This is a genomic window from Streptomyces sp. NPDC048197, assembly GCF_043202395.1.
GTDB classification, from domain to species: Bacteria; Actinomycetota; Actinomycetes; order Streptomycetales; family Streptomycetaceae; genus Streptomyces; species Streptomyces siderophoricus.
The window spans coordinates 1-56,351 of record NZ_JBIDAJ010000036.1 but is presented as its reverse complement, the minus strand read 5'-3'; the positions used below and the strand labels follow the sequence as shown (position 1 = coordinate 56,351).

Genomic DNA, 56,351 nt, shown 5'->3' with positions numbered 1-56,351 from the left:
CCAGGTCGAGCAGCGCCTGCCGGCGGGCCGCGGCACCCATGGAACCGGTCAACAGCACCACCTTAATGCCGTGTTCGGCACCGCCCAGCATCCCTCCCTCGGCCAACTCCCCCATCATGTCCGTGATCGAGCGGTGGTGCTGCTGGGCGAGCACCTCGGTGGGCGCCAGCATCGCGGCCTGGCCACCACTGTCGACGACCCCGAGCATGGCGCGCAGCGCGACCATGGTGTTGTGCGTGACGGTGAAGTGGTCGGTCACATAGGCGTGCGAGGGGTGCGCGACGCTGATGCACTGGACGGGCTTGCGGCCCACGTGCTCGATGGCGCGGACGGCGCGCCGCAGGCCCGGAGCGTCACCGGCTCCCTCCTCGGGCAGCGTGACGTGGACGTCGTACGTGCCCGCCCCGGTGTCGTGCAGTCGGGCCGCGCCGCCCAGGGAGCGCACCAGCCAGGCGAGGTCGTCGGCGAGCGGGCCGGGCGCGGCGCGGAACGTGTCCCCGCTGCCGGAAGCCTCTCCCCCGGCCTCCAGCAGGCCCCGCAGTACGGCCTGCCGGTCCTTGACGGGGGCGTTGCGGTAGGCGGCCGGCAGGCCCTCCTCGGGGAGGGAACGGCCCAGGCGGTACGGGTCGAGCGGGCGCTCCCCGCCGTCGTCGAGGTCGACGGGGGTGGCGGGGGCGATGGACCACCGGGGGCGGCCTTCGGCGTCCAGCAGGCCGGCCCGTAGCTCGCGGGTCGTCAGCACCCGCTCGCCCGGGTCGCGGGATCCGACGATCCACAGGTGCTCGTCGTCGCACTCGACGGTGGAGCCGTCCGACAGGACCAGTCGCCACACCTCGCGCTCCCCCTGCGGGAAGACGCCGTCCACCACGGCGCGCTCGCCGCTGGGCACCACCACTTCGGTGCCGACGGTCATCTCCCCCATGGGCCGGAAGCCGCCCGGGGTGAGCACCAGGGCGTCCAGCGGCTGGGCCTTGCCGGAGCCGACCTCGCCCTGGAGGAGGCGGTGCATGGGGTGTTCGGTCGCCAGGTCGTCGAAGATCTCCCGGCTGACCTTCTGCTGGCCTTCGGTGAGCGTGAACGGGAGCTCGGCGTCGAACGCGTCGAGGATGCCGTCCTTGACCAACTGGCGTGCCACGGCCGGGAGTTGGGTGTCGGCCAGGCGTCTGCGGGCCAGCGCGACCTGCATCACGAACGCCTCGTCCCACTTCAGCCGGTCCCGCGCGTCGGCGATGTCGGCCTTGCTGCCCGGCCGGTGGATCTTCAGCAGCGCCTCGGTGAGCGGTACCAGCGACCGGCCCTCGCGCAGCGCCTCGGGCAGCGGGTCGACGGCGTCCCGGGCGCTGGGCAGCACCGCGTCGACCGCCTTGGTGATCTTCCAGGAGGCCATCTGCTGGCAGGCCGGGTAGATCGGGATGAGCTGATTGGCGAACGCGTCCACGGCGTCGCCTTCGGTGTCGCCGTCCAGGAGCGCGTATTCGGGGTGGGCGAGCTGGAGTTTGCGGTTGAAGACGGAGACCTTGCCGGCGAACATCGCGCGGCGTCCGGGCAGCAGTTCCTTGTGCGGCTTGTGGATGCCCTTGCCGAAGAAGACCAGCTGGAGCCGGCCGCTGCCGTCCGTGAGCGTCACTTCGAGGCGCTGTCCGCGGCCGGCGTTGAACTTGTGCACCCGGGCGTCGGCGACCCTGGCGACGACCGTGACGTGTTCGTCCAGCGGGAGGTCGGAGAGGCGGGTCAGCTCGCCGCGCTCGGCGTAGCGGCGGGGGTAGTGGTGCAGCAGGTCCCCGACCGTATGCAGGTCGAGATGCTCGGCCAGCACCTTTGCGGTGGTGCCGCCGAGGATTTTCTTCAGGGGTTCGTCGAGCGCAGCCACGGGTCTATTGCACACCACGCCTCTGACAATTGCGCCGGTCCCGGCCGTCGGGGCGCCGTCACTCCACGCCGATGAGCAGCGGGGCGGTGCGCTGGCCGCCGTCGTAGACGACCGTGTCGACGGCGAGGTGGCGCTCGCGGACGTGCCGTTCCAGCCGCTCGGCGAGGGCGGCGGGCGCCCCGGCGCCGAGGACCAGGGTCACCATTTCGCCGCCCGCGGACAGCATCCGGTCCAGCACCGTCATGGCGGTGAGGGTGAGGTCCGAGCCGATCACCGCGACGTCGCCGTCGATCAGGCCGAGGACGTCGCCGGCCTGGCAGACGCCCGCCATGGTCCACGACTGCCGTTCGGCGAGGGCGAGCTCGGCGTAGCGGGTGGCGCCGGCGGCGGAGGTCATGGCGACCGCGTCCTCGTCGAAGCTGCGGTCCGGCTCGTGCACGGCCAGCGCGGCGATGCCCTGGACGGCGGCGCGGGTGGGGATCACCGCGACCCGGACGCCTTCGGTGCGGGCCTGTTCGGCGGCGGCCGCGGCGGTGTGCCGGAGTTCGGGGTCGTTGGGCAGCAGCATGACCTCGCGGGCGTGGGCCTGCCGGATCGCCTGCACCAGTTCGCCGCTGGCGGGGGGCTCCCCGGGGCGTACGGTGACCGCGGTCGCGCCGGCGTCGGCGCACAGGCCGGCGAGCCCGGCGCCCGGCACCACCGCGACCACGGCCCGCGGTGCCAGCGCCGGCTCCTTGGTGCGGCCGCCGCCGAAGTGCGTGATGCGGATCCGGTACGGGCGGCCGGCCTCGATGCCGGCCTCCACGGCGGCGCCCGCGTCGTCGACGTGGACGTGGACGTGCCACAGCCCGTCCCCGCCGACCACCACCAGGGAGTCGCCGAGGCCGTCGAGCCGGGTGCGCAGCCGCGACACGGCCTCGTCCGCCGCCTCCAGCAGGTAGATCACCTCGAAGGCGGGCCCGCCGGGTTCCGCGCAGCCGTCGGCCGCCGTGTGTGCCGCGACGTCGCAGCCGGCGGCCTCGGGGAGCGGGGCGTCGGCCCGTACGGCGACGGGGGTGGCGGTGACCTCTCCGGAGAGCGCGTCGGCGAGCGCGCCCAGCAGGGCCACGAGCCCGCAACCGCCGGCGTCCACGACGCCCGCCCGGCCGAGGACCGCCAGCTGCCCGGGGGTCGCCTGCAGGGCCGTACGGGCCCCTTCGTGGGCGGCGCGGGCGACCGCGGCGGCGTCCCCGGCCTCGCCGGCCGCGCGTTCGGCGGCGTCGGCGGCGGCGGTCGCCACCGTCAGGACGGTGCCCTCCACGGGGTGGGCGACGGCCTCGTACGTGGAGGCGGCGGCCCTGCGCAGGGCCCGGCGCAGGGCCTCGGCCGCCCCGTCACCGGTCGCGGTGTCCGTGCCTTCCGTGCCTTCCGTGCCGGCGTCGGCCGCCAGGACGTCGGTCATGCCGCGCAGCAGCTGCGCCAGGATGGTGCCGGAGTTCCCCCGCGCTCCTATCAGGGCGCCGTGTGCCATCGCGCCGATCGCGTCGGCGAGGCCGGGGGCGGTGCCCGCCGAGGCGTGGCCGTCGAAGGCGGCCTCGACGGCCCGGGCCGCGGATTCCAGCGTCAGATAGAGGTTGGTGCCGGTGTCGCCGTCGGCCACCGGGTAGACGTTGATCGCGTCGATCCGCTCGCGTTCCCGGCCGAGCGCCTCCAGCGCCAGTCCGCACCAGGAGCGGACCGCGGCGGCGTCGAGCGGGTACGGCACATCGTCCTCCTGGGTCACGGGCTGCACCGCACAGTAGCCGCGCACCGGTGGGGAGGCCGGGGCGGGGGCCGGGGGGTGCGTGATAGTTTCGTTCTACGGGAGCGGTCGTTGTATGCTGCTCCGGTTGCCCGATGAGAATCGGGCCATTTCCTCTCCTGACGGTCGCCGGTCGGGCAATGCACTCGGCCCGTCGGGATTTCACCGTAAGTGCATCTGAAGTCTTTGGAGTGACCCGTGGCTGCCAACTGCGACGTCTGCGGCAAGGGGCCGGGCTTCGGCAAGAGTGTCTCGCACTCGCATCGCCGTACCAACCGTCGTTGGAACCCCAACATCCAGACGGTGCGTGCAGTGATCGGGCGCACGCCGAAGAAGCTGAACGCCTGCACCTCGTGCATCAAGGCCGGCAAGGTCTCGCGCTGACGCCTTAGTCGTAGCGCAGCCGGCCGGTTGCCTGGGAAGCCGGTCCACCCTCGGGTGGGCCGGCTTTTGCCATTCCGGTGCCGCCGCGGGCGGGCTTCAGCGCCCGTCGCCGAGCCGCCAGCCGTGGTCGACCGGCCCGATGCCGCCACCGAGCCGGAAGCCGGCCGCGATCGCGCCGGTGACGTAGTCCTTCGCCGCCGCGGCGGCCTGGGGGACGGAGTCGCCCTTGGCCAGCTGAGCGGCGAGCGCGCTGGCGAGGGTGCAGCCGGTGCCGTGGGTGTGCCGGTTGTCGTGGCGCGGGGCGCGCAGCCAGTGCTCCTCGGTGCCGTCGGTGAGCAGGTCGACGGCACTGCCGCCGCCTCCGTCCGCCGCCGTGAGGTGGCCGCCCTTGATGAGCGCCCAGCGCGGTCCGAAGTCCAGGACGGCGGCGGCGGCCCGGCGCATGTCGGCCTCCTCCCGGACGTGCACACCGGTGAGCTGGGCCACCTCGTCGAGGTTGGGGGTGGCGACGGTGGCCGTCGGCAGCAGCTTGGTGCGCACCGCGTCCAGGGCGCTCGCGGCGAGCAGTGCGTCCCCGTGTTTGGAGACGCCCACGGGGTCGACGACGACCGGGGCGTCCAGCCCGGCGAGCAGTTCGGCGACGGTCTCGACGAGTTCCGCCGAGGAGAGCATGCCGGTCTTGACCGCCTGGACACCGATGTCGTCGACGACGCTGCGGAACTGGGCGCGGACGGCCTCGGCGGGCAGGTCCCACGCGCCCTGCACGCCCAGGGAGTTCTGTGCGGTGACGGCGGTGAGCACGCTCATGCCGTGGGTGCCGAGCGCCAGCATCGTCTTCAGGTCGGCCTGGATGCCCGCGCCGCCGCCGGAGTCGGACCCGGCGACGGTCAGGACGCGTGGAGGTATGTGCATGCCGGCGAATCTACCCGCCCGCCGCCGGTGGCCTACTCGGCGTCGGCGTTGTCCCCGAAGTGGTCCCAGCCGGCCTTCAGCCAGGGCGCGCCGTCCACGGTGACCTGCGGCAGCGCGGAGGGGTGGAGGACCTCGCCGATGACCTTCCACCGGGCGGGCAGCTTCACGTCCGGCGGGAACGTGGCCACGATCGCGTGGTCCTCGCCGCCGTTGAGCACCCACTGCATCGGGTCCACGCCGACCGCGGTGCCGATGTCGGACATCTGCGTGGGGATGTCGATCGCGGCGGACCGCAGGTCGATCCGGACCTTGCTGGCCTCGGCGATGTGCCCGAGGTCGGCGACCAGCCCGTCGCTGACGTCGGTCATGGCGGTGGCGCCGAGCCCGGCGGCCGCGGGGCCGGCGTGGTACGGCGGTTCGGGGCGGCGGTGCGCCTCCACGAAGGCGCGCGGCGAGCGGAAGCCGCGGGAGAGGACCGCGTGCCCGGCGGCGGACCAGCCGAGCCAGCCGGTCACCGCGACCACGTCGCCGGGCTGGGCGCCGGCCCGGGTGACCGGTTCCTGGTTGCGCAGGTCGCCGAGGGCGGTGATGGCGACGGTGATGGTGTCGCCGCGGACGACGTCACCGCCGACGACCGCGGCGCCGGCCACCTGGCACTCGTCGCGCAGCCCGTCCATCAGCTCGGTCGGCCAGGTCGCGGGGAGTTCCGCGGGCACGACCAGGCCCAGCAGGATCGCGGTGGGCACCGCGCCCATCGCCGCGATGTCGGCGAGGTTCTGCGCGGCGGCCTTGCGGCCGACGTCGTAGGCGGTGGACCAGTCGCGGCGGAAGTGCCGGCCCTCCAGGAGGACGTCGGTGCTGGCGACCACCCTCCGGTCCGGCGCGGTGACCACCGCGGCGTCGTCCCCCGGCCCGATCCGTACCGCCGGAGTGGACGTGAGCCGGGAGGTGAGCTCCCTGATCAGACCGAACTCCCCCAGCTCGCCCACGGTGCCCTTCATGCTGTTGCCCTTCTCATGTGTACGGGCCGTTGTACGGACGGTCCGTACGTGGCTGACGGTTGCGCCGCACCTGCCGTGTTCACCGCGCGGGTCTCCCCGCTCCGCACGGTGACGCGGTACCGTGGCGTCCCTTCTTCCCCCATGATCCTCGTAGCCGCCCTGGAGGTTCCGTGGTACAGGCCTACATCCTGATCCAGACCGAGGTCGGCAAGGCCTCGGCCGTCGCGGAGGTGATCTCGAAGATCCCCGGTGTGCTGCAGGCCGAGGACGTCACCGGTCCGTACGACGTGATCGTGCGCGCACAGGCCGACACCGTCGATGAGCTGGGCCGCATGGTGGTGGCGAAAGTCCAGCAAGTGGAGGGCATCACGCGCACCCTGACCTGCCCGGTCGTTCATCTCTAGCTCCCCCGTATGCTCGGCCGGGTGATCTCTTCGCGTCGGCGGTGCCGCCCGTTCCTGGCCGTTGCCCTGCTCACCGTGGCGTTCGCCGCGGTGAGCTGTTCGTCTTCCGAGGACGTGGCCGTCCCGTCCCCCCGGGGCGAGGCGGCGCGGCACTGCCGGGCACTCCATGAGGAACTCCCGCGGACCGTCGACGGACTGAAGCGGCATTCCGCCGAGCCCGTCTCCGACTTCACCGCCGTCTGGGGCGACCCCGCCGTGCAACTGCGCTGCGGGGTGCCGAAGCCGGACGTCCTGAGACACGGGAGTGAACATTACAACCCCAACCCGGAGGCGGCGGAAGTCAACGGCGTCCGGTGGCTCTTCGAGAAGCAGGACGACGGCTACCGCTTCACGACCGTGCTGCGCAAGGTGTACGTCGAGGTGACCGTGCCCGGGAAGTACGCCCCCGAGGTCGATGTACTCCCCGACCTCGCGGGCGCGGTGAAGAAGACCATCCCCGCGGGCGTCTAGCCCTCCCGGCGCCGGCCGGCCGCGGTCCTAGCGCAGGCCGGTCGAGCGCTGCAGCGCCGCCTGCAGGAGGCGGTCGATCAGCTCCGGGTAGCTCACTCCGCTCTCCTGCCACATCCGCGGGTACATCGAGATGGGCGTGAAGCCGGGGAGCGTGTTGATCTCGTTGATCACGAACTCGCCGTTGTCCTGCAGGAAGAAGTCCGCACGGACCAGGCCCTCGCAGGACGCCGCCTCGAAGGCCGCGACGGCCAGTTCCCGGACCTTCGCGGTCTGCTCGGCGGTCAGCGGGGCCGGCACGATGCCGGCGGCCGAGTCGATGTACTTGGCCTCGAAGTCGTAGAAGTCGTGCGCGGTGACCGGCGGGATCTCGGCCGGCACGCTGGCCCGCGGCCCGTCCTCGAACTCCAGCACCCCGCACTCGATCTCGCGGCCGCTGAGCAGCGATTCCACCAGGATCTTGGGATCGTGCCGGCGGGCCTCCTCGATGGCCTCGTCCAGGCCCTCCAGGCCGTCGACCTTGCTGATGCCCATGGACGAGCCGGCCCGGGCGGGCTTCACGAAGAGCGGCCAGCCGTGTTCGGCGGCGAAGTCCACGATCTTCTTGCGGGCCGCCGAGGGGTCCTTCTCCCACTCCCGGGGGCGGATGACCTCGTAGGGGCCGACCGGCAGCCCGAAGGAGGTGAACACCCGCTTCATGTAGTCCTTGTCCTGGCCGACCGCGGAGGCCAGGACGCCCGAGCCGACGTAGGGCACGCCGGAGAGCTCCAGGAGGCCCTGCAGGGTGCCGTCCTCGCCGTACGGGCCGTGCAGGACGGGGAAGACCACGTCGACCTCGCCGAGCGCCTTGGGCACCGCGCCCGGCTCCGTGTAGACCACCTCGCGGTTGGACGGGTCGACGGGGAGCACCACTCCGCCCTCGGTGGACTCGGCGAGCTCGGCCACGCTGGGCAGCCGCCGGTCCGTGATGGCCATCCGCTCGGGGTCGTCGGCGGTGAGCGCCCAGCGGCCGTCGGTGGTGATGCCGATGGGCAGCACGTCGTACTTGTCGCGGTCGATGGCGCGCAGTACGGCTCCGGCGGTGACCACGGAGATGGCGTGCTCGGAGCTGCGCCCGCCGAACACGACGGCGACGCGGGGCTTGTGGGAGGAGGTCTGGCTGCTCATATCGCGTTGAGGGTACCTGCTGACCGGCGCGGCGTCAGTGCGGCGGCCGCCGTTGGTGGCGTGGCGGCGGCGCCCGCCGCGGGCGGCGGGGTTTTCGTGCCGGTTCGGTGCTGCTTCGGTGCCGTTCTGGTGCCGTTTCGGTGCGGCTTTTCAGTGCCGCTCGGACTTGGCGCTGCGCGCCATCAGCTCCTTGAGGGCCACCAGCGGCGGCTTGCCGTCGTGGACGATGGACACCACCGTCTCGGTGAGCGGCATGTCGACGCCGTGCCTGCGGGCCAGATCCAGTACGGATTCGCAGGACTTGACGCCCTCGGCGGTCTGCTTGGTGACCGCGATGGTCTCCTCCAGCGTCATGCCGCGGCCGAGGTTGGTGCCGAAGGTGTTGTTGCGGGACAACGGCGAGGAGCAGGTGGCGACGAGGTCTCCCATGCCGGCCAGCCCGGCGAAGGTGTGCGCGTCGGCGCCCATGGCGAGGCCGAGCCGGGTGGTCTCGGCGAGTCCGCGGGTGATCAGCGACGCCTTGGCGTTGTCGCCCAGGCCCATGCCGGTGGCGATGCCGACGGCGAGCGCGATGACGTTCTTGACGGCGCCGCCCAGTTCGCAGCCCACCACGTCGGTGTTGGTGTACGGGCGGAAGTATGAGGTGTGGCAGGCGGTCTGCACCCGGCGGGCGACCGCCTCGTCGGCGCAGGCGACGACCGCGGCGGCGGGCTGCCGGGCCGCGACCTCCTTGGCGAGGTTGGGGCCGGTGACCACCGCGACCCTTTCGGCGGGGGCCTTGGCGACCTCCTCGACGACCTCGCTCATGCGCTTGGCCGTGCCCAGTTCGACGCCCTTCATCAGGGAGACCAGGATCGTGTCGGCGGGCAGCAGGGGCGCCCATTCGGCGAGGTTTCCGCGCAGCGTCTGGGACGGCACGGCCAGGACGGTGAACTCCGCGTCCCGGGCCGCCCGTGCCGGGTCCGTGGTGGCCCGTACGGCCTCGGGGAGCTCGACGCCGGGCAGGTAGTCGGGGTTGGTACGGCCGTTGTTGATGGCGTCGACCAGGGCCGCGCGGCGCCCCCACAGGGTCACCTCGCATCCCGCGTCGGCGAGCACCATCGCGAATGCGGTGCCCCAGGACCCCGTGCCGTAGACGGCGCAGCGCGTCACTTGCCTTCATCCTCCTGTGCCTGCTGGGTGCTTCGGGCCTGCTGGGGGGCGCCGGCGCCTTCGGTGGCGGCGGCCGGCCCGGCGGCGGCCTTGGCGGCCTCGCGGGCGGCCCGGCGTTCCTGGGCGATGGCCTTGCGCCAGTCGTACGGTGCGGCCGGTGCGCTCTCGCCGCGCAGCTGGGCCAGCTGCTCGGTGATCGCACTCATGATGAGGTCGGTGACGGCGCGCAGCACCTCAGCGGTCGGTTCCTGGTCGTAGTAGGCGCTCAGGTCGACCGGCGGCCCCGCTTTGACCCGCAGCGTCTTGCGCGGGAGCAGCTGGAGCTTCTTCTCCTTGGCGTACGGCGGCATCGCGTCGTTGGCGCCCCACTGGGCGACCGGGATGACCGGGGCCTTGGTCAGCAGCGCGACCCGCGCGGCACCGGTCTTGCCCTGCATCGGCCACAGCTCGGGGTCCCGGGTGAGGGTGCCCTCGGGGTAGAAGGCGACGCATTCGCCCTTGTGGATGGCGGTGACGGCGGCACGGAACGCGTTGGCGGCGTCGGTGGTTTCCCGGTAGACCGGGATCTGTCCGGTGCCGCGCATCATCAGGCCGACAAAGCCGCTCTTGAAGAGTCCGGCCTTGGCCAGGAATCGGGGGACCCGCCCGGTGTTGTACTGATAGTGCGCATAGGAGAGCGGGTCGAGATAGGAGTTGTGGTTGACCGCGGTGATAAATCCGCCGTCGGCCGGAATGTGCTCCATTCCCTGCCAGTCCCGCTTGAACAGAACCAAGAGCGGCGGTTTGCAGATGACCGCGGCCAAGCGGTACCAGAAGCCGATTCTGCGGCGGGACACTGGGACACCCTCCTTGTGGGGACCTGCGTAGCTGCTACGGGCCGGCAGCCGCACAAGTGTCGCCCCAGGTACCCGCTATGTCGAGGACACCGTAACCCCGGCGCTCCCCCGGGTCGTCGGCGGCGGGTGAGAATGGCGCGGATGCGAAGAGACGGAGCGGATGGCGAGACGGCGGCGGCCTGGAGCCTGGTGGTGCCGCTGAAACCGCTGGTGCGGGCCAAGAGCAGGCTCGCCGGGGCCGCCGGGGAGGACTTCAGGCCGCGGCTGGCCCTGGCCTTCGCCCTGGACACCGTGGCAGCCGCGCTGGCCTGCGCCGATGTGCGCGATGTGGTGGTTGTCACGGACGACCGGCTGGCCGCCGAGCGGCTCGCGGCGCTGGGGGCGCGGATCGTGCCCGACACTCCGGCGGGCGGACTGAACGCGGCGCTGGCGCACGGTGCACAGGCGGTGCGGGCGGGTCGTCCGGGCGCGCCGGTGGCCGCGCTGAACGCGGATCTTCCCGCGCTGCGCCCGGCCGAGCTGGCCCGGGTGCTCCATTCCGCCGCGCTATTTCCCCGTGCATTTCTCGCGGATGCGGCGTATTTCGGGACAACACTTCTGACCGCGAGTTCCGGGGTGGAATTGGCACCGGCATTCGGTGGTGCCTCGCGGGCCCGTCATCTGGCGTCGGGGGCGCAGGAGATCACCGCGCCGGACGTGCCGTCGGTGCGCCGGGACGTGGACACCGGCGAGGATCTGCTGGCCGCGCTGGCGCTGGGCGTGGGCCCGCACACGGCGCGGCAGGCGCCGCCGGTGACGTGGACGGCTGCGGGGGCGGGCGGCGCCGGGGCCGGCGCGCAGCCGTCCGGGCCGGTGCCGCCGCAGGTCAGAGCGTCTGGAGGGTGACCAGGTCGATGTGCCGGGCGTCGCCTTCCCCGGTGACCTCGATCCGGACCCGCTGACCGGGCCGGAGCAGCAGCAGCCCGCCGGCGTCGAAGGCGGCCGCGTCGAAGGGCAGCGGGGTGCCGTCGTCGAGCAGCACGCTGCCGGAGCGGGTCTGGGGGTCGTACGTGTACGCGGTGGCCTGCATGGGAGAGAGCCTAGACGGCGGCCGGGGCCGGAAAGCACCGCGGGCCGGGCTCCCCGGAGGGAGACCGGCCCGACGCATGGCGTCGCCGCTGCTGTGGGTCACCGCTTGCGGGCGGTGGTCTTCTTCGCGGTGGTCTTGCGCGCGGTGGCCTTCTTGGCGGGAGCCTTCTTCGCCGTGGCCTTCTTCGCGGGCGCGGTCTTCTTGGCCGTCGCCTTCTTCGCGGTGGTCTTCTTGGCCGGGGTCGCCTTCTTGGCTGCGGCCTTGGCGGGGGCCTTCTTCGCCGTCGTCTTCTTGGCGGTGACCTTCTTCGCGGGGGTGGTCTTCTTCGCGGCGGCCTTCTTCGCCGGCGCCGCCTTCTTGGCGGTGGCCTTCTTGGCGGTGGCCTTCTTCGCCGCGGCCTTCTTGATCGCGGTGCCGCCGGTGAGGCTGCCCTTGGGGGCCTTCTTGACGGAGACCTCGCCGCCCTTGGGGAGCTTCTTCGAGCCGCTCACCAGGTCCTTGAAGCCCTGACCGGCGCGGAAGCGCGGCACCGAGGTCTTCTTGACCCGCACCCGCTCACCCGTCTGCGGGTTGCGGGCGTAACGGGCCGGGCGGTCGACCTTCTCGAACGAGCCGAATCCGGTGACCGAAACGCGGTCGCCGGAGACCACTGCACGGACGATCGCGTCGAGTACGGCATCGACCGCGTCCGCGGCGTTCTGGCGGCCGCCGAGCTTGTCGGCAATGGCTTCTACGAGCTGCGCCTTGTTCACGTCTTCCCCTTCGGAGACATTGCTGGAAGGAAAGTTTCCAAGCTTTTTCGCACGTTAGGCAGATATATACCGCAAATCAAACACGAAACGGGCTAATCACCCTTGTGCCGCAACGAACTCGACCTTCACGGACTTCCGTCGGCGTGCACATCTTCGGGATAACGACCTTCGTCGAGGTCTTCCATGAACCACTCCAGACGCCGTGCCGCGTCCGCAAGATCGTGTTTAGCCGCGGCCGTGATGACGAGCAGCTTCCGGGTCAGCGCCATCCGTACGCCCTCCGGGACTTGCAGTGTCCGCACTCTTGCGTGTGCGTCCTTGAGTCGGTCGGCGACGACGCCGTAGAGCTGGAGTTGGTCGTCGCGTTCCATGCGCTAATTGTGCCATCTGCGGCGAGTTGTCGCTTCACGGGGCCTCAACAGCCGTCTCGACAAGCCGATGCGCCCCCTGCCAACTGCACAGGGGGCGCATCGTACGCAATAACGCTTTGAGCCAAAAACCCGAGGTCAGACCTCGATGGTACGCGGCTTGAACGACGGGCGATTCGCCTCGTACGCCACGATTGACGGCTCCTCCCGAAGGGTGAGGCTGATGTCGTCCAGCCCCTCCAGCAGACGCCAACGGGCGTTCTCGTCCAGCTCGAAGTCCGCGCTGATGCCCTCCGCCCGGACCTGCCGGTCCACGAGGTCGACGGTCACCTCGGCGGCCGGGTCGGCCTCCACCAGCTTCTGCAGCCGGTCCACCGTCTCCTGCGGCAGGACCACCGTCAGCAGGCCGTTCTTGAGGGAGTTGCCGCGGAAGATGTCCGCGAACCGCGAGGAGATGACGGCCTTGAAGCCGTAGTTCTGCAGCGCCCAGACGGCGTGCTCACGCGAGGATCCGGTGCCGAAGTCGGGGCCGGCGACGAGCACCGTGGCGCCTTTGTACTGCGGCTTGTTGAGGACGAACTCGGAGTCCTTGCGCCAGGCCTCGAACAGGCCGTCCTCGAAGCCGTCGCGGGTGACCTTCTTCAGCCAGTGGGCCGGGATGATCTGGTCGGTGTCCACGTTGCTGCGGCGCAGCGGGACGGCCCGGCCGGTGTGGGTGGTGAAAGCTTCCATGGTTCAGACTCCCGCGGGCGTGGCGACGTCGGACAGGTCGGCCGGTGAGGCCAGATGGCCGAGAACCGCCGTTGCGGCGGCCACCTGCGGCGAGACCAGGTGCGTACGACCGCCCTTGCCCTGGCGGCCCTCGAAGTTGCGGTTGGAGGTGGACGCGGAGCGCTCACCGGGCGCCAGCTGGTCGGGGTTCATGCCCAGGCACATCGAGCAGCCCGCGTGCCGCCATTCGGCGCCCGCCTCGGTGAAGACCTTGTCCAGGCCCTCGGCGACGGCCTCCAGGGAGACCCGGACCGAGCCGGGGACGATCAGCATCCGCACGCCGTCGGCGACCTTGCGGCCCTGCAGGATCGCGGCCGCGGAGCGCAGGTCCTCGATGCGGCCGTTGGTGCACGAACCTACGAAGACGGTGTCCACGGTGATCTCGCGCAGCGGCTGACCCGCCGTCAACCCCATGTATTCCAGGGCCTTTTCGGCGGCGTGGCGCTCCGAGGCGTCCTCGTACGAAGCCGGGTCGGGGACGCTCGCCGAAAGCGGGGCGCCCTGGCCCGGGTTGGTGCCCCAGGTGACGAACGGCGCCAGCGAGGCGGCGTCGATGTGCACCTCGGCGTCGAAGACCGCGTCGTCGTCGGTGCGCAGCGTCTTCCAGTACTCGACCGCGGCGTCCCAGTCCGCACCCTTGGGGGCGTGGTCGCGGCCCTGGAGGTAGTCGAAGGTGGTCCGGTCCGGGGCGATCATGCCGGCCCGGGCGCCCGCCTCGATCGACATGTTGCAGATGGTCATCCGGGCCTCCATCGAGAGCTTCTCGATGGCCGGGCCGCGGTATTCGATGACGTATCCCTGGCCGCCGCCGGTGCCGATCTTGGCGATGATCGCCAGGATCAGGTCCTTGGCGGTCACGCCCTCCGGCAGCTCGCCGTCGACGGTGATCGCCATCGTCTTGAACGGGGCCAGCGGCAGCGTCTGGGTGGCCAGTACGTGCTCGACCTGGCTGGTGCCGATGCCGAACGCCAGCGCGCCGAAGGCGCCGTGGGTGGAGGTGTGGCTGTCACCGCAGACCACGGTGGTGCCGGGCTGGGTCAGTCCCAGCTGGGGGCCCACGACGTGGACGACGCCCTGCTCGACGTCGCCGAGCGGGTGCAGCCGGACGCCGAACTCGGCGCAGTTCTTGCGCAGCGTCTCCAGCTGGGTGCGCGAGACCGGGTCGGCGATCGGCTTGTCGATGTCGAGGGTCGGGGTGTTGTGATCCTCGGTGGCGATGGTCAGGTCCGTCCGGCGCACCTGGCGGCCGGCCTTGCGGAGGCCGTCGAACGCCTGCGGGCTGGTGACCTCGTGCAGCAGGTGCAGATCAATGAAGAGGAGGTCGGGCTCGCCTTCCGCGCGCCGGACGACATGGTCGTCCCAGACCTTCTCCGCGAGTGTCCGTCCCATCGCTTTCCCTCCGGCCGGCCGCAGTGCCGGCCTTGCTCGTCCATGCGCGATCGCCCGCAGAACTCCCCCTGCCGGGCCTTACGCCGGGCCCTGGTCGAGGGCCACATCTACAGACTGACGACTTCCCTGGAAAATTGAACTTGCGTTTCACAGTGTGAGACGCGAGTATCGTTGCATGGACAACTCTAGCGGCGTCGGCGTTCTCGACAAGGCAGCTCTGGTTTTGAGCGCCCTGGAGTCCGGTCCGGCCACCCTCGCCGGGCTGGTCGCGGCGACAGGGCTTGCACGACCCACGGCCCACCGGCTGGCCGTGGCTCTGGAACACCACCGGATGGTGGCGAGGGACATGCAGGGCCGGTTCATCCTGGGCCCACGGCTCTCCGAGCTGGCCGCGGCGGCCGGCGAGGACCGCCTGCTGGCCACGGCCGGGCCGGTACTGACCCACCTGCGCGATGTGACGGGCGAGAGCGCCCAGCTCTATCGCCGGCAGGGCGACATGCGGATCTGCGTGGCGGCGGCCGAGCGGCTGTCCGGACTGCGGGACACCGTCCCGGTCGGCTCCACGCTCCCGATGAAGGCCGGCTCCGCCGCGCAGATCCTGATGGCCTGGGAGGAGCCCGAGCGGCTGCACCGCGGCCTCCAGGGCGCCCGCTTCACGGCAACCGCCCTGTCCGGCGTACGGCGCCGCGGCTGGGCCCAGTCGATCGGTGAGCGGGAGCCCGGCGTGGCCTCGGTCTCCGCGCCCGTACGCGGCCCCTCGAACCGCGTGGTGGCCGCCGTCTCGGTCTCCGGACCGATCGAGCGGCTGACCCGCCACCCGGGCCGGATGCACGCCCAGGCGGTCATCGACGCGGCCGCCCGGCTCTCCGAGGGCCTGCGCCGCAACGGCTGAACGACGCGGCACGCCCCCGGTCCCGCACGGCGGGACGCGCCCGGGACCGGGGCCGGGCGGCCGCGCCCCGGCTCAGGCCGCCAGCCGCTCGGCCGCCCGCTCCCCGCGACGGGCGACCGGCACGACCCCGCGGGCCGCGCCCAGTCCGCGCGGCGGCATGTTCGCGTAGATGGTCTCGTACGAGCCCGCCGGGACGACATAGGTCTCGTGCCAGATGCCGACGTGGCCCCACCCCTCCCGTGCCCGCCGGTTGAAGGCGGCCCAGGCCGGCCGGTGCGCACCATTCTGGTCGCTCGCGTAGGCCAGCAGCTTCTCCTTGGACTCCCAGTACTGCACGACCCCGAATTCCCGCAGCCCGGGCAGCGGGCGGTAGCCGAGCAGGCCCCGCTCCGGGTCCTGTGCCAGCTCCTTCATCATCGGTGGCATCGCCCGGAGCACCGGCAGCCAACTGCGCACCGCCCGCCAGTTGTTGATCCGCATGCCGATGAGGAAGACCACCACCTCCCCGGTCCCGTCCGCCGTCATCCGTCCCTGCACCGGCTTGCCGCTCATCACAGCCCCCTTGGTCACGCCGAACGATGTTGGATAGCGACACTATCCATGCTTGGATAGTGTCACTCTCCAAGAAGGGATGCAAGAGGTATGCGACTGGCGGAGCTCAGCGAGCGCAGCGGGGTGTCCACCGCGACGATCAAGTACTACCTTCGCGAGCGGCTGCTGCCGCCCGGCCGCCCGGTCACCGCCACCCAGTCCGAGTACGACGAGGACCACCTGCGCCGGCTGCGGCTGATCCGGGCGCTGATCCAGGTCGGCCGGGTCCCGGTGAGCACCGCCCGGGACGTCCTGGCCGCCGTCGACGACGACTCCCGCGACCAGCACTCCCGCCTCGGCGCGGCCGTCGAGGCCCTCCCGCACGGCCCGCGGCCCGACGAGGCCGACCCGGCGACCGACGCGGCCCGGCACATCGCCACCGACCTGCTGCGCCGCGTCGGCTGGCACTTCAACCTGGGGATCGCCGAGCACTCCGGCGCCTTCCGCATGCTCGTCGCCGCGGTCGCCGCACTGCACCGCCTGGGCTACCCCTGCGACACCGCCCACCTGCTGCCCTACGCCCGCCAGGCGGCCGAGCTCGCCGTCGTCGACCTGGACCTGGTCGAGGAGTACGAGACCCCCGCGGAGCAGATGGAGGCGGCGGTGGCCCTGACGGTGCTCTACGAGCCGGTGCTGCTCGGCCTGCGCCGGCTGGCCGAGGCCGAGGAGTCCAACCGGCGCTTCAGGGCGGGCCGTTGAACCCCCGGGAACAGCGGAAAGGCCCCCCGCGCGACGCGGAGGGCCTTCCCTTGTGCGTACCCCCGACCGGATTCGAACCGGCGCTACCGCCTTGAGAGGGCGGCGTGCTAGGCCGCTACACAACGGGGGCAAGATTTCCTGCAGTTGAGCCTGTCACGAGGACATGCTGCGCTGGGCTACCAGGACTCGAACCTAGACTAAATGAACCAGAATCACTCGTGCTGCCAATTACACCATAGCCCATGGTGGTTTAGACCAGTACCCCCGACCGGATTCGAACCGGCGCTACCGCCTTGAGAGGGCGGCGTGCTAGGCCGCTACACAACGGGGGCCCTAGCGATCCCATCCGGCCGGAGCCGGATGTTGTCACCGCAATATCACCGGGAGCGACCCTGGTGATCAACGGGATGGATCCGTACCCCCGACCGGATTCGAACCGGCGCTACTGCCTTGAGAGGGCAGCGTGCTAGGCCGCTACACAACGGGGGCTTTGCAGATGAGCTCTGCGAGCTGGCCTACCAGGACTCGAACCTAGACTAACTGAACCAGAATCAGTCGTGCTGCCAATTACACCATAGGCCATCAAAGCGCAACCCCCTGCGGGGGTGGTATTTGACTTACGCTTCCCGGCCGGGCCTCTCGGCCCTCTCGGGCGGCGCAGGAAGAACATTACCTGATCGTGGACGGGGCTCCAAAACCGATAACCCCGTGCAGCAGCTCGGGCAGCTCAGCCAGGCTCGCGATCCGCCGCACCCCGGCCGGCAGCTCTCCGCCGGCGCCCGTACGGTCCAGCCAGACGGCGCCCAGCCCGGCGTCCCGGGCGCCGAGCGCGTCGATGTCGAGCCGGTCGCCGACGTAGACCACCTCTTGGGGCCCGAGGCCCAGCGCGGCACAGGCACCGTGGAAGGCCTCCGCCGCGGGCTTGGCGTGCCCCAGCTCGTCCGCGCACAGCACCGCCTCGAAGTGGGTGCGGATGCCCAGCCTGGTCAGCTTGCGCTCCTGGTTGGCGACGGAGGAATTGGACAGCACGGCCTGCCGCACCAGGGGCGCCAGCGCCGTCAGCGCGGGCGCGGAGTCCGGGAAGAGCGCCCAGGAGGCTTCGTAGTGCGCGATGTACTTCGCGAACCAGGCGTCCGCCTCCGCGTCGCTGAGCGCGACGCCGAGGAACGTCCGGGCCCGTTCCCTGCGGTGGTCGAGGAAACCCAGCTCACCGGCGAGGAAGCGGGCGAACTCGGTCTCCATGGCCGCGCGCCACCGTGTCAGCGCCGCCTCCTCGCCCCCATAGGCGGCCAGCAGTCCTTCGGCGCGCAGGTGCCGCAGCGCACCGGCGCGGTCCGACCCGCTGTAGTCGAAGAGGGTGTCGTCGATGTCCCACAGGACGGCACGGAGGGGCATGACGGCAATCTAACGCGCCGGGGCCGTGCCGGGAGGAAATATGCCGAGGGCCCGGAAGCCGGGACGGCTTCCGGGCCCTCGGGCGCCCGTAGGGGGTCAGCCGGCCAGCTTGGCCAGCGCGGCGTCGATGCGGGCGATGGTGCGCTCCTTGCCGAGGACTTCGAGGGACTCGAAGAGCGGCAGGCCGACCGTGCGGCCGGTGACGGCCACCCGGACCGGGGCCTGGGCCTTGCCGAGCTTGAGGCCGTGCTCCTCACCGGCGGCCAGGACGGCCTCCTTGAGGGGCTCGGGGCCGGCGTTCCAGTCGGCCGCGGCGAGCTTGGCCCGGGCGGTGGTGAGCAGGGCCACCGGGTCACCCTTCATGGCCTTGGTCCAGGACGCCTCGTCCTCCACCGGCTCCGTGCGGAACAGGAAGTCGACGTTGGCGGTGATGTCGGACAGGACCGTGAGGCGGGTCTGGGCGTGCGGGGCGATCGCGCGCCAGGCGGCCTCGTCGAAGTCCGCCGGCTCCCAGTTGGCGAACGGGGCCTTCAGCCAGGGCTCGCACCGCTTGATGAAGTCCTCGACGTCCAGCTGCCGGATGTGGTCGGCGTTGATCGCCTCGGCCTTCTTCAGGTCGAAGCGGGCCGGGTTGGCGTTGACGTCCGCGATGTCGAACTTCTCGATCAGCTCGGACACCGAGAAGATGTCCTGGTCGGCGGAGAACGACCAGCCGAGCAGCGCGAGGTAGTTGAGCAGGCCCTCGGGCAGGAAGCCGCGCTCGCGGTAGAGGTTGAGCGAGGCCTGCGGGTCGCGCTTGGAGAGCTTCTTGTTGCCCTCGCCCATGACGTACGGCAGGTGGCCGAACTCGGGGATCGACGAGGCGACGCCCAGCTCGATCAGCGCCTTGTACAGGGCGATCTGGCGGGGGGTCGAGGAGAGCAGGTCCTCGCCGCGCAGGACGTGGGTGATGCCCATCAGGGCGTCGTCGACCGGGTTGACCAGGGTGTAGAGGGGCGCTCCGTTGGCCCGGACGATGCCGTAGTCCGGGACGTTGTCCGGCGTGAAGGTCAGCTCGCCGCGGACCAGGTCGGTGAAGGTGATCGGCTCGTCGGGCATCCGGAAGCGGATGATCGAGCTGCGGCCCTCGGCCTCGTACGCGGCCTTCTGCCCGTCGGTCAGCTCGCGGCAGGTGCCGTCGTAGCCGGAGGGCCGGCCGGCCTTGCGGGCGGCCTCGCGGCGCTCGTCGAGCTCCTCGGTGGTGCAGTAGCAGGGGTACGCGTGACCGGCGGCGAGCAGCTTCTCGGCGATGTCCTTGTAGCGGTCCATCCGCTGGGACTGGCGGTACGGCGCGTGCGGGCCGCCGACCTCGGGGCCTTCGTCCCAGTCGAAGCCGAGCCAGTGGAAGGAGTCCAGCAGCTGGTTGTAGGACTCCTCGGAGTCGCGGGCCGCGTCGGTGTCCTCGATCCGGAAGACCAGGGTGCCCTTGTGGTGCCGCGCGTAGGCCCAGTTGAACAGGGCGGTGCGGATCAGGCCCACATGGGGGTTACCGGTCGGGGAGGGACAGAAACGTACGCGGACGGGGGTGCCGGGGGTCGCGTTAGCCACGCTTGATCACCTTGTTGGTGAGAGTGCCGATGCCTTCGATGGTGACGGCGACCTCGTCGCCGACGTTGAGGGGGCCGACCCCGGCCGGGGTGCCCGTGAGGATGACGTCGCCGGGGAGCAGGGTCATCGCCTCGGTGATGTGGACGATCAGGTCCTCGATCGGGCGGACCATGTCGCTGGTGCGGCCGAGCTGGCGCTGTTCGCCGTTGACCGTGCACTGGATCGCCAGGCCGGCGGCGACGTCGGCGGGGTCCAGCCCGGTCTCGACCCAGGGGCCGAGGGGGCAGGAGCTGTCGAAGCCCTTGGCCCGGGCCCACTGCTTCTCGCGCTGCTGGACGTCGCGCGCGGTGACGTCGTTGGCGCAGGTGTAGCCGAGGATGACGTCCTTGGCGCGGTCCCGGGGCACCTCGCGGCACATCCGCCCGATGACGACGGCGAGCTCCGCCTCGTGGTGCACCTCCTGGGAGAAGGAGGGGTAGGCGATGGGGTCGCCGGGGCCGATCACCGAGGTGGACGGCTTGAAGAAGGTGACCGGTACGTCCGGGACGGCGTTGCCCAGCTCGGCGGCGTGTTCGGCGTAGTTGCGGCCCACGCAGACGACCTTGTTGGGCAGCACGGGGGGCAGCAGCCGGACCTTGTCGAGGGGAACCTTCTGGCCCGAGCGCTCGAATTCCGCGAAGGGATGACCCTTGATGACGTCGAGTTCGTCGCCTTCGAGGACGCCGAAGCCGACGTTGCCGTCGATGGAGAATCTGGCGATGCGCACGGGTGCCGCTGCCCCTCAGTGATCATTGACCGGAGTTGACACTCCAGGCTATCGCCCCTGTTCGGGCGCGCGCTCACCTATGGGTGCCGGGGCGGTACGCGGCCGCTGCCCTTCCGCCCGCGCGACTAGGCGATGACGGCCTGCTCGGGGACGTCCATCAGGACGGTGCGCCGGGGGTTGGCGGTCTGCGTGGGGAGATCGACGGTGTGCTCCGGGGCCTCGAGGAGGGTGGCGCCGAGCTCCTCGGCGTCCTTGAGATGGGCCAGAGTGGTGCGCCGCGGGTTGGCTATGTTGCGGAACATCATCGTCGTCTTCACTTCGGTATGCCTCGTGTGGTCGGAAGCTGGGGATCGGCCGGTGAAAAAGCCGTTGCGGAAACCTGTCTTGTCAGTTTCGGCAACTGTGTAAAGCGTCAGGCTATGCGCGCTATTCCCTCCGAAGTGCTGGGGAACTCAACGATCTTCCTGTGAGTTTGCTCACGAGCCGTGCGACAAAAGCCGCATTTTCCTTGATCAACATCCTTGGGCGAATCGGACAATGGCGGATTGAAGCGCACGTTCCGCTCCCGATCACCGCACCTGGGACAGCCGCCGGAGGCGTGCGACTCGCGGGCATACGTCCGATATCTCCAGCGGCTTCTTCTACAACTCGTGACGCGTCCCGTACATTGCGTCATCCATGTCACAGCCACCCGCTCCGGTCTTGTTGGAGATCCGGCACTGTGCTGGAATTCCACGGACCGCCGCACGTTTCAGCCGGCGCGCAGGGCGCAAGGTGGCGCCGCGCGGTGGTGCCGCTCTCTCGGCCAGAGGGGGCAGCCCGCCGGTCATTTCACGGCCGCCATGGGGGATTCACGGCCCCCAATACGACTCGACACCGTCCCGCCGAGGTGGGACGCCTGGTCCAGAGGTTGCGACGCTAGTGCAGGGACGTTTCAAGAGGGATGGCAGCGCTGCGGCGGAACCGGAGCTGCGCGGCGGAACCGACCGCGCCTCCTCGCCCCAGCGCGACCGCAACAACCCGGCGGGCGGCCTCACGTCGTCCGACCACGGCGGCCAGGCGCCGGGCGGTGATGCCGCGGACACCGGTGCGCCCAAGGCCGCGACCGGCCCCGGTTCGCGAATAGCGCTGCGCAACTGGCGCATCAGCACCCGACTGGTCTCCCTGCTCGCGCTGCCCGTGGTCGCCGCCACCACGCTCGGCGGCATGCGCATCGCCACGCAGCTGGACAACATCGACCAGCTCGACAAGATGCAGATGCTCACCGAGATGACCCGGCAGGCCACCGAGCTCGCCGACGCGCTGCAGATCGAGCGGGACAAGTCGGCCGGTCCGCTGGCCGGCAGCGGCAACGCCAAGGACGACGCGAACGTCGTCGCCCCCCGTGAGGCGACCGACCGCGCCAAGCTGTCCTTCAACCAGGCCACCGGCGACATCCAGGGCCAGGACGCCACGATGGCCGGTGTCCGGGCGACCATCCTGGAGATCGGCCGCCAGCTCAACACCCTCAACGAGATCCGCGCCAGCGCCTACAAGGACGACGGCAACACCGCGCGGACCGTCACCAGCTACAACCAGCTGATCAACTCGCTGCTGTCGCTCTCCCAGGACATGGCGCAGGCGACCAGCAACCCGGAGATGATCCGCAGTACCCGCGCGCTGGCGGCGTTCTCGTCGGCCAAGGAGTACGCGTCGATCCAGCGCGCCCTGATCAGTGCCGGCCTCGCCCACAAGGGCGGCCCGGAGCTGTCCGCCAACGACCGGCAGGCCGGCCACAACGCCGAGATCAGCGAGAAGGCGGCCCGGGACCGGTTCTCACTGATCTACGCCAACAACGCCGGCGCGCTCACCCGCGGCCTGGACGGCAACAACGACGAGATCAAGGCGGCGTCCGCCTTCTCGCACCGCGCCTTCGCCAGCGCCTCCGGCATCCGCAGCCAGGACTACCGCTACCTCGACTGGTACGACTCCGACACCGTCAAGATCGACGAGATGTCGCGGATCGAGACCACGCTGCTGTCGGAGATGGAGCAGAAGTCCCGCGAGGCCCGCAACGAGGCCACCCAGGACGCCCTCATCAACGGTGCGGTGATCCTCCTCGTCCTCGGCGTCTCGCTGGTCGGCGCGTTCGTCGTGGCCCGCTCCATGGTCCGCTCGCTGCGCCGGCTGCAGGACACCGCGCAGAAGGTCGCCCAGGACCGGCTGCCCGAGCTGGTCAAGCAGCTGTCCGAGTCCGACCCGCAGGACGTGGACACCTCCGTCGAGTCGGTCGGTGTGCACAGCCGGGACGAGATCGGCCGGGTGGCCGCGGCCTTCGACGACGTGCACCGCGAGGCGGTCCGCCTCGCCTCCGAGCAGGCGCTGCTGCGGGGCAACGTCAACGCGATGTTCACCAACCTCTCGCGCCGCTCCCAGGGCCTGATCCAGCGTCAGCTCTCGCTGATCTCCGAACTGGAGTCCCGCGAGGCCGACCCGGACCAGCTCTCCTCGCTCTTCAAGCTCGACCACCTCGCGACCCGTATGCGCCGTAACGGCGAGAACCTCCTGGTCCTCGCGGGTGAGGAGCCGGGCCGCCGGTGGACCCGCCCGGTGCCGCTGGTCGACGTGCTCCGTGCCGCCGCCTCCGAGGTGGAGCAGTACGAGCGCATCGAGCTCAACGCCGTCCCGCAGACCGAGGTCGCCGGCCGGGTCGTCAACGACCTCGTGCACCTGCTCGCCGAGCTGCTGGAGAACGCCACCTCGTTCTCCTCCCCGCAGACCAAGGTCAAGGTCACCGGCCACGCGCTGCCCGACGGCCGGGTCCTGGTCGAGATCCACGACACCGGTATCGGCCTGTCCCCCGAGGACCTCTCGGCGATCAACGAGCGGCTGGCCAGCCCGCCGACCGTGGACGTCTCGGTCTCCCGCCGGATGGGTCTGTTCGTGGTCGGCCGGCTGTCCCTGCGGCACGGCATCCGCATCCAGCTCCGGCCGTCCGACTCCGGCGGCACCACCGCACTGGTCATGCTGCCGGTCGACGTCGCCCAGGGCGGCAAGAAGCCGGCACCGAGCACCGCCAAGGGCGCGCCCGGTGACGTCGGCGGTGCGCCGTCCAGCCGGCTCGCCGGGCTCCAGCCGCGCGGCCAGGTCGGTTCCGGCCCGGGCGCCGGCGGCCGTCCCGCGCTGCCCGGCCGCGGCGGCCCCGGTGGTGCCCCGAACGCCTTCGGCGCCCCGTCCGGGCGTCCCGCGCCGGCCGGCCCCGCACCCGGTGCCCCGGCCGCGGGCGGCGACACCCGTCCGCCCGCCCCGCGCTCCGGCGGTGCGCGTCCCGCGCTGCCGACCCGCGGTGCGGACAACGGCCCCGCAGGTGGCCCCACGCCGACGGTCGCCCCGCCCACCGGTGCGCCCCGCCGCGAGGAGCGGCCGGAGCTGCCGGCCCGCGGTCCGGCGGCCGAACTCCCGGGCGGTGCGCCGGCCGGCGGCCGCGGTGGCCAGGACGGCCGCGGGAACCAGGACGTCTTCGGCGGTCAGCAGCAGGGCGGTACGAGCTGGGGCGCCCGCCGCGAGCGCGGCGGTGACGACGACTGGCCGCTGACGCCCCGCGAGGCGCAGGACCGGCCGCGCGGCCACGAGGAGCCGGACACCGGCAGCTTCGAGCGGCCCGCCCCGGCCGGCGGTCCCGGTGACACCACCGCGTTCGCCCGTCCCGACTTCAACGCCCCGCCGCCCGCGGCCCAGGCGCCGGAGCGCGAGCCGGACCGCTACGACACCGGCCAGTACCCGGCGGACCGCTACGACACCGGCGAGTACCCGGCGGACCGTTACGACACCGGCGAGTACCCCGCGGAGCGCTTCGCGCGGCCCGCCACCGAGGCCGATCCGTACGAGACCGGTCAGCTCGACGCCCGTCAGCTGCAGCAGGCGGAGGCGGACCGGGTCGGTTACGCCGCCGACCCGCAGGGCACCGGCCAGTTCCCGGTGGCCCGGCCGCAGGACGGCCGCGCGCCGGAGCCGGACGTGCTCGGCAGCGCGGACGCCGGTCCCGGTGACGGCCGTACGCCGATCTTCGACACGATCGAGTCCAACTGGTTCAGCCACCCGGCGTCCGCCGCCGCCGGTGTGCCGCCGCAGGGCACCGAGGAGCCGGAGGCGCAGCGGCTGCCGCGCCGCGGTTCCGCGGCGGCCCCGGGTGCGCCCGCCGAGCCGCAGGGCAACGGCGCACGCAACCCGGAGCGGGCCGACGCCACGGCGCAGTGGCGCAGTTCGCCGAACGACGAGACCTGGCGGCAGGCGGAGCAGATCCGCCAGCCGGCCTCGGGCGGTGTCACCACCTCCGGGCTGCCCCGCCGGGTCCCGCGCGCCAACCTCGTCGCGGGCACCGCGCAACAGCAGCAGCCCGCCCAGAGCGGTCCGCAGGTCTCCCGCGCGCCGGGCGATGTGCGCGGCCGGCTGACCAATCTCCGTCGCGGTATCCAGCAGGGCCGGCAGGCCGGGACGTCGTCCACCGGCAACCACGGCATTGTCGATCCCACTCACCAGCAGGAGCGTTAGTTGAGTCCGATGAGCCAGGCGGCGCAGAATCTGAACTGGTTGATCACCAACTTCGTGGACAACACCCCCGGGGTGTCCCACACGGTGGTGGTCTCCGCGGACGGGCTGCTCCTCGCGATGTCCGAGGGCTTCCCCCGTGACCGCGCCGACCAGTTGGCGGCGGTGGCCTCCGGGCTGACCTCGCTGACCTCCGGCGCGTCCCGCATCTTCGAGGGCGGGAGCGTCAACCAGACCGTGGTGGAGATGGAGCGTGGCTTCCTCTTCATCATGTCCGTCTCCGACGGATCGTCGCTGGCCGTGCTCGCGCACCCCGAGTGCGACATCGGTCTGGTCGGCTACGAGATGGCCCTGCTGGTCGACCGCGCGGGGACGGTGCTGACGCCCGACCTGCGCGCCGAACTCCAGGGCAGTCTGCTGAACTGACGGCGTCCGCAGCGCCGTTCGTCCAGCACCCACCACCCATTCGTGCCGCACCCCCCACCGGCCCAACCCGACGACAGCGCGCGCTGTCCCGTCCGGAGGACCCCATGACCCCGCCACCTGCCACTTCCGGCCCGTACGGCGCCTACAGCCAAGCGCCGTACGGGAGCGAAGGTGACCAGCCGCTGGTGCGCCCGTACGCCATGACCGGAGGCCGGACCCGGCCGCGCTACCAGCTCGCCATCGAGGCGCTGGTCAGCACGACCGCCGACCCCGCCCAGCTGCCCGGGCTGCTGCCCGAGCACCAGCGGATCTGCCACCTGTGCCGTGAGGTGAAGTCGGTCGCCGAGGTCTCCGCGCTCCTGCACATCCCGCTGGGTGTGGCGCGCATCCTCGTCGCGGACCTGGCAGAGGCCGGGATGGTGGCGATCCACCAGCCCGGTGGCAGCGGCGAGGCCGGCGGTACGCCGGACGTGACCTTGCTGGAGAGGGTGCTCAGTGGACTTCGCAAGCTCTGACGGCGGCTTCGCCGCGAGCCCGGCCCGCGCCACCACGTCCGCGAAGATCGTGGTGGCGGGCGGCTTCGGCGTGGGCAAGACCACGTTCGTCGGCGCGGTCTCGGAGATCAACCCGCTGCGTACGGAGGCCGTGATGACCTCCGCGTCGGCGGGGATCGACGACCTCAGCCACGTGCAGGACAAGACCACGACGACCGTGGCGATGGACTTCGGCCGGATCACGCTGGACCAGGACCTGATCCTGTACCTCTTCGGTACGCCGGGCCAGGACCGCTTCTGGTTCATGTGGGACGACCTGGTCCGCGGTGCCATCGGCGCGGTCGTGCTGGTGGACACCCGGCGCCTGGCCGACTGCTTCCCGGCCGTCGACTACTTCGAGAACAGCGGTCTGCCGTTCGTCGTCGCCCTCAACGGCTTCGAGGGGCACCAGCCCTACACGCCCGACGAGGTGCGTGAGGCGCTGCAGATCGGTCCCAACACCCCGATCATCACGACCGACGCCCGGCACCGCAGCGAGGCCAAGAGCGCGCTCATCACGCTCGTCGAGCACGCTCTGATGGCCCGGCTCCAGTAGGAACCGGCCACCGCTCCGGTTCGTCATCTGTAGTGGGTGATCCGGCAGTTGACTCTTATGGGGGGCGCCGCCCTGCCCAGGGCTGCGCCCCGCCATCCGCGAAGGGATCTGTGTCCTTCGACACGCCCACAAATTCGCTTCATAACGTTTCGACAGTGAATCCCTGAGGTTTCGACACACCACGCGCATGCCCGGCTTCGCTGCGCTCACGGATCGCCTGTCTTTTGCTGCGTCTCGCCCTTAACGCCCCTTTTATCTGAGGGCCTTCCGGGCCCGCTCAGGCTTTGCTCAGTGTTTGGAACGCACCGCCCTGACGTGCTGAAATTCGCTGAACTCCGGAGTAGGAAAGCCCAGAAGAAACGGCACAGCAGGTAGTGCCGGCCGCCGAGAGGTTGTTGGTCGAGTGAGGCGAAGCACGTCTAGCCCCGAGCCGCAGGAACCGCGGCGGGGCAACTTCACGCCGCCACCGAGAGGTGGCGTACCGGCTTCCGACGCGCCCGAGGACACGGTCGCGAAGCCTCCGGTCAGCGGTAGCAAGTACTCCCCGCGCAACTGGCGGGTGGCCACCCGGCTGAACGCCATCCTGCTGATCCCCGTGCTGCTCGCCCTGGTCTTCGGCGGCCTGCGGGTGAACACCTCGTTCGCCACCTGGCAGGAGGCGCAGGACGCGGAGAACACCGCGAAGCTCGTGCGCGCCGCGCTGTCCTACAGCACCGCCCTGATCGACGAGCGGGACCGCACCGCGGCGCCGCTGCTGGAGGGCAAGAAGGACGACCCGGTCGTCCAGGAGGCCCGGGACACCACCGACGCCGCCGCCGACGCGTTCCACAAGGCCGCCAAGGCCATGCCGGACAAGCCGGGCCTCAAGCGCCGGCTCGCCGCGTTCGAGAAGGTCGAGCCGAAGCTCCAGGTGCTGCGCCAGGCCGCGTACACCGCCAAGCTGCACGGCGTGCAGACCGAAGAGGGCTACGTCGAGGTCCAGCACCCGCTGATGGAGTTCGCCAACGAACTCGGCCTGGGCACCGGCAACATCACCTCCTACGGCCGCACCGTCTACGCCGTCGCGCTGGCCAAGGCCGCCGAGTCGCTGGAGCGCTCGATCGGCACCCACCTGCTGGTCGACCCGGCGACCCCGCAGGGCGGCAAGGAGCACAAGCTCCAGCTGACCGCCTTCGCGTCGTACCGCTACCTGGAGGGCATCGCCATCGGCGAGTACACCTCCGGCGGCACGCCCCAGGACGTCGAGCGGCTGAAGAAGGACGCCGCCGCACTCAAGCAGGCCGCACAGCAGAAGATCGCACAGGCGAAGCAGCAGGCGCAGGCCGCGAACCGGCCGTTCCGCACCCCGCCGTCCATCGACCAGATGTCCACCTGGATCGGGACCGGCGCGGCGCCGGAGACGCTGAGCCTGAAGGGCGTCACCTCCGACAGCTACTTCGCGGCCGCAACCGGCAAGTTCAACATGTACCGGTCCATCGAGAAGGACCTGGCCGACAAGGCCGTGAACGAGGCCGCGCAGATCTCCGCGGACGCCAAGCAGTCCACCTTCGTCGACTCCGCAATCGCGGTCGCCGCGCTGATCATCGCGTTCGTCGTGGCCGGTCTGATGGCCCGCCGGATGAGCCGCAACATGCGCCAGCTGCGCAACGCCGCCTTCGGCATCGCCGAGCAGCGGCTGCCGATGCTGGTCGACCAGCTCTCCCGGACCGCACCCGGCCGGGTCGACACCCGCGTCACCCCGATCCCGATCTCCACCACCGACGAGATCGGCGAGGTCGCCCGGGCCTTCGACCAGGTGCACCGCGAGGCCGTCCGGCTGGCCGCCGAGCAGGCGCTGCTGCGGGGCAACGTCAACGCGATCTTCACCAACCTCTCCAGCCGCAACCAGGGCCTGATCGAGCGTCAGCTGGAGCTGATCACCGACCTGGAGAACAACGAGGCGGACCCGGACCAGCTGGAGAGCCTCTTCCGGCTCGACCACCTGGCCACCCGTATGCGCCGCAACGGCGAGAACCTCCTCATCCTCGCCGGCGAGGAGCCGGGCCGCCGCTGGAACCAGCCGGTGCCGCTGGTCGACGTCCTGCGGGCGGCGATCAGTGAGGTCGAGTCGTACGAGCGAATAGACCTCACCGGCGTGCCGGAGAGCGAGATCCACGGCACCGCCGTGACCGACCTCGTGCACCTGCTGTCCGAGCTGCTGGAGAACGCCACGACGTTCTCCTCGCCGCAGACCAAGGTGCGGGTGACCGCGACCCGGCTGCCCGACGGCCGGGTGATGATCGAGATCCACGACAAGGGCATCGGGCTGACCCCCGAGGACTTCGCGGACATCAACCACAAGCTGGCGAACCCGCCGAGCGTGGATGCCGCGATCTCCCAGCGCATGGGCCTGTTCGTGGTCGGCCGGCTGGCCGACCGGCACGGGATCCGGGTGCAGCTGCGCCCCTCCGGCGAGCAGGCGGGGACCACGTCCCTGGTCATGCTGCCCGAGGCGATCACCCACGGTGGTGGCGGCGACGAGCAGTACGAGGACGACTTCACGGTCTCCCGGATCGTTCCCGAGCACCAGCAGGCCACCTACGAGGGCCACCAGCGCACCGCCGCCGAGCTGGGCTTCGACGACAGCCGCTACGCCCGCACGGACGCCGCCGATCTGGACATGGTCGGCCGCTCGCTGCTCCGCGAGGAGCGCCGGGCCGCGCTGGAGGCGCAGGCCACCGGCGTCGAGCGCCCGGCCGAGGGGCCGGACGCCGGCAATCCGCTCTTCCGCGACCCGGCGACGTCCGCCACCGGTTACCAGGGCCACCCCGCCCCGGGCTATCCGGAAGCTGATCAACCGCTCTACGACGACCGGTCGCACGGCAGCCAGGCGTTCGGCGATCCGGGCTTCCCGGAGACCACCGGCCAGCAGCCATACGTCTCGCACGAACCGGTACAGCCGGACGAATGGTCCGAACGCCACGCATTCGAGGGCTACTTCGGGACCGAAGCGGAATCTGACCGGAATACAACTGCCGCTCCCGCTGACGCGCCCGAGCGCGTACCATTCGAGCGTCCGGGCCCCACACCGAGCGACCCGCACCCGCTGACGGACGCCGGCCTTCCGCGCCGCGGAGGCCGCGACCAGCAGGCACAGCATGTTCAGCAGCCGCGGAGCGCGCCGGAGACCGGCCAGGACGGCTCCGACTGGCGCAGCTCGAACGACGAGCGCTGGGAGCGGGCGGAGCGGCTGCGCGAGCCGAAGGCGGGCGGAGTCACAGCCTCCGGTCTTCCCCGCCGGGTGCCCAAGGCCAACCTGGTCGAGGGTTCCGCGGAGCAGACCCCGCAGGGCGGCCCCCAGGTCTCCCGCGCCCCGGAGGACGTCCGCGGCAGGTTGAGCAACCTGCGCCGCGGGGTCCAGCAGGGACGCAACGTCGGCACGGACCCCTCCGGGGTCCCCCAGAATGACCAACAGGGCTTCGGCCCCGGCAGCACCTACGATCAGGAGCGTTAGTGTGAGCCCGATGAGCCAGGCGGCGCAGAATCTGAACTGGTTGATCACCAACTTCGTGGACAACACCCCCGGGGTGTCCCACACGGTCGTGGTCTCCGCGGACGGACTCCTTCTCGCGATGTCCGAGGGCTTCCCCCGTGACCGCGCCGACCAGTTGGCGGCGGTGGCCTCCGGGCTGACCTCGCTGACCTCCGGCGCGTCCCGCATCTTCGAGGGCGGGAGCGTCAACCAGACCGTGGTGGAGATGGAGCGTGGCTTCCTCTTCATCATGTCCGTCTCCGACGGATCGTCGCTGGCCGTGCTCGCGCACCCCGAGTGCGACATCGGTCTGGTCGGCTACGAGATGGCCCTGCTGGTCGACCGCGCGGGGACGGTGCTGACGCCCGACCTGCGCGCCGAACTCCAGGGAAGCCTTCTCAACTAGCAAACAGGCAGTGCGTTTCCCGCCGCCGCGTCTTATGGTTCGGTGGCGCGACCGGCGTCAGACAGGCAAGTTGGAGGAGGAGACGTGGCAACGCCCCCTAGCGGATACCCGTACGGTTCCGGGCAGGAGTCCGGGCCTGTGGGCGAGACCCATCACAACCGCTTCAACTTCCCGTCTGCGCCGAGCCGCCGGCCGCAGCGGCTTCAGCCGCAGCCCCAGCAGCCGGGGCCGTACGACTCCCAGCCGTACGAGCCGTCGGTGTACGACCAGCCGCAGGCCCCGCGCATCCAGCCGGTGCAGCCGCCGCGGAAGCCCGAGCCCGCTCCCTCCGGGGCGAACAACCCGCTCGTGCGCCCGTACGCCATGACCGGTGGTCGGACCCGGCCGCGCTACCAGCTCGCCATCGAGGCGCTGGTCAGCACGACCGCCGACCCGGCCAAGCTGCAGGGCCAGCTGCCGGAGCACCAGCGCATCTGCCACCTGTGCCGCGAGATCAAATCGGTGGCCGAGATCTCGGCCCTCCTCTCCATCCCCCTCGGCGTCGCCCGAATCCTCGTCGCCGACCTGGCGGAGGCCGGGCTCGTCGCCATCCATCAGCCCGGCGGGGACGAGACCGCCGGCGGACAGCCAGATGTGACACTGCTCGAAAGGGTGCTCAGTGGACTTCGCAAGCTCTAGCGGTGCAGCCCGCTCCACCACCTCCGCGAAGATCGTGGTGGCGGGCGGCTTCGGCGTGGGCAAGACCACGTTCGTCGGGGCCGTCTCAGAGATCAATCCGCTGCGTACCGAAGCCGTGATGACCTCCGCCTCCGCGGGGATCGACGACCTCACGCACGCGCCGGACAAGACGACCACGACCGTGGCGATGGACTTCGGCCGGATCACGCTGGACCAGGACCTGATCCTGTACCTCTTCGGTACGCCGGGCCAGGACCGCTTCTGGTTCATGTGGGACGACCTGGTCCGCGGTGCCATCGGCGCGGTCGTCCTGGTGGACACCCGCCGCCTGGCCGACTGCTTCCCGGCCGTCGACTACTTCGAGAACAGCGGCCTGCCGTTCGTCATCGCCCTCAACGGCTTCGACGGGCACCAGCCCTACACGCCCGACGAGGTGCGTGAGGCCCTCCAGATCGGCCCGGACGCCCCGATCATCACCACGGACGCCCGGCACCGCAGCGAGGCCAAGAGCGCGCTCATCACGCTCGTCGAGCACGCCCTCATGGCGCGCCTGCGCTAGCGCCGCCGCGTACCGGCCCCCCGTGCCCGTACGCCGCACCTGCCGGAAGGCCCCCACATCGCGTGATGCGGGGGCCTTCGGCGTGCGTGCGGGGATGTGCCGCGAGCGGCTACTTACGGGCCGGGCACTCCTTCCAGGCGAAGTGGTACACGGTGTTGATGCTGCCGTCGGTGGAGTCCATGGCCATGTAGCTGGTGGCCTTGGGGTCGGCCGACTTGCCGTCCACCCTCAGCTCGGTGTTGATGTTGAAGTAGCGCTCCTCGCCGCAGGGCGCGTAGACCAGCGCGTCGACGTCGGTCTCGTCCGAGGTCTGCCAGTTGGTCTCGTAGGGGCCGGTGAAGGTGTGGCTCTTGCGGGCCGTCTGCTGCTGGCCCTGGAAGTAGTAGTTCGCCTGCTCCAGCCCCTTGGCGCCGGGGGCCAGTGAGGCGTAACCGCGGTAGTCGGCGCGGGCGATGGCGTAGGTGAAGCCCTGCGGGACATGGACGTTCAGGGCGATCTGGCAGTTCTTGCGGGCGTCGGTGGGCTTGCTGGTGCCGCCCGCCTGGGCGAGGTATTCGCTGTAGGTGACGGTGAAGGCGGTGTTGTCGGGGGCGATGGCCACCGCGGCGCTGCCGGGTCTGCAGCCCGATCCGTTGACCGTGGCGACGGTGATGGTGATCTTGCCGGTCGGCGGGTCGTCGCCGAACCGCGCTGGTGCGGTGGGGGATGCCGATCCGGCGAGGAGCAACGATGCCACGGCGGCACCAGCACTGAGCGTGCTGAGCATGGGCTCTTCCTTCCGGTCGTCCTAGGCCCGCGGCGCGGGAACACCAGGAGTGGGGATGACGAGCGCATGCCAGCACGGGAATCTCCCCTTGACCAGCTCTGCTCCGCAGGATTGGGGCGAACCTACGCCTTGATTCGGACGTCGGCTACCGAATCGGAATACACCCGGACGCCGGCCTGCTGATGCGACATCAACCACCTTTGTTCGCAAGGAAGTTGAAAAGGGAGTGAATTGAAACGGGAACGGGAAGGGCCCCGCGGCCGTGCCGCGGGGCCCTTCACTCGGTGCTCGGTCAGCGCTGCCAGCTGGTCGCGCCGTGGAAACCGGTCTGGCGCTCCAGACGGCGCCAGCGGGCGGCGGTGGCGTGCGGGCCGGCCGGGGCGGCGGCCGGGCGGTGGGCGGCGCGGGCCAGCAGGACGGCGGTCAGGGCGGCGAGCTCTTCCTCGCTGGCCTGGCCCTTCTCCACGCGGATCGGGGCGGTGCGGTGGGCAGCATTCACGGTGTCTTCTTCTCCGTCGTCGCGTCGTCGGTGATTCGCGGGTGCCTGAAGGGGCTACTGGGGCGGGTTGCCGTGCTTGCGGGCCGGGAGGTCGGCGTGCTTGGTACGCAGCATGTCCAGGGCCCGGATGAGGGTCCGGCGGGTGTCGGCGGGGTCGATGACGTCGTCGACCAGACCGCGCTCGGCCGCGTAGTACGGGTGCATCAGCTCGGACTTGTACTCCTTGACCATGCGGGTGCGCATGGCCTCGGAGTCGTCGGCCTCGGCGATCTGCTTGCGGAAGATGACGTTGGCCGCGCCCTCCGCGCCCATCACCGCGATCTCGTTGGTCGGCCAGGCGTAGGTCAGGTCGGCGCCGATGGACTGCGAGTCCATGACGATGTAGGCGCCGCCGTAGGCCTTGCGCAGGACGATGGAGATGCGCGGCACGGTGGCGTTGCAGTACGCGTACAGGAGCTTGGCGCCGTGCCGGATGATGCCGCCGTGCTCCTGGTCGACGCCGGGCAGGAAGCCGGGCACGTCGAGCAGGGTGACGATCGGGATGTTGAAGGCGTCGCACATCTGGACGAAGCGGGCGGCCTTCTCGGACGCCTCGATGTCCAGCACACCGGCCAGCGACTGCGGCTGGTTGGCGATGATGCCGACCACCTTGCCGTCGAAGCGGCTCAGCGCGCAGATGATGTTGGTGGCCCAGCGCTCGTGGACCTCCAGGTACTCGCCGTCGTCGACGATCTCCTCGATGACCTTGCGCATGTCGTACGGGCGGTTGCCGTCGGCCGGCACCAGGTCCAGCAGCGCGTCGCCGGAGCGGTCGGCCGGGTCCTCGCACGGCACCGCCGGCGGGTTCTCGCGGTTGTTCGCCGGCAGCAGGGAGAGGAGGTAGCGGACCTCCTCCAGGCAGCTCTGCTCGTCGTCGTAGGCGAAGTGGCAGACACCGGACGTCTCGGCGTGCACATCGGCGCCGCCCAGGCCGTTCTGGGTGATCTCCTCGCCGGTCACCGCACGGACCACGTCCGGGCCGGTGATGAACATCTGGGAGGTCTCGCGGACCATGAAGACGAAGTCCGTCAGGGCCGGGGAGTAGGCAGCGCCGCCCGCGCACGGGCCGAGCATGACCGAGATCTGCGGGATGACCCCGGAGGCCTTGGTGTTGCGCTGGAAGATGCCGCCGTAGCCGGCCAGCGCCGAGACGCCCTCCTGGATGCGGGCGCCCGCGCCGTCGTTGAGCGACACCAGCGGGGCACCGGCCTGGATGGCCATGTCCATGATCTTGTGGATCTTGGTGGCGTGCGCCTCGCCGAGCGCGCCGCCGAAGATCCGGAAGTCGTGTGCGTAGACGAACACCGTCCGGCCGTGGACCGTGCCCCAGCCGGTGATCACACCGTCGGTGTAGGGCTTCTTCGCCTCCAGGCCGAAGCCCGTCGCCCGATGCCGGCGCAGCGGCTCGACCTCGTTGAACGAATCCTCGTCCAGCAGCAGCTCGATCCGCTCGCGCGCCGTCAGCTTGCCCTTGGCACGCTGGGCCTCGGTCGCCCGCTCGCTGGGTCCGCGCCGGACCTGCTCACGGATGGCGTGCAGCTCGGCGACGCGCCCGCGGGCGTCGTTGGCGCCGGCGGGCAGATCTTCGACAGTGGTCATGTATCGACGGTACGTGTGCGGGGCGCCGCACACCGATGTCGGTTTCGTACAACGTCACATGCGTTTTCGTGGGCAGGGAGTACAGAACCCTCCTGTACGCGGGCCGCGTCCCGGCCCCCGTTCGGGTGGCCGGGACCCGCTTCCTCTGTATGGGCCCGACAAACGGCCGCCGAGTGATGTTGTGGTGACCGGTGGTCCGCGGGCCCGGACGGCCGGTGGTCCGCGGGCCCGGCGGAACGGGCCCCGGCGCAGGTCAGTGCAGCCGCACGGTGCAGCGGTGGGTGGCGCAGACCGTACCGGGGCGGGCCCGCAGCCGAAGGCGCCGCCCGGTCTCCAGCACCTCGATCGACGGGTCGTGGTCGAGCACCCCGCGCACCGGCCGTGACCAGGAGATCTCCACCGGAGCACCGGTCCGGGCAGGAGCCGCCAGGGACAGCCGGGCGGTCCGCCCGTCCGGCCGCTCGCGGATCACTACGCTCACCGGGCCGCTGCTGCGCAAGGCGCCCGCCCGCCCGGCCCGCCAGAAGTTCGCGGCCGTTACGCCGAGCGGGTGGACGGCGATCGCCTGGCGGCACGCGTCGTTGGCGAGCACGGTCAGCCAGTGCGGGTCGGCGGCCCGCGCCGCGACGGCGTGCGCGCGGGCCCCCGGCATCAGGAGGTACGCATAGCAGGCATCCGACGGATCGACCCCGTGATCGCACCACAACGTGACATATCGCCGGGTGAACGGCTCCGCGGACGAGGTGGTGTTGATGTCGTGCCAGGAGCCGGTGCGGGCCTCGCGCAGCGCGTGCAGGGGGGCGCCGCCGGGGAAGACATAGCCGCCGTGCCCGGCGAGGTGAGCCCAGCGGGCGCGGCGGAAGGCGGTGCGGTGACCGGGCGCGCCGGGCTGCCGTACGCCGTCGACGGTGAGCGCGGCCGTGCCGTACTCCCCCAGGCACCGGTTGTCGACGACGGTCTCGACCGTCACGCCGTCCCGCGCGGTGATCCCGGCGCCCAGACAGACGACACAGTCCGCGAGCGCGAACCAGGACTTCCGGGCGCGCAGCGTCGAGGACAGCCCGCGCAGCTGCTGCCCGAGGGCGGCGAACTCCCCGTCGGTGGTACCGCCGACCCACCGGACGTCGGGCTTCGGCTCACCCCAACCGCCGCCTTCGTTGTCCGCGAGCCGCTTGGTGGAGACGGTCGTGCCGGGCAGCCGGTACGGGTCGACGGTCGGCCAGAAGGCATCCGTGTACTGGTCGCCGCCGAAGTCCGCGCCCCACCAGTACGTCATGCCCGCACCGGTGTGCCAGCCGCGCCGGTTCTCACCGTTGCCGTTCTCGTAGTACGTGATCCGGTCCGAGCACATCGCCACGTTCGCGACCCAGCCGGGGCGGCGGTGCACGGCGCGGTCCATGGCCGCGAAGAGCCGGTGGCCGACGGGCTCGGCGGCGGCCGGGCCGGGACCGTCGGCGATCTTCCGCAGCCTGGCGAGGTCGGCGACGCCGTACTGCCGGTCGGTGAGCACCGGCAGGGTGCGGTCGCGGGCGATCCAGCCCTTGATCATCGCGTGCCAGCGGCCCCGCTCGGCGGCGCTCGCGCTCTCGCCGAGCAGCGCGATGGCCGCGATCAGCGCATGGCCGTGGTAGTGGTCGCTGCGCAGCACCCGCCGCTCGTCGTTGCGGAGGTAACCGCGGCTGATCGCCCGGCCGTTGACGCTGTCCATCATCAGCCCGTTGTGCAGCAGCGGCGCGTACGCGTGCTCCACGCTGTCCAGGATGACCTGCCGCCCCGGATCGGTGACCTCCCATTCCGACCCGCCGAGCAGCGCGAACAGCCGCCCCAGCCCGTCCAGCAGGACGTAGCCGTAGGTGCCGGAGTAGGCGACCCAGGTGTGCTGTACGAACGAGCCGTCGGCGTAGAGCCCGTCGCCCTCGCTGACGTACGGGAAGACCGGCGAGAGGGCGTCCCGGGCCAGTGCGATCTTGGCGGGCACCCGGCCGAGGATGCCGCGCAGGGCGACCACCCGGCACAGGTCGACGCGGTTGGCGCCGGTGCTGGTGCCGGTGTAGTCGCCGAGCATCGTGTCCGGCACGAAGTGGTCGACGGCGGCGAGAGCGCGGGTGCGCAGGTCGCCGGGCAGGCCGCCGTCGTCGGGCAGGTGCTCGTCCAGGATCGCGAGGGTGTCGAGGAGGAGTCTGGGACTGCCGATCTGCCACTCCCACCAGTTGCCGTACCGGGTGGTGCCGGTGTGGTAGACCGTGGTTTCGAGGTGGTCGAGGCCGGTGCGGACGGCGTCGGCGAGGCCGGGGTCGCCGGTTCGGCCGGTGCCGGGCTGGGCGTACGCCTGGGCCATGGTGTTCAGCCGGCCGTAGCTCTGGGTGATGCCGGAGGGCGGGTCGTACGGGCAGTCCGGCCACAACGAGCCGGCGGCCGGCCGCATGCCGGCCCGGAAGGTGGCCGCGAGGTCGCCGGTCTCCTTCAGGACGGCGGCGAACGGCGGCGCGGTGGCGTCGAAGCCCGCGCCGAGGGTGAGCGTGCACCAGCGACCGCGGAGGGTGTCGTAGGGGTCGCCCCCGGGAGACAGGGGCGCGGCGGACGCGGGGTGGGCGGCGGCGAGGGCGAGCGCGCTCGCGGTGGAGACGGTGAGAAATCCTCGGCGGGACCAGACGGACGGGACGGGCTCGGTCGGCACGGTCGGTCCTCTCCATGGCGTCAACTGGGTTATGGCGCTGCGCACTTGGGAGTTCCCGATGGTCTAGCACGGCCCCTCACGGCACGGCAATGACCGCGTCGCAACGCCGCCCACCACCCGTACGGCCGAGCCCGGCACACCCTCCTGGAGGCCCGGCCCATCCGGAAAGAGGTTGAACATTGAACTAAATGCCGCTACAGTGACGCTGTCGTTGAACGTTAAACCAACGTCTCATTCCATCTTGCTGTCCGCAGCACCCGTCCTGAGGAGGAGCCATGGCTCTGTTCACCCGCAAGCGCACCGCCGAGACCGCCGCCCCCGCCGCCGTCCTCGAGGCGGACCCCGCGCTCGCCGCGCTGACCGGCGACTACACCATCGACCCGGCCCACAGCAGCATCGGCTTCACCGTCCGGCACGCCATGGTCACCAACGTCCGCGGCACGTTCGGCGCCTATGAGGGCACGCTCGCGCTGGACGGCACCGACCCGTCCCGGTCCGCCGCCACCCTGGACGTCGAGATCGCGAGCATCGACACCGGCATCGCGGACCGCGACGCCCATCTGCGCGGCGCGGACTTCTTCGACGCCGAGAACTTCCCGCGGATGACCTTCCGCAGCGCCGCCGCCGAGCGCGTGGCCGGCGACCGCTACCGCCTCACCGGCGACCTCACCCTCCGGGGCGTCACCAAGCCGCTCACCATCGACCTGGAGTTCAACGGCTCGGCCACCGACGTCTACGGCGCCGAGCGGGTCGGCTTCGAGGGCAGCGCCGAGATCCTGCGCTCCGACTGGGGCCTGACCTGGAACGCGGCACTGGAGGCCGGCGGCGTCATGGTCAGCGACAAGGTCAAGCTCAGCTTCGACATCTCGGCGGTCAAGGCGTAACCGTAGGTCGCCCGCGGTGGCGGTGGGGCGGGCGTGATCCTTCACGCCCGCCCCACTCACGTTTTCGTGGCAAGCACCACGACGTGGGAAGCGCTGGGCAGCACTACGCCTGGGGCTCGACCCCGGCCCGCAGCAGCCCGTACGCGTAGGCGTCGTCCAGTGCCTGCCAGGACGCCGCGATGACGTTCTCCGCCACACCGACCGTGGACCACTCGCCGCGGCCGTCGCTGGTGGAGACCAGGACGCGGGTGATGGATCCGGTGCCGAGGGCGCCCTCCAGGATGCGGACCTTGTAGTCGACGAGTTCCATGTGGGCGAGCTGCGGATAGATCCGCTCCAGGCCCACCCGCAGCGCGCGGTCGAGCGCGTTGACCGGGCCGTTGCCCTCCGCGGTGGCGACGATCCGCTCGCCCTTGGCCCACAGCTTCACGGTCGCCTCGTTGGCGTGCGTGCCGTCGGGGCGGTCCTCGACGATCGCCCGCCAGGACTCGACGGTGAAGTAGCGCAGGGCCTTGCCGCGGACCTCCTCGCGCAGCAGCAGCTCGAAGGAGGCGTCGGCCGCCTCGTAGGTGTAGCCGGCCAGTTCGCGTTCCTTGACGCGTTCGACGACCCGGCCGACCAGCTCGCGCTCGCCGTCCAGGTCGATGCCCAGTTCCTTGCCCTTGAGCTCGATGGAGGCGCGGCCGGCCATGTCGGAGACCAGCATCCGCATCGTGTTGCCGACCAGCGCCGGGTCGATGTGCTGGTAGAGGTCCGGGTCGACCTTGATCGCGGAGGCGTGCAGACCGGCCTTGTGGGCGAAGGCGGAGACGCCGACGTAGGGCTGGTGGGTGGAAGGGGTGAGGTTGACGACCTCGGCGATGGCGTGCGAGATCCGGGTGGTCTCGGCGAGCTTGCCCTCGGGCAGCACCCGCCGGCCGTACTTGAGCTCCAGCGCGGCGACGACCGGGAAGAGGTTGGAGTTGCCGACCCGCTCGCCGTAGCCGTTGGCGGTGCACTGCACGTGGGTGGCGCCGGCGTCCACCGCGGCGAGGGTGTTGGCGACGGCGCAGCCGGTGTCGTCCTGGGCGTGGATGCCGAGGCGGGCGCCGGTGTCCGCGAGGACGGTGCGGACGACGGCGGTGACCTGCGCGGGGAGCATGCCGCCGTTGGTGTCGCAGAGGACGACGACGTCCGCGCCGGCCTCGCCGGCGGTGCGCACGACCTGCTTGGCGTAGACCGGGTCCAGCGCGTAGCCGTCGAAGAAGTGCTCGCAGTCCAGGAAGACCCGGCGGCCCTGGGACCGGAGGTACGCGACGGTGTCCCGGACCATCGCGAGGTTCTCCTCCGGGGTGGTGCGCAGCGCCAGTTCGACATGTCCGACGTGGGACTTGGCGACCAGCGTGATGATCGGGGCTTCGGAGGCCAGCAGGGCGGCGACCTGGGGGTCGTCCTCGACGCGCACGCCGGCCTTGCGGGTGGCACCGAACGCGACCAGCTGGGCGTGCCGGAAGTCGATCTCCTCGCGGGCGCGCTGGAAGAACTCGGTGTCCCGGGGGTTGGCGCCGGGCCAGCCGCCCTCGATGAAGCCGACGCCGTACTCGTCGAGGTGCCGCGCGATGGTCAGCTTGTCGGCGACGGTGAGGTTGATGCCCTCGCGCTGCGCACCGTCGCGGAGGGTGGTGTCGAAGACGTGGAAGTCGTCGGGCACCGCGCCGGCGGGACGGGGGGCGGGCGACGGGGAGGCTTGGGGTGCGTCCGTCATGCGGTCTGGCTCCTGTCGGGTTCTCGGTCTACCGGAATAACCGGTGCCACCGCCCCTCCATGCTCCCTCGCGCTCCGCCTCCGGTGGGGTGTGGGCCGGAAACGAAAAAACCTCTCGCGGGTGCGAGAGGTCTGCGCGCGGGTCTGGGACGACGGTGGCCGCGCCGTACTCGGGTCGTACGGGGCGGTCACTGCGGACCGGCGCGCCTGCTGCCAATAATCATGGCGAACGAGAGCACGGTCCGCAGTGTGCCATATCGGGCGCACCGCGCACCCGGCGGTCTCACTATGCGGGCGGCGTGTCCACTGCGGCCCAGCGGCGGAGCGCGGCGGTGGCCCGGGCGCGGTCCCGGGGCGCCAGCCGGGCGAGGGTCGTGGCGTGGCCCGCGCCCGGCGCCACGTAGACGTGCGCGTCCCGGCTGCCCCGGCCGGTGCGGAACGGTTCGGCCCGGGTGGGGTCCATCTCGCCGTAGACGAAGAGCAGCTCGCTGCCGTGGTGCCGCACCCAGCGGTCGATGTCGGGCATGGCACCGGGTGCGAAGTGCATCGGGATGCGGCGCGGCACGTAGTTGCGCATCGACTGGATGCCGGGGTGGCGGAGCAGGCCGGCCAGGTGGGGCGCGGCGAGGTCGACGAAGCCGAGCTGGGTGCCGAGCTGGTAGTAGGAGGCGGTGACCGGGGCCAGGTAGTGGTCGGTGTAGCCGGGCACCGGGACCGTGGCCGTCCACCAGTCGTACAGCACGTCGCCGGACGCCGACGGCTCGGGGATGCGGTCGCAGGACGCGGTGTCCGCGTGCATCCAGAAGAGCATGGGGAGCTGGAGCACGGTCAGTTCCAGGACCCGGTCGGCGCTGCCGAGGGTGTGGAAGGTGTGGCCCTGGCCTGCGGCCCAGCGCGCGAGACGGCCCGCGAGCTCCGCCCGCCGGGGGCCCAGCATCGCCCGCTGTACGGCGGTGAGTGCGGCGCGGCACCGAGGGGTGCCGACCCGCTCCAGGAAGCGGTCCACGGCGGTGTCGTCCCGGTCGTCGGTGTTGTCCGGCGCCGAGTACACGACGGAGCCGGCCACGTCGTGCGGGTGGAAGCGCCGGTGGTAGACCGTCGCCATGCCGCCCTTGCTGCCGCCGGTGGAGATCCAGGCGGCGCGGTAGATCGGCTTGAGGGCCGCAACGATCCGGTGGTGGTCGGCCGCCGCCTGCCGGATGTCGAGCTTCGGCCAGTCGGTGGGGCGGGGCGTGGAGGTGCCGAAGTAGCGGTGTTCCACGCTTATTTGGTTGGCGTCGAGGAGCGTGGTCGGCTCGGTGCGGTACCCGGGGTCCTGGTGCTCCAGTCCGTAGCCGCCGAGGTGCAGGACCGTCGGCCGCGTGGTGGACCGGTGGAGCAGGAGCAGCCGCTGGGCGAAGGTGCCCCGGTGCGGGTGCCGGTGGTCGACGGGCTGGCGGTAGTCGAGGGTGAAGGAGCGGTAGCCGGCCGGGGCGGGGTTCTCCTTGATCACCCGCAGGCCGGGGACGGCCGCGAGCCGGGCGCGGAGGTCGTCGGCGGCCGGGCGGGACATGGCGGAGGGCTCGGCGGCCCGGCGTACCGGACCGGGCCGGGCCACCGCCGCGGGTGGGGCCGCGAGCCCTGCCGCGAGCAGGCCGGTCAGCAGCAGTGGTACGAGTGCACGCCTGGTCTTCGTCATGCCGTCCAGCCAAGCCGCCCGCGGCCGGTCGCGGATCCCCGGGAACGGGGAACGGCCTCCCCCGGGCGGGGGAGGCCGTGGCCGGACCGGGAAGGCGGGTCAGTCGGCGACGGGCTCCCGGCCCGGGGTCCGGGCGGCATCGGCGGGTGCCTCGGTGCCGACCCGGTGCAGATCGATGGTCCGGGTCTCCCGCATGGTGATGTAGACGATCAGCGAGACCGCCGCGCAGCCCGCCACGTACCAGTAGTAGCCGGACTCGATGCCGCCGTTCTTGAACCACAGGGCGACGTATTCGGCGGTGCCGCCGAACAGCGCGTTGGCGATCGCGTAGGGCAGTGCGACGCCCAGTGCGCGGATGCCGGTGGGGAACAGCTCGGCCTTCACACAGGCGTTGATCGAGGTGTAGCCGGTGACCACGACCAGTGCCAGCAGCGACAGCCCGAGCGCCGGCCAGAAGCTGCCGGCGTGCCGGAGCAGCATCATGATCGGCACGGTCAGGAAGGTCGAGCCGACCGCGAAGGTGATCAGCAGTGGCCGCCGACCGATCCGGTCCGACAGCTTGCCGGCGAACGGCTGCAGGCACATGAAGAGGAACAGCGCGCAGAAGCTGACCAGCGAGGCGGTCGGCTTGGCCATCCCGGCGCTCTGCGAGAGGTACTTGGTCAGGTAGGTCGTGTACGTGTAGTAGGCGACGGTGCCGCCCATGGTGAGCGCGATAACCAGGAACGCCTCGCGCTTGTGGGCCAGCAGCGCCTTGATCGTGCCACGCTCCGGGTCGGCCTGGGCGCCCTCGTCGTGGGCGTAGACCTCCGTCTCCAGCATGTTGCGCCGCAGGTAGAAGACGATCCCGGCGCCCAGCGCGCCGACGATGAAGGGGACCCGCCAGGCCCAGCTGTGCAGCGCGTCCTCGGACAGGGTGCGCTGGAGCACGATCTGCAGCCCGAGGCCCAGCAGCTGGCCCGCGGTCATCGACACGTACTGGAAGCTGGAGGCGAAACCGCGCTGCCCTTCGGCGGAGGCCTCGGTCAGGTAGGTGGCGCTGGCCGCGTACTCCCCGCCGACCGAGAGGCCCTGCAGCATCCGGGCGAGGAGGAGTACGGCGACCCCGCCGTAGCCGGCGGCGGCGTACGTGGGCGCAATCGCGATCAGGACGGCCGAGGCGGACATCAGGGTGACGGTGAGGGTCAGCGCGGCCTTGCGGCCCTTGCGGTCGCCGATCCGGCCGAGCAGCCAGCCGCCCACCGGCCGCATGAAGAAGCCGACGGCGAAGATCCCCATGGTGTTCATGAGGTTGGCCGTGTCATTCCCCTTGGGGAAGAACGCGTCCGCGAAGTACACCGCGAAGCTGGCGTACACGAACCAGTCGAACCACTCGACCATGTTGCCGGCCGAGCCGACCCAGATCTTCTTCCACTGCTCTCGTCCCATAGCCGATCACGGTCGCGGACCGGTCGGCCTTCGGCAAGGGAGAGCACGGCAACGATCGGGCGTACTTACGTGCGTTGTGGTCGCGCGACCGGGTGCGGCGCCCGGCTACGGGCGCGGGACGCTGAGGGATTCGTCCAGGAATTCCCGTATGTGGTCGCGGGCCTGTTCGCGGTCGGTGCCGGGGAGGCCGACGACGAGGTGGGTGCCGAAGCCGTCGAGGAGGGCGCGGGTGCGGGTGGCGAAGCGTTCGGCGTCGACGGGGCGGAACTCGCCCTTGGAGGCGCCCTCGACGAGGAGGGCGACCAGGTCGCGGTGCCAGGCGAGTTCGAGTTCCAGCTGGCGTTCGCGGGTCTCGTCGTCGGCGTTCTGGGAGCGGTTCCAGACCTCCAGCCAGAGGGTCCAGCGCGGGTCGCGGTGGCCCTCGGGGAGGTACAGATCGATCAGCGCGTCCAGCCGCTCGCGGGCCGGGACGCGGCGGGAGAGGGCGGCCCGGCGCTCGGCACCGAGCTGCTCCTCGCTCCACTGGAGGGTCTGCAGCAGCAGCTCGTCCTTGGTCCCGAAGTAGTACAGGATGTGGCCGCTGCTCATGCCGACCTCGCGGCCCAGGCCCGCCATGGTCAGCCGGTCCAGGCCCTCCGCGGCGATGGTGGCCATCGCCGCGGCCAGGACCTGCTCGCGGGGCTGGTTGAGCCGGCGCCGGGGACGGCGCACGGGACCGGGCACGGGGAACCTCCGGGTCGGCTGGACGGGGCCTTGGGATCAGACCCTCGGCTGCTGCTGGGTGATGCAGTGGATACCGCCACCCGCTGCGAAGATCGTACGGGCGTCCACGAGCGTCACGGTCCGTCCGGGGAACAGCCGGCGGAAGATCGCGGCCGCCTCCTCGTCCCGCGGGTCGTCGAAGGCGCACAGCACGATGCCGTCGTTGCACTGCAGGTGGTTGATGTACGAGTAGTCCACCAGCTCGCCGTCTTCCTCGATGACGGTGGGCGCGGGGACCTCCACGACCTCCAGCGGGCGGCCCTTGGCGTCGGTGGCGGCGCCCAGCAGCTTGACGATCTCGTTGCAGATGGCGTGGTCGGGGTGGTCCGGGTTCGGCTGGGTGTGGACCATGACGACGCCGGGGCGGGCGAAGGCGGCGACGATGTCGACATGGCCGCGGGTGCCGAACCGGCCGTAGTCGGCGGCGAGGCCGCGCGGCAGCCAGATCGCCTTGGTGGTGCCGAGGTGGGCGTGGATCTCGGCCTCGACCTCTTCCTTGGTGTGGTCGGGGTTGCGGCCCGGGTCGAGCTGGACGGTCTCGGTGAGCAGGACCGTGCCCTCGCCGTCGACGTGGATGCCGCCGCCCTCGTTGACCAGGTCGGTGGCGTAGCGGCGGGCCCCGGCCAGCGCGCCGACCTGCTCGGCGATCTTCTCGTCGAGGTCCCAGCGGGCCCACTCCTGGGCGCCCCAGCCGTTGAAGACCCAGTCGGTGGCGGCGAGGTTGCCCTTGCCGTCGGTGAGGAAGGTCGGGCCGATGTCGCGCATCCAGGCGTCGTTCAGCGGCCGTTCGACCAGCTCGATGCCGTCGCCGAGCAGCTCGCGGGCGCCGGCCAGCTGGCCCGGTCCGGCGACGACGGTCACCGGCTCGTACCGCCGCACCGCGCGGGCGACGGCGGCCCAGGCCCGGCGGGCCTCGGCCAGCGTCTCGCCGCCCTCCGCACCGAAGGTGAAGTTGGGGCCGGGCCAGGCCATCCAGGTGCGCTCGTGCGGTGCCCACTCCGGGGGCATGGCGAAGCCGTCGGCGGCGGGAGTGTTCATGTGGGTCCTTGGGAGGGAGCCGGTGCGGTCAACGGGCACCGGTGCGGTCGGGAAGGCGGTGGGTCAGAGGAAGTACAGGCGCGACAGCGAGACGGTGTCGGCCGGCTCGGAGCGCATCGGGTCGCCGTCGAGGGTGACCAGTCCGCTGCGGGCGTCGACCTGGACCTGTCCGACCCGAGAGTTGTGGACGAGGCTGCCGGGACCGATGCCGCGGGTGCCGCGGACCGCGACCCGGCGGCGGCGGGTGGGCATGCCGTCGTTGCCCTGCTCGACCGCGGCACGCGCGACGAAGGCGACGGAGATCTCGGCGGGCGTCGCGCCGTGTGCCCCGAACTGCGGGCCCAGCACGAGGGGTTCGCAGGTGTCGGTGGCGGCGTTGGGGTCGCCGGTGACGCCGTAGGCCGGGAAGCCGGACTTCAGCACCAGCTGCGGCTTGGCGCCGAAGAACTGCGGCGTCCAGAGCACGATGTCGGCCATCTTGCCGACCTCGATCGACCCGATCTCGTGCGAGAGGCCGTGCGCGATGGCGGGGTTGATGGTGAGCTTGGCGATGTAGCGCAGCACGCGGGCGTTGTCGTCGTGGGCGCCGTCGCCCTCCATCGGGCCCAGCTCGGCCTTCATCTTGCCGGCCATGGCGAAGGTGCGGCGTACGGTCTCGCCGGCCCGGCCCATGCCCTGGGCGTCGGAGGAGGTGATGCCGATCGCGCCGAGGTCGTGCAGGACGTCCTCCGCGCCCATGGTCCCGGCGCGGATGCGGTCGCGGGCCATGGCGGCGTCGCCGGGCAGGTCGGTCTTCAGGTCGTGGACCGAGACGATCATGCCGTAGTGCTCGGCGACCGCGTCCCGCCCGAAGGGGAGGGTGGGGTTGGTCGAGGAGCCGATGACGTTGGGGACGCCGGCCATCTTCAGGACGTTGGGGACGTGCCCGCCGCCGCAGCCCTCGATGTGGAAGGCGTGGATGGTGCGGCCGTCCAGGACGCGCAGGGTGTCCTCGACGGTGAGGCATTCGTTCAGGCCGTCGCTGTGCAGGGCGACCTGGACGTCGTGGTCCTCGGCGACCCGCAGCGCGGTGTCCAGGGCGCGGGCGTGCGCGCCCATGTCCTCGTGCACCTTGAAGCCGCAGGCGCCGCCCTCGGCGAGCGCCTCGACCAGCGGGGCGTCGCCGGAGGAGGAACCGCGGCCGAGGAAGCCGATGTTGACCGGCCAGGCATCGAAGGCGTTGAACGCATGGCCCAGTGCCCAGGGGGAGTTGACGCCGACGCCCCACACGGGGCCGAATTCCTGGCCGATGATCGTGGTCACGCCGGAGGCCAGCGAGGCTTCCATGACGCGCGGCGAGAGCAGGTGGACGTGGGTGTCCACGGCGCCGGCGGTGGCGATCATGCCCTCGCCGGAGACGATCGAGGTGCCGGTGCCGACGACGACATCGACCCCGTCGAGGGTATCGGGGTTGCCGGCCCGGCCGATGGCGTGGATGCGGCCCTCGCGGATGCCGATGGACACCTTGCGGATGCCCTGGATCGCATCGATGACCAGGACGTTGCTGATCACCACGTCGCAGGTCTCGCGGACCGCGGCGGCCTTGAGCAGCAGCCCGTCCCGGGCGGTCTTGCCGAAGCCGGCCAGGAACTCGTCGCCGGGCTTCTGGGCGTCCGACTCGACCCGGACGACCAGGCCCGAGTCGCCGAGGACGACCCGGTCGCCGGCGCGCGGGCCGTGCACCGACGCGTACTCGTGGGGATCGATGCTCATGCCTGCTCCTCCGCTCCCAGGTAGCCGCAGGCGGCGGCCCGCCGCAGCGCTTCTTCCTTCGCGCCCGGTGCGTCCAGCGGGCCGTCGACGAGACCGGCGAAGCCGATCGCGATCCGGTCGCCGCCGATCGGCACCAGACCGACCTCCGAGGTGCCGCCGGGGTCGAACCGCACCGACGAGCCGGCCGGCACGCACAGCCGCATGCCGTACCCGGCCGCGCGGTCGAACTCCAGGCGGGGGTTGGCCTCGAAGAAGTGGAAGTGGGACGTGACGCTGATCGGGACCACCGCGGTGTTGCGCACGGTCAGCACCACCGCGGGCGCCGGCTCCGGGTCGGCCGGGCCGGGGAGCACGGCGCCGGGGGCCGGGGCCGCGGTCTCGTCGCGCTCCCCCGCCGCGGCGCCGATCGGCTCGGTGACCACCGCGAGCCGGGAGCCGTCGTCGAAGACGGCCTCCACATGCACCTCGGTGACCACGTCGGCCACGCCCGGGAGGACGTCGTCCGGGCCGAGCACGCTGCGTGCCGCCTCGATGGCTTGAGCGAGGCGGCGCCCGTCCCGCGCCGCCTCGCAGACTGTGTCCGCGATCAACGCGGTCGCCTCGGGCACATTCAGCTTCAGTCCGCGGGCCCGGCGCGTCCGCGCCAGCTCGGCTGCGCCGAACAGCAGCAGCCGGTCGCGTTCCGTCGGGGTCAACCGCATCCCGTCCCACCTTCCAGCTCGATTAGAGCATCACTCTAACCATGAAAACAGTCAACGCGAAAGCATTGACCTAAGGCATGGGGATGAGTCACATTGAGCGCTGTTCTAAATAAGCGGTGGATAGAGCACCGCTCTAAACGATCTCGCGGCGGTCCCGCAGCGCGATTCCTCGCTCACTCACGAGCACCGCTCACTCACGAGCACTGTCCACACCACGGAGCACTGCACGCTTCAGCACTGCTCGCACACTGCTGTCCGGCCTCTCAGGGGAGCCCTCATGCCGATCGAACAACGCGGAGTCGACACCATCCCGGACGAGGAGCGCACCAGCGGTCCCCGGGACCTCATCTCGATCCTGCTCGGATCGAACCTCGCCCTCGGCGTGGTGATCTTCGGCTGGCTCCCGGTCTCGTTCGGCCTCGGCTTCTGGGGCTCGGTCAGCTCGCTGGCCGCCGGCACCCTGGTCGGCGCCGTGCTGACCGCGCCGCTCGCCCTGGTCTCGCTGCGCAGTGCGACCAACCTCTCCACCAGCAGCGGCGCCCACTTCGGCGTGCGCGGCCGGCTGATCGGCTCGGTCATCGGCCTGCTGCTCTCGCTCGGCTACACCGCGCTGACCCTGTGGGTGGGCGGCGACGCGATGGTCGGCTGTCTGCACCGCCTGCTGGGCCTGCCGGCCGACGGCGCGTCCTACGCCGTCGTCTACGCCGTCCTGGCGGGCTGTACCGCCGTCGGCGCGGTCTACGGCTACAAGGTCCTGCTGCGGATGAGCAAGGTGCTCTCGATCGGCCTGACGATCCTGCTCGTGGTCGGCGTCCTCGCCTACGCGCACCACTTCTCCACCGGCCCGGTGCACGGCGTCCCGTACGCGCTCGGCGGCTACTGGCAGACCTGGCTGCTCTCCGCGGTCTCCGCCGGTCTGAGCGGCCCGATCGCCTTCATCACCCTGCTCGGCGACTACAGCCGCTACATCTCACCGCGCCGCCACTCCTCGAAGAAGGTCTTCACCGCCACCTACCTCGGCCTGGTGACCGGTCTGCTGGTGCCGCAGCTCTTCGGTACGTTCAGCGCGCTGGCGGTCGGCGCCGGCGACGACTACGCGGGTCCGCTGGTGGCCGGCGCCCCGGCCTGGTACCTGGTCTTCCTGCTGCTCAACGCGTCCGCCGGCTCGGTGGGCAACTCCGGTCTGATGCTCTACAGCATGGGCCTCGACCTCGACGCGATCCTGCCGCGGGCGACCCGCACCCAGGCCACGTACGTGGTCGCGGGCGTCTCGACCGCGCTGGTCTACGCCGGCCACTTCCTGTGGGCGGCACAGGACGCCATGACGTCCTTCGTGCTGCTGATGACCGCGATCGGCACGCCCTGGGCGGTCATCACGGTCATGGGCTTCGCGCGCTGCCGCGGCAACTACGACGCCGACTCGCTCCAGGTCTACAACCGCGGCACCCGCGGCGGCGTGTACTGGTACAAGGCCGGCTGGAACCTCCAGGCCACCGTCGCCTGGGCGCTGGGCTCGGCGGTCGGCCTGCTGGGCGTGGACACGCCGTTCTACCAGGGCCCGTTGCTGGCCCACACCGGCGGCATCGACATCAGCTTCCTGCTGGCCGCGGCCGTCGCCGGGCTCGCCTACCTGCTGCTGACCGCCCGCCGGCCCCGGCCGGTCCCCGCGCTGCGCAGCCTCGCCACTCCCCCGCCGGCCGCCGCACCGGAGGCCCCCGCGGAGGTCGGCTGACCCCGCCCGGTACGGCCGAGGCCGCCCCCGACGGTTGCGTCGGGGGCGGCCTCGGTGGTGTCCGGGCGGGCGCCGGCCGGCGCCGGTCCCGCCGCCGGGGTCAGCCCAGGCGGTGCATCCAGCCGTGGGTGTCCTCCGCGACACCGCGCTGGATGTCCAGCAGCGCCTCGCGCAGCTTCAGCGTGACCTTGCCGGGCTCGCCGTCGGACTGGGTCCACTCGGCGCCGTTCCGCTTGACCGTGCCGACCGGGGTGATCACCGCGGCCGTACCGCAGGCGAAGACCTCGGTTAGGGTGCCGTTCGCCGTGTCGGCCTGCCACTGGTCGATGGAGACCCGGGCCTCCTCCGCCTCGAAGCCCAGGTCGCGGGCGACGGCCAGCAGCGAGTCACGGGTGATGCCGGCGAGCAGCGAGCCGGTGAGCGTGGGGGTGACGATCTTGTCCCCGTAGACGAAGTACAGGTTCATCCCGCCGAGTTCCTCGACCCACTTGTGCTCCACGGCGTCGAGGTAGGCGACCTGGTCGCAGCCGTGCACCGCGGCCTCGGCCTGGGCCAGCAGCGACGCGGCGTAGTTGCCGCCGGTCTTGGCGTCGCCCATGCCGCCGGGTACCGCGCGCACCCGGTCCTCGGAGAGCCAGATGGAGACCGGCTTGACGCCACCGGGGAAGTAGGCGCCGGCCGGCGAGGCGATGACGACGAAGAGGTACTCGTTGGCCGGCTTCACGCCCAGCCCGACCTCGGTCGCGATCATGAACGGGCGCAGGTAGAGCGACTCCTCGCCGCCGTGCGCCGGCACCCAGTCCTTGTCCTGCTGGACGAGCAGGTCACAGGCCTCGATGAAGGTCTCGACCGGCAGTTCCGGCATGGCCAGCCGGCGCGCCGACGCCTGGAAGCGGCGGGCGTTGGCGTCCGGGCGGAAGGTCGCGACCGAGCCGTCGGGCTGGCGGTACGCCTTGAGGCCCTCGAAGATCTCCTGCGCGTAGTGCAGGACGTTGGTCGCCGGGTCGAGGGAGAGCGGCCCGTACGGCACGAGCTGGCCGTCATGCCAGCCGCGGCCCTCGGTCCACCTGATCGTCACCATGTGGTCGGTGAAGTGGCGGCCGAAGCCCGGGGCGGCCAGGATCTGCTCCCGCTCCGCGTCGGACAGCGGGTGCGAGGAGGGCTTGAGCTCGATCGTGGGCGTCGTCATGTATGCGTGTCCTTCACTGCGTGGTCCGCGCCGGGCGGTTGGCGGTTGCCGCGTACGACGGGATCTTGGCGTACCGGTCGTTACTGGGACGTCCGAGTTTCCCCGCGGACGGCGGCCCCTCTTCCGATTATCGCTCGGGGGTGTCCGCCGCCGTACGCGCGTATGCGGTCTCCGGATCCGATGGTCGCATCCCGCCCGGCGTTAGCACAGGGTCGACCGGCGGGCGGCCTGCGGCCGGGAATGCGGACAGCGCCGGAACCCCGTGGGGGCCCGGCGCTGTGGGTGCGTCTCTGCGTGCGCTGCGGGCCTCAGCCCGCTACTCGTGCGGCGAGCGCGTCGCCGATCTCGTCCGTGCTGCGGGCGGTGCCGTCCCGGGCCTCCAGGTCGGTCGCGACGGCCGTCTCGATGCGGGCGGCCTCGGCCTCGTAGCCGAGGTGGCGCAGCAGCAGCGCGACGGAGAGGATCGTGGCGGTCGGGTCGGCCTTGCCGGTCCCGGCGATGTCCGGCGCGGAGCCGTGCACCGGCTCGAACATCGAGGGGAACTCACCGGTCGGGTTGATGTTGCCGGACGCGGCCAGGCCGATGCCGCCGGTCACGGCCGCGGCGAGGTCGGTGAGGATGTCGCCGAAGAGGTTGTCGGTGACGATCACGTCGAACCGCTCGGGCTGGGTGACGAAGAAGATCGTCGCCGCGTCGACGTGCAGGTAGTCGGTGGTGACCTCGGGGTACTCCTGGCCGACCTTGTCGAAGATGTTCTTCCACATGTGGCCGGCGTAGACCAGCACGTTGTTCTTGTGGACCAACGTCAGCTTCTTGCGGGGGCGGGCGTTGGCCCGCTCGTACGCGTCCCGGACCACGCGCTCGACGCCGTAGGCGGTGTTCACGCTGACCTCGGTGGCGACCTCGGCGGGGGTGCCGGTGCGCAGGCTGCCGCCGTTGCCGGTGTACGGGCCCTCGGTGCCCTCGCGGACGACGACGAAGTCGATGTCCGGACGGCCGGCCAGCGGCGTGGCCGTGTTCGGGAAGAGCTTCGACGGGCGCAGGTTGACGAAGTGGTCGAACGCGAAGCGGAGTTTGAGCAGCAGCCCGCGCTCCAGCACTCCGGAGGGCACGGACGGGTCGCCGATCGCGCCGAGCAGGATCGCGTCGTGCTGCTTGAGCGCCTCCAGCTCCGCGTCCGGCAGGGTCTCGCCGGTGGCGTGCCAGCGCCGGGCCCCGAGGTCGTACTCCTTGGTTTCCAGCTTGACGTCCTGCGGCAGGACAGCGGTCAGGACCTTGAGGCCCTGGGCCACGACTTCCTGGCCGATACCGTCACCGGGGATCACTGCGAGGCGAATGCTGCGAGACATGGTTGGACCCTACTCTTCGTCCCATTGATTGACACGTAGCGTCCGCCATGCGGACACGCCCGGAGACCACGTCCACGGGCGGCCCGACGCCTCAGTGACAGATCAGCCGGGCGGCGGAGCACCGGATCCGCCACCAGCAGCGGCACGGTACCGACGCCCGGGCCCCACCCTGTGCGCGCAACATCTCAGTGCCCGGTGGAGCCGCCGTTGTCCCGGCGGTCGAGGGCGCGCTGGAGGGCGGCCGCGGCGTTCCTGCGGTCGGCGTCGTTGGTCGTACGCGCGGAGCGGCGGGTCCTGCGGACAGCGGTCTCGGCCATGATTCACGTCTCCAATGCCAAAGCCCCGAGAACGGATGGGATACGTCGATCCAGAAGCGGGCCGGAAAGGGCGGGAGCCTCGGCGCAACAGGGGTCACCTGCGCATACGCACCGGGCCACATCCGCAGTCGCTCGATGGAGCGTTACGTTCGGCTCCTACAAAGCTAGGACAGCCGGGCCGTGATGTCTGCACAATTACTTGGGCTTCCTACTATCTGAGACGGATTCCCTGTCCCCTCGCTCCGACGAGGCGCTCCACGCCGTCGCGCACCGCGTGCCGTACGGCGCGCACGAGCCGACGCCGACGGCCCGGCACCCCCTTGTGAGGAGTGCCGGGCCGCCGTCGTGTCCCGGGGCGGTCAGCCCATGTGCGGGTAGCGGTAGTCCGTCGGGGGGACCAGGGTTTCCTTGATGGAGCGGGTGGAGGTCCAGCGCATCAGGTTCTGCTTGGCGCCGGCCTTGTCGTTGGTGCCGGAGGCACGGCCGCCGCCGAAGGGCTGCTGGCCGACCACGGCGCCGGTGGGCTTGTCGTTGATGTAGAAGTTGCCCGCGGCGAAGCGGAGCTTCTCGCAGGTGGCGGCGGCCGCGGCGCGGTCCTGGGCGATGACGCAACCGGTCAGGCCGTACGCCGAGGCGGACTCCATCTGGGTGAGCATCTCGTCGTAGTCCGCGTCGTCGTAGACGAAGACGCCGAGGATCGGGCCGAAGTACTCGTCCTTGAAGATCTCGTTGTCCGCGTCGGTGGAGACCAGGACCGTCGGGCGGACGAAGTAGCCCTCGCTGTCGTCGTACGTGCCGCCGGCCACGACCTCGATGGTCGGGTCGGCCTTGGCGCGGTCGATCGCCGCCTTGTTCTTGGCGAAGGACCGCTCGTCGATGACGGCACCGATGAAGTTCGACAGGTCGGTGACGTCACCCATGGCGAGCGACTCGACCTCGGCGGCGAACTCCTCCTTGAAGCCGGCGTTCCACAGGGAGGCCGGGACGTACGCGCGGGAGGCCGCGGAACACTTCTGGCCCTGGAACTCGAAGGCGCCACGGGTCATGGCGGTCTTCAGCACGGCGCGGTCGGCCGAGGGGTGGGCGACGATGAAGTCCTTGCCGCCGGTCTCGCCGACCAGCCGCGGGTAGGTCTTGTAGTTCTCGATGTTCGCGCCGACCGTCTTCCACAGGTACTGGAAGGTCTTGGTCGACCCGGTGAAGTGGATGCCCGCGAGGTCGGGGTGGGTCAGCGCGACCTCGGAGACGTCCTTGCCGTCACCGGTGACCAGGTTGATCACGCCCTTGGGCAGCCCGGCCTCCTCCAGCAGCTCCATCAGCAGCACGGCCGCGAAGGTCTGGGTCGGCGAGGGCTTCCAGACGACCACGTTGCCCATGAGGGCGGGGGCGGTCGGGAGGTTGCCGGCGATCGCGGTGAAGTTGAACGGCGTGATCGCGTAGACGAAGCCTTCGAGGGGGCGGTGGTCCGAGCGGTTCCAGACGCCCGGGGAGTTCGCCGGCGGCTGCTCGGCGAGGATCTGGCGCGCGAAGTGCACGTTGAAGCGCCAGAAGTCGATCAGCTCGCAGGGGGTGTCGATCTCGGCCTGCTGGGCGGTCTTCGACTGGCCCAGCATGGTGGCGGCGGCCAGCGTCTCGCGCCAGGGACCGGAGAGCAGCTCGGCGGCCCTGAGGATGATCGCGGCACGGTCGTCGAAGGACATCGCGCGCCAGGCGGGGGCGGCGGCCAGCGCGGCGTCCACCGCGTCCTGGGCGTCCTTGACCGTGGCGTTGCCGTACGTGCCGAGCCGGGCTCCGTGGTTGTGCGGCTGGACGACGTCGAAGCGCTCGCCGGCGCCCATCCGGCGCTCGCCGCCGATGGTCATCGGCAGCTCCCGCGGGTTACCGGCCAGCTCCTTGAGCTTGGCCTCCAGACGGGAACGCTCGGCGCTGCCGGGGGCGTAGGTGTGGACCGGCTCGTTCACCGGCACGGGGACCTGGGTCACAGCGTCCATGGCGGCCGTTTCTCCTTCGGTGGTCGGTTCGTACGTACGTAAAGGGGCCGGGGGGTCAGCCCCGGGTCGCCGTCATCCCCGGGTCGCGAGCGACCGCAGGAAGAACGCCAGGTTCGCGGGGCGCTCGGCGAGCCGGCGCATGAAGTATCCGTACCAATCGGTGCCGTACGGGATGTACACCCGCATACGGTTCCCCTCGGCGACCAGGCGCCGCTGCTCCCCCTCGCGGATGCCGTACAGCATCTGGAATTCGTAGTCCGCCGGCTTACGGCCGTTGCGGTGCGCCAGCTCCTGGGCGATGGCCACCATCCGCGGGTCGTGCGACCCGATCATGGGGTAGCCCCGGCCGGCCATGAGGATCTTCAAGCAGCGCACATAGGCCCGGTCGACCTCCCGCTTGTCCTGGAAGGCAACGGTCGCGGGCTCCTTGTACGCGCCCTTGACCAGTCGCACCCGGGAGCCTTCCCCGGCGAGCGCCCGGCAGTCGTCCTCGGTGCGGAAGAGGTAGGACTGCAGCACCGCGCCCGTCTGGGGGAACCGCGCACGCAGCTCGGCGAGGATCGCCAGGGTCGAGTCGACCGTGGTGTGGTCCTCCATGTCGAGGGTGACCGTCGTGCCGGCCTCGGCGGCCGCCTCGACCACCGGGGTGACGTTCTGCAGGGCCAGCTCGTGGCCGCCCGGCAGCGCCTGGCCGAAGGCGGACAGCTTCACCGACATCTCGGCCTTCACGCCGAGCCCGTGCTCCTTGAGGGCCCCGGCCAGCCGGAGGTAGGCATCGCGGTTGCGCAGCGCCTCCGCCGGATCCGTGATGTCCTCGCCGAGGTGGTCGAGCGTGACCTCCAGTCCGCGCGCGGCCAGATTCCGCACCGCGGCCATGGCCTCGTCCAGCCGCTCGCCGGCGACGAACCGTTCCACCACGGGGCGGGTGACCGGAGCGGCCGCGACGACGCGCCGGATGCTGTCGCTGCGCGCTGCGGCGAGGAGCACGGGACCCAGCATGGGGCACCTCCACATTCAGGGTGACAAGTACCGGGCGCGCCGTGCAGGGCTGACGCGTCGGCAAGATTGAGCCACCTGAAACTTAAGGATCCCGCCACTTCGCGGCCATCGACAGCTGTCACGCCTTCGTGGCCGGGATCTCAGACAGATGTATGAGAATGGGAACAGGGAGACCACTGCGACAGGAGAGGAGCCGAACGGCGGATGCGGGGCGACTACCAGCAGCTCGTGGACGAGATCTCGGCGGCACTCGGCGCACCGGCGACGCTGGAGGACCGGGACTTCGGGCTGATCGCCTTCGGCGCGCACGAGGGCGAGGACGACGAGGTCATGGACCCGGTGCGGACCCGGTCGATCCTGCAGCGCCGCTCCTCGGCCGCGGTCCGGGCCTGGTTCGAGGCGTTCGGGATCGCCCGGGCCACGACGCCGCTGCGGATCCCGCCGGACCCGGCCGCCGGCGTCTTCCGCGGCCGGATCTGTCTCCCCGTACGCCACCGGGGCGTGGTGCACGGCTACGTCTGGCTGCTGGACGACGGGCACCTCACCGACCTGGCCCTGGGCGGCCACGGCACCCCGCCCGACCCGCGGATCGCCCAGGCGATGGAGACCGCCGCCCGGATCGGCGCACTGCTGGCCGAGGAGGCCCGCGCCGGGTCCGAACTCGGCGACCTGCTGAGGGAGTTGCTGACCGGTCCGGCCACCGGCCGGCCGGCCGCGGCGACCGCGCTGCGCGACGCGCTCCGCGACACCCTGCGCTTCACCCCCGGCCTGCCGCTCACCCTGGTCGCGGTGACGCCCTGGGACACCTCGGACACCGACGCGGCCCCGCTGCCGAGCCTGCCCGGGCTGCTCGCGGCGTGCGCACTGCGCTCCCCCGGCGGTCCGGCGGGCGCGCCCGGCCCGCCCACGCTGGCCGCGCTGGTCCGGCTGCGGGCGACGGGCGGATCGGCCCCCGCCCGTACGGTGGCGGAACACCTGCTGCGCTCCCCGCGGGCGGGGAGCGCCCCGGCCGCCGCGGCTCCGGCCGGCCCCGGGCGGTCCCGTTCCGCCGATCGCTCCGCCCCGCCCCGCCCGGGCGCGGCCGGCATCGGCAGCGCGACCCGGGAGCCGGCCGAACTCCCCACCTCGTGGCAGGAGGCCCTCGCCGCGGCCCGCGCGGCCCGCGCGGAACCCCGGCTGGGCCCGGTCGCCCCGTGGGACACCATCGGTTCGTACCGCATGCTGACCGCCCTGCCGGCCACCGATCCCGACCCCGCGATCGGCCCCCTGCTCACCCCCGCCCACGCCGAACTCGCCCGCACCACCGAGGTGTTCCTCGACTGCGCGGGCCAGGCAAGCCGGACGGCCCAGGTCCTGGGCATCCACCGCCAGACCCTCTACTACCGCCTCGGCCGCGTCGAGAAACTGACGGGCCTGGACCTGGACGACGGGGAACACCGCCTGCTCCTCCACATGGCCCTCAAGGCGGCCCGTCTGTAGCCTCCCCACGTACTTGGCCGTCCCGCCGCGGGGCGCTGCGCTTTGCGGCGCCGCGTACGTACCTTGGCCGTCCCGCCGCGGGGCATCTCGCCGTTGCCGCTTTGCGGCGCCCCCGACGTACCCGTCTCTCCCGCCGCGGGGCTTGTTCGCCGTTGCGCCTGGCGGCGGGCGTGGTGTTTTTGGGTGCGGTGACAGCCCTACAGACTTCGTCCTCCGGTCTGTCCCCTCCCGTTGGTGGGGG

At 71.5% G+C, this 56,351-nt stretch carries 50 protein-coding genes and 5 tRNA genes (1 of these 55 running past the window's edge); 17 read left to right on the top strand and 38 right to left on the bottom strand.

Annotated elements, in window-relative coordinates; all coding sequences use genetic code 11:
• Positions 1–1,870 carry the 5' portion of a helicase-related protein gene (locus tag ACGF4C_RS32575; RefSeq protein WP_393571178.1) on the bottom strand. Its footprint begins 1,091 nt before the window's first position, so only the first 1,870 of its 2,961 coding nucleotides appear in the window; the start codon lies at positions 1,868–1,870; its stop codon lies off the left edge, out of view.
• A gap of 58 nt (positions 1,871–1,928) precedes the next feature.
• Complete coding sequence (locus tag ACGF4C_RS32570) at positions 1,929–3,614, bottom strand: DAK2 domain-containing protein (RefSeq protein WP_393571206.1); 1,686 nt, start codon at positions 3,612–3,614, stop codon at positions 1,929–1,931.
• A gap of 234 nt (positions 3,615–3,848) precedes the next feature.
• On the opposite strand from ACGF4C_RS32570, the gene rpmB reads away from it, so the two are divergent.
• Positions 3,849–4,034 (top strand): 50S ribosomal protein L28, encoded by a 186-nt coding sequence (gene rpmB / locus ACGF4C_RS32565; RefSeq protein WP_006602870.1) that lies wholly within the window; start codon positions 3,849–3,851, stop codon positions 4,032–4,034.
• Positions 4,035–4,130: 96 nt separating this feature from the next.
• Here rpmB and thiD read toward each other — a convergent pair whose 3' ends face one another.
• Together thiD and ACGF4C_RS32555 are read right to left on the bottom strand one after the other, a co-directional pair.
• Positions 4,131–4,946, bottom strand: coding sequence for a bifunctional hydroxymethylpyrimidine kinase/phosphomethylpyrimidine kinase (gene thiD / locus ACGF4C_RS32560; RefSeq protein WP_393571175.1), 816 nt, complete (start codon positions 4,944–4,946; stop codon positions 4,131–4,133).
• Between the two features lie 32 nt (positions 4,947–4,978).
• Complete coding sequence (locus tag ACGF4C_RS32555; protein ID WP_030414213.1) at positions 4,979–5,947, bottom strand: thiamine-phosphate kinase; 969 nt, start codon at positions 5,945–5,947, stop codon at positions 4,979–4,981.
• A gap of 170 nt (positions 5,948–6,117) precedes the next feature.
• Between ACGF4C_RS32555 and ACGF4C_RS32550 the strand changes: the two genes are divergently transcribed.
• Both ACGF4C_RS32550 and ACGF4C_RS32545 read left to right on the top strand, forming a co-directional pair.
• Positions 6,118–6,351 carry an Lrp/AsnC family transcriptional regulator gene (locus ACGF4C_RS32550; RefSeq protein ID WP_030414214.1) on the top strand — a complete coding sequence of 78 codons (234 nt, stop codon included), beginning with the start codon at positions 6,118–6,120 and terminating at the stop codon, positions 6,349–6,351.
• Positions 6,352–6,360: 9 nt separating this feature from the next.
• On the top strand, positions 6,361–6,861 hold the full coding sequence (locus tag ACGF4C_RS32545; RefSeq protein ID WP_393571172.1) for a DUF3515 domain-containing protein: 501 nt from the start codon (positions 6,361–6,363) through the stop codon (positions 6,859–6,861).
• 27 nt (positions 6,862–6,888) lie between these two features.
• Here the strand turns inward: ACGF4C_RS32545 and ACGF4C_RS32540 are convergent, their stop codons facing one another.
• The 3 genes from ACGF4C_RS32540 to ACGF4C_RS32530 form a co-directional block, all read right to left on the bottom strand.
• Positions 6,889–8,025 (bottom strand): D-alanine--D-alanine ligase family protein, encoded by a 1,137-nt coding sequence (locus ACGF4C_RS32540; RefSeq protein ID WP_393571170.1) that lies wholly within the window; start codon positions 8,023–8,025, stop codon positions 6,889–6,891.
• A 150-nt stretch (positions 8,026–8,175) separates the two neighbouring features.
• Positions 8,176–9,177: an NAD(P)H-dependent glycerol-3-phosphate dehydrogenase gene (locus ACGF4C_RS32535; protein ID WP_351536905.1), complete on the bottom strand. Its 1,002-nt coding sequence runs from the start codon at positions 9,175–9,177 to the stop codon at positions 8,176–8,178.
• Positions 9,174–10,013 carry a lysophospholipid acyltransferase family protein gene (locus ACGF4C_RS32530; RefSeq protein ID WP_393571168.1) on the bottom strand — a complete coding sequence of 280 codons (840 nt, stop codon included), beginning with the start codon at positions 10,011–10,013 and terminating at the stop codon, positions 9,174–9,176. The genes ACGF4C_RS32535 and ACGF4C_RS32530 overlap by 4 nt, the downstream gene beginning before the upstream one ends.
• A gap of 141 nt (positions 10,014–10,154) precedes the next feature.
• Here ACGF4C_RS32530 and cofC point away from each other — a divergent pair, with 141 nt between their 5' ends.
• Complete coding sequence (gene cofC, locus ACGF4C_RS32525; protein ID WP_393571166.1) at positions 10,155–10,898, top strand: 2-phospho-L-lactate guanylyltransferase; 744 nt, start codon at positions 10,155–10,157, stop codon at positions 10,896–10,898.
• Here cofC and ACGF4C_RS32520 read toward each other — a convergent pair.
• The 5 genes from ACGF4C_RS32520 to leuC form a co-directional block, all read right to left on the bottom strand.
• Positions 10,879–11,082 carry a hypothetical protein gene (locus ACGF4C_RS32520; RefSeq protein WP_030414220.1) on the bottom strand — a complete coding sequence of 68 codons (204 nt, stop codon included), beginning with the start codon at positions 11,080–11,082 and terminating at the stop codon, positions 10,879–10,881. The genes cofC and ACGF4C_RS32520 overlap by 20 nt on opposite strands.
• Positions 11,083–11,180: 98 nt before the next feature.
• A complete protein-coding gene (locus ACGF4C_RS32515) occupies positions 11,181–11,834 on the bottom strand; it encodes an HU family DNA-binding protein (RefSeq protein ID WP_030414221.1) in 654 nt (217 codons plus the stop codon).
• Positions 11,835–11,959: 125 nt separating this feature from the next.
• Positions 11,960–12,205, bottom strand: coding sequence for a hypothetical protein (locus tag ACGF4C_RS32510; RefSeq protein ID WP_030414222.1), 246 nt, complete (start codon positions 12,203–12,205; stop codon positions 11,960–11,962).
• 135 nt (positions 12,206–12,340) lie between these two features.
• Positions 12,341–12,934, bottom strand: a complete 594-nt coding sequence (gene leuD / locus ACGF4C_RS32505; RefSeq protein ID WP_393571163.1) for a 3-isopropylmalate dehydratase small subunit — start codon at positions 12,932–12,934, stop codon at positions 12,341–12,343.
• A gap of 3 nt (positions 12,935–12,937) precedes the next feature.
• Positions 12,938–14,362 carry a 3-isopropylmalate dehydratase large subunit gene (leuC, locus tag ACGF4C_RS32500; protein ID WP_393571161.1) on the bottom strand — a complete coding sequence of 475 codons (1,425 nt, stop codon included), beginning with the start codon at positions 14,360–14,362 and terminating at the stop codon, positions 12,938–12,940.
• Positions 14,363–14,537: 175 nt separating this feature from the next.
• Between leuC and ndgR the strand changes: the two genes are divergently transcribed.
• Positions 14,538–15,254 carry an IclR family transcriptional regulator NdgR gene (ndgR, locus tag ACGF4C_RS32495; protein ID WP_030414225.1) on the top strand — a complete coding sequence of 239 codons (717 nt, stop codon included), beginning with the start codon at positions 14,538–14,540 and terminating at the stop codon, positions 15,252–15,254.
• Between the two features lie 72 nt (positions 15,255–15,326).
• On the opposite strand, the gene ACGF4C_RS32490 is transcribed toward ndgR, so the two are convergent.
• Positions 15,327–15,806 carry a DUF4188 domain-containing protein gene (locus ACGF4C_RS32490; RefSeq protein ID WP_393571158.1) on the bottom strand — a complete coding sequence of 160 codons (480 nt, stop codon included), beginning with the start codon at positions 15,804–15,806 and terminating at the stop codon, positions 15,327–15,329.
• Between the two features lie 90 nt (positions 15,807–15,896).
• Here ACGF4C_RS32490 and ACGF4C_RS32485 point away from each other — a divergent pair, with 90 nt between their 5' ends.
• Positions 15,897–16,544, top strand: a complete 648-nt coding sequence (locus tag ACGF4C_RS32485; protein WP_393571156.1) for a MerR family transcriptional regulator — start codon at positions 15,897–15,899, stop codon at positions 16,542–16,544.
• 57 nt (positions 16,545–16,601) lie between these two features.
• On the opposite strand, the gene ACGF4C_RS32480 is transcribed toward ACGF4C_RS32485, so the two are convergent.
• From ACGF4C_RS32480 to ACGF4C_RS32440, 9 genes are all read right to left on the bottom strand, one after another.
• Positions 16,602–16,674 (bottom strand) — tRNA-Glu (locus ACGF4C_RS32480).
• Between the two features lie 41 nt (positions 16,675–16,715).
• Positions 16,716–16,787 (bottom strand) — tRNA-Gln (locus ACGF4C_RS32475).
• Between the two features lie 16 nt (positions 16,788–16,803).
• Positions 16,804–16,876 (bottom strand) — tRNA-Glu (locus ACGF4C_RS32470).
• 84 nt (positions 16,877–16,960) lie between these two features.
• Positions 16,961–17,033, bottom strand: a tRNA-Glu gene (locus ACGF4C_RS32465).
• A gap of 21 nt (positions 17,034–17,054) precedes the next feature.
• A tRNA-Gln gene (locus ACGF4C_RS32460) sits at positions 17,055–17,126 on the bottom strand.
• 87 nt (positions 17,127–17,213) lie between these two features.
• Positions 17,214–17,939, bottom strand: a complete 726-nt coding sequence (locus tag ACGF4C_RS32455; protein WP_393571154.1) for an HAD family hydrolase — start codon at positions 17,937–17,939, stop codon at positions 17,214–17,216.
• Between the two features lie 96 nt (positions 17,940–18,035).
• A complete protein-coding gene (gltX, locus tag ACGF4C_RS32450) occupies positions 18,036–19,526 on the bottom strand; it encodes a glutamate--tRNA ligase (RefSeq protein WP_393571152.1) in 1,491 nt (496 codons plus the stop codon).
• Positions 19,519–20,292, bottom strand: coding sequence for a fumarylacetoacetate hydrolase family protein (locus tag ACGF4C_RS32445; RefSeq protein ID WP_362140597.1), 774 nt, complete (start codon positions 20,290–20,292; stop codon positions 19,519–19,521). The genes gltX and ACGF4C_RS32445 overlap by 8 nt, the downstream gene beginning before the upstream one ends.
• Positions 20,293–20,417: 125 nt before the next feature.
• A complete protein-coding gene (locus ACGF4C_RS32440; RefSeq protein WP_393571149.1) occupies positions 20,418–20,609 on the bottom strand; it encodes a hypothetical protein in 192 nt (63 codons plus the stop codon).
• A gap of 604 nt (positions 20,610–21,213) precedes the next feature.
• Between ACGF4C_RS32440 and ACGF4C_RS32435 the strand changes: the two genes are divergently transcribed.
• The 8 genes from ACGF4C_RS32435 (at position 21,214) to ACGF4C_RS32400 (ending at position 31,488) form a co-directional block, all read left to right on the top strand.
• On the top strand, positions 21,214–24,822 hold the full coding sequence (locus ACGF4C_RS32435; RefSeq protein ID WP_393571147.1) for a nitrate- and nitrite sensing domain-containing protein: 3,609 nt from the start codon (positions 21,214–21,216) through the stop codon (positions 24,820–24,822).
• A gap of 9 nt (positions 24,823–24,831) precedes the next feature.
• Positions 24,832–25,245: a roadblock/LC7 domain-containing protein gene (locus ACGF4C_RS32430; protein ID WP_018087204.1), complete on the top strand. Its 414-nt coding sequence runs from the start codon at positions 24,832–24,834 to the stop codon at positions 25,243–25,245.
• A 104-nt stretch (positions 25,246–25,349) separates the two neighbouring features.
• Positions 25,350–25,760, top strand: a complete 411-nt coding sequence (locus ACGF4C_RS32425; protein ID WP_030416114.1) for a DUF742 domain-containing protein — start codon at positions 25,350–25,352, stop codon at positions 25,758–25,760.
• Complete coding sequence (locus tag ACGF4C_RS32420) at positions 25,741–26,334, top strand: ATP/GTP-binding protein (protein ID WP_261955489.1); 594 nt, start codon at positions 25,741–25,743, stop codon at positions 26,332–26,334. Before ACGF4C_RS32425 ends, ACGF4C_RS32420 begins: the two co-directional genes overlap by 20 nt.
• Before the next feature lie 559 nt (positions 26,335–26,893).
• Positions 26,894–29,827, top strand: a complete 2,934-nt coding sequence (locus tag ACGF4C_RS32415; protein WP_393571144.1) for a nitrate- and nitrite sensing domain-containing protein — start codon at positions 26,894–26,896, stop codon at positions 29,825–29,827.
• Positions 29,828–29,837: 10 nt separating this feature from the next.
• Entirely contained in the window at positions 29,838–30,251 is a 414-nt protein-coding gene (locus ACGF4C_RS32410) for a roadblock/LC7 domain-containing protein (RefSeq protein WP_018087204.1), read from the top strand.
• 84 nt (positions 30,252–30,335) lie between these two features.
• Complete coding sequence (locus tag ACGF4C_RS32405) at positions 30,336–30,929, top strand: DUF742 domain-containing protein (RefSeq protein ID WP_030802348.1); 594 nt, start codon at positions 30,336–30,338, stop codon at positions 30,927–30,929.
• Entirely contained in the window at positions 30,910–31,488 is a 579-nt protein-coding gene (locus ACGF4C_RS32400) for an ATP/GTP-binding protein (RefSeq protein WP_073447656.1), read from the top strand. The genes ACGF4C_RS32405 and ACGF4C_RS32400 overlap by 20 nt, the downstream gene beginning before the upstream one ends.
• A 109-nt stretch (positions 31,489–31,597) precedes the next feature.
• Here ACGF4C_RS32400 and ACGF4C_RS32395 read toward each other — a convergent pair whose 3' ends face one another.
• From ACGF4C_RS32395 to ACGF4C_RS32380, 4 genes are all read right to left on the bottom strand, one after another.
• Complete coding sequence (locus ACGF4C_RS32395) at positions 31,598–32,254, bottom strand: DUF4360 domain-containing protein (RefSeq protein ID WP_393571141.1); 657 nt, start codon at positions 32,252–32,254, stop codon at positions 31,598–31,600.
• A 292-nt stretch (positions 32,255–32,546) separates the two neighbouring features.
• Positions 32,547–32,753, bottom strand: a complete 207-nt coding sequence (locus ACGF4C_RS32390; protein ID WP_030416120.1) for an acyl-CoA carboxylase epsilon subunit — start codon at positions 32,751–32,753, stop codon at positions 32,547–32,549.
• A 54-nt stretch (positions 32,754–32,807) separates the two neighbouring features.
• Entirely contained in the window at positions 32,808–34,391 is a 1,584-nt protein-coding gene (locus tag ACGF4C_RS32385; protein WP_393571138.1) for an acyl-CoA carboxylase subunit beta, read from the bottom strand.
• Between the two features lie 253 nt (positions 34,392–34,644).
• Positions 34,645–37,068: a polysaccharide lyase 8 family protein gene (locus tag ACGF4C_RS32380; protein ID WP_393571136.1), complete on the bottom strand. Its 2,424-nt coding sequence runs from the start codon at positions 37,066–37,068 to the stop codon at positions 34,645–34,647.
• Positions 37,069–37,343: 275 nt separating this feature from the next.
• Between ACGF4C_RS32380 and ACGF4C_RS32375 the strand changes: the two genes are divergently transcribed.
• Positions 37,344–37,952: a YceI family protein gene (locus ACGF4C_RS32375; protein ID WP_393571134.1), complete on the top strand. Its 609-nt coding sequence runs from the start codon at positions 37,344–37,346 to the stop codon at positions 37,950–37,952.
• A 103-nt stretch (positions 37,953–38,055) separates the two neighbouring features.
• Here the strand turns inward: ACGF4C_RS32375 and cimA are convergent, their stop codons facing one another.
• From cimA to ureA, 7 genes are all read right to left on the bottom strand, one after another.
• Positions 38,056–39,696 carry a citramalate synthase gene (gene cimA / locus ACGF4C_RS32370; protein WP_393571132.1) on the bottom strand — a complete coding sequence of 547 codons (1,641 nt, stop codon included), beginning with the start codon at positions 39,694–39,696 and terminating at the stop codon, positions 38,056–38,058.
• 285 nt (positions 39,697–39,981) lie between these two features.
• The gene (locus ACGF4C_RS32365; RefSeq protein ID WP_393571130.1) at positions 39,982–41,373 is read right to left on the bottom strand and encodes a S28 family serine protease; all 1,392 of its coding nucleotides are present in this window, start codon (positions 41,371–41,373) and stop codon (positions 39,982–39,984) included.
• A gap of 99 nt (positions 41,374–41,472) precedes the next feature.
• Entirely contained in the window at positions 41,473–42,801 is a 1,329-nt protein-coding gene (locus ACGF4C_RS32360; protein ID WP_393571128.1) for an MFS transporter, read from the bottom strand.
• A gap of 105 nt (positions 42,802–42,906) precedes the next feature.
• A complete protein-coding gene (locus ACGF4C_RS32355; protein ID WP_393571126.1) occupies positions 42,907–43,524 on the bottom strand; it encodes a TetR/AcrR family transcriptional regulator in 618 nt (205 codons plus the stop codon).
• 36 nt (positions 43,525–43,560) lie between these two features.
• Positions 43,561–44,601, bottom strand: a complete 1,041-nt coding sequence (locus tag ACGF4C_RS32350; protein WP_393571124.1) for an agmatine/peptidylarginine deiminase — start codon at positions 44,599–44,601, stop codon at positions 43,561–43,563.
• Positions 44,602–44,664: 63 nt separating this feature from the next.
• On the bottom strand, positions 44,665–46,353 hold the full coding sequence (locus tag ACGF4C_RS32345; protein WP_393571122.1) for an urease subunit alpha: 1,689 nt from the start codon (positions 46,351–46,353) through the stop codon (positions 44,665–44,667).
• The gene (ureA, locus tag ACGF4C_RS32340; protein WP_393571120.1) at positions 46,350–47,054 is read right to left on the bottom strand and encodes an urease subunit gamma; all 705 of its coding nucleotides are present in this window, start codon (positions 47,052–47,054) and stop codon (positions 46,350–46,352) included. The genes ACGF4C_RS32345 and ureA overlap by 4 nt, the downstream gene beginning before the upstream one ends.
• A gap of 277 nt (positions 47,055–47,331) precedes the next feature.
• On the opposite strand from ureA, the gene ACGF4C_RS32335 reads away from it, so the two are divergent.
• The gene (locus tag ACGF4C_RS32335) at positions 47,332–48,786 is read left to right on the top strand and encodes a cytosine permease (protein ID WP_393571118.1); all 1,455 of its coding nucleotides are present in this window, start codon (positions 47,332–47,334) and stop codon (positions 48,784–48,786) included.
• Between the two features lie 100 nt (positions 48,787–48,886).
• On the opposite strand, the gene ACGF4C_RS32330 is transcribed toward ACGF4C_RS32335, so the two are convergent.
• The 5 genes from ACGF4C_RS32330 to ACGF4C_RS32310 all read right to left on the bottom strand — a co-directional run bounded on the left by ACGF4C_RS32330 (position 48,887) and on the right by ACGF4C_RS32310 (position 54,631).
• Positions 48,887–49,975 carry a branched-chain amino acid aminotransferase gene (locus ACGF4C_RS32330; RefSeq protein ID WP_362140548.1) on the bottom strand — a complete coding sequence of 363 codons (1,089 nt, stop codon included), beginning with the start codon at positions 49,973–49,975 and terminating at the stop codon, positions 48,887–48,889.
• Between the two features lie 308 nt (positions 49,976–50,283).
• Positions 50,284–51,324, bottom strand: coding sequence for a 3-isopropylmalate dehydrogenase (locus tag ACGF4C_RS32325; RefSeq protein WP_201810744.1), 1,041 nt, complete (start codon positions 51,322–51,324; stop codon positions 50,284–50,286).
• 185 nt (positions 51,325–51,509) lie between these two features.
• Positions 51,510–51,641, bottom strand: coding sequence for a hypothetical protein (locus tag ACGF4C_RS32320; RefSeq protein WP_267881511.1), 132 nt, complete (start codon positions 51,639–51,641; stop codon positions 51,510–51,512).
• 359 nt (positions 51,642–52,000) lie between these two features.
• The gene (gene pruA, locus ACGF4C_RS32315) at positions 52,001–53,632 is read right to left on the bottom strand and encodes an L-glutamate gamma-semialdehyde dehydrogenase (protein ID WP_393571114.1); all 1,632 of its coding nucleotides are present in this window, start codon (positions 53,630–53,632) and stop codon (positions 52,001–52,003) included.
• Positions 53,633–53,704: 72 nt separating this feature from the next.
• Positions 53,705–54,631: a proline dehydrogenase family protein gene (locus ACGF4C_RS32310; RefSeq protein ID WP_393571112.1), complete on the bottom strand. Its 927-nt coding sequence runs from the start codon at positions 54,629–54,631 to the stop codon at positions 53,705–53,707.
• 204 nt (positions 54,632–54,835) lie between these two features.
• Between ACGF4C_RS32310 and ACGF4C_RS32305 the strand changes: the two genes are divergently transcribed.
• Entirely contained in the window at positions 54,836–56,110 is a 1,275-nt protein-coding gene (locus ACGF4C_RS32305; RefSeq protein ID WP_393571110.1) for a PucR family transcriptional regulator, read from the top strand.
• The last annotated feature ends 241 nt before the right edge of the window (positions 56,111–56,351 follow it).

Excerpts from the sequence above, each read along its gene's own strand:
- ACGF4C_RS32510 (WP_030414222.1), bottom strand. The coding sequence starts at position 12,205 with ATGGAACGCGACGACCAACTCCAGCTCTACGGCGTCGTCGCCGACCGA.
- ACGF4C_RS32425 (WP_030416114.1), top strand. The coding sequence starts at position 25,350 with ATGACCCCGCCACCTGCCACTTCCGGCCCGTACGGCGCCTACAGCCAA.
- pruA (WP_393571114.1), bottom strand. The coding sequence starts at position 53,632 with ATGGACGCTGTGACCCAGGTCCCCGTGCCGGTGAACGAGCCGGTCCAC.
- ACGF4C_RS32545 (WP_393571172.1), top strand. The coding sequence starts at position 6,361 with ATGCTCGGCCGGGTGATCTCTTCGCGTCGGCGGTGCCGCCCGTTCCTG.
- ACGF4C_RS32345 (WP_393571122.1), bottom strand. The coding sequence starts at position 46,353 with ATGAGCATCGATCCCCACGAGTACGCGTCGGTGCACGGCCCGCGCGCC.
- ACGF4C_RS32540 (WP_393571170.1), bottom strand. The coding sequence starts at position 8,025 with ATGAGCAGCCAGACCTCCTCCCACAAGCCCCGCGTCGCCGTCGTGTTC.
- ACGF4C_RS32410 (WP_018087204.1), top strand. The coding sequence starts at position 29,838 with ATGAGCCAGGCGGCGCAGAATCTGAACTGGTTGATCACCAACTTCGTG.
- thiD (WP_393571175.1), bottom strand. The coding sequence starts at position 4,946 with ATGCACATACCTCCACGCGTCCTGACCGTCGCCGGGTCCGACTCCGGC.
- ACGF4C_RS32330 (WP_362140548.1), bottom strand. The coding sequence starts at position 49,975 with ATGACGACGCCCACGATCGAGCTCAAGCCCTCCTCGCACCCGCTGTCC.
- ACGF4C_RS32320 (WP_267881511.1), bottom strand. The coding sequence starts at position 51,641 with ATGGCCGAGACCGCTGTCCGCAGGACCCGCCGCTCCGCGCGTACGACC.
- ACGF4C_RS32375 (WP_393571134.1), top strand. The coding sequence starts at position 37,344 with ATGGCTCTGTTCACCCGCAAGCGCACCGCCGAGACCGCCGCCCCCGCC.
- ureA (WP_393571120.1), bottom strand. The coding sequence starts at position 47,054 with ATGCGGTTGACCCCGACGGAACGCGACCGGCTGCTGCTGTTCGGCGCA.
- ACGF4C_RS32395 (WP_393571141.1), bottom strand. The coding sequence starts at position 32,254 with ATGCTCAGCACGCTCAGTGCTGGTGCCGCCGTGGCATCGTTGCTCCTC.
- cimA (WP_393571132.1), bottom strand. The coding sequence starts at position 39,696 with ATGACGGACGCACCCCAAGCCTCCCCGTCGCCCGCCCCCCGTCCCGCC.
- ACGF4C_RS32520 (WP_030414220.1), bottom strand. The coding sequence starts at position 11,082 with ATGCAGGCCACCGCGTACACGTACGACCCCCAGACCCGCTCCGGCAGC.
- ACGF4C_RS32360 (WP_393571128.1), bottom strand. The coding sequence starts at position 42,801 with ATGGGACGAGAGCAGTGGAAGAAGATCTGGGTCGGCTCGGCCGGCAAC.
- ACGF4C_RS32305 (WP_393571110.1), top strand. The coding sequence starts at position 54,836 with ATGCGGGGCGACTACCAGCAGCTCGTGGACGAGATCTCGGCGGCACTC.
- leuD (WP_393571163.1), bottom strand. The coding sequence starts at position 12,934 with ATGGAAGCTTTCACCACCCACACCGGCCGGGCCGTCCCGCTGCGCCGC.
- ACGF4C_RS32335 (WP_393571118.1), top strand. The coding sequence starts at position 47,332 with ATGCCGATCGAACAACGCGGAGTCGACACCATCCCGGACGAGGAGCGC.
- ACGF4C_RS32385 (WP_393571138.1), bottom strand. The coding sequence starts at position 34,391 with ATGACCACTGTCGAAGATCTGCCCGCCGGCGCCAACGACGCCCGCGGG.
- ACGF4C_RS32555 (WP_030414213.1), bottom strand. The coding sequence starts at position 5,947 with ATGAAGGGCACCGTGGGCGAGCTGGGGGAGTTCGGTCTGATCAGGGAG.
- cofC (WP_393571166.1), top strand. The coding sequence starts at position 10,155 with ATGCGAAGAGACGGAGCGGATGGCGAGACGGCGGCGGCCTGGAGCCTG.
- ndgR (WP_030414225.1), top strand. The coding sequence starts at position 14,538 with ATGGACAACTCTAGCGGCGTCGGCGTTCTCGACAAGGCAGCTCTGGTT.
- ACGF4C_RS32310 (WP_393571112.1), bottom strand. The coding sequence starts at position 54,631 with ATGCTGGGTCCCGTGCTCCTCGCCGCAGCGCGCAGCGACAGCATCCGG.
- ACGF4C_RS32325 (WP_201810744.1), bottom strand. The coding sequence starts at position 51,324 with ATGTCTCGCAGCATTCGCCTCGCAGTGATCCCCGGTGACGGTATCGGC.
- ACGF4C_RS32350 (WP_393571124.1), bottom strand. The coding sequence starts at position 44,601 with ATGAACACTCCCGCCGCCGACGGCTTCGCCATGCCCCCGGAGTGGGCA.
- ACGF4C_RS32365 (WP_393571130.1), bottom strand. The coding sequence starts at position 41,373 with ATGACGAAGACCAGGCGTGCACTCGTACCACTGCTGCTGACCGGCCTG.
- ACGF4C_RS32485 (WP_393571156.1), top strand. The coding sequence starts at position 15,897 with ATGCGACTGGCGGAGCTCAGCGAGCGCAGCGGGGTGTCCACCGCGACG.
- leuC (WP_393571161.1), bottom strand. The coding sequence starts at position 14,362 with ATGGGACGGACACTCGCGGAGAAGGTCTGGGACGACCATGTCGTCCGG.
- ACGF4C_RS32430 (WP_018087204.1), top strand. The coding sequence starts at position 24,832 with ATGAGCCAGGCGGCGCAGAATCTGAACTGGTTGATCACCAACTTCGTG.
- ACGF4C_RS32490 (WP_393571158.1), bottom strand. The coding sequence starts at position 15,806 with ATGAGCGGCAAGCCGGTGCAGGGACGGATGACGGCGGACGGGACCGGG.
- ACGF4C_RS32455 (WP_393571154.1), bottom strand. The coding sequence starts at position 17,939 with ATGCCCCTCCGTGCCGTCCTGTGGGACATCGACGACACCCTCTTCGAC.